This is a genomic window from Futiania mangrovi, assembly GCF_024158125.1.
GTDB classification, from domain to species: Bacteria; Pseudomonadota; Alphaproteobacteria; order Futianiales; family Futianiaceae; genus Futiania; species Futiania mangrovi.
Genome location: NZ_JAMZFT010000003.1, coordinates 53,438 through 109,113, shown reverse-complemented (window position 1 = coordinate 109,113; position 55,676 = coordinate 53,438). Strand labels below are relative to the sequence as shown.

Genomic DNA, 55,676 nt, shown 5'->3' with positions numbered 1-55,676 from the left:
GCCATGGCCGCGCTTGTCGTAGGTGACGAAGGAGTATTCGCCCGCCAGCTTCACGATCACGTCGCGCCAGATGCGGAAGTCGGTCCCAAGCGAGTTGACGAAGACCATGACCGGGCGATCCTCGGCCGCGCCGAAGACCTGGTAATGCAAGGCTACGCCATTGGCGTACACGAACTGCATGCGGACAGCCCTCCCTCGTGCCTCTGCAGGGCCCTGCGTGCGGCGGGGCCGACAACCACTCTAGTCCGAACCGGCACCCCGGCCCAAGCCGGCGCGCGGGCAGGTCTGAAGCCCCGCCCGTGCAGGTCTCGCCACGCACAACATTCGCGTGTGCCGGTGCATCGAATTGCCGAATTGCCGGCGGAGGCGCGGCGCTCTACCTTGGCGGCAACGCAGCCATGCGCTGCGGCGATGCGACGGCTCCGGGAGGCCGGGGTGCACATCCTATTCAGGGAGAAAACGCTTTGAAACATCTTGGAAAATTCAGCGCGGCAGCAGCGGCGCTGCTGATCGCGGCGGGTGTGGGCACGGCGGCGCAGGCCGACCGCTCGCAGTGGCCGCAGAGCTTCACCGTCGGCACGGCCAGCCAGGGCGGCACCTATTTCGCCTATGGCTCGGGTTGGGCGAACCTCGTGGCCGAGACGCTGGGCGTCTCCGGCGGCGGCGAGGTGACGGGCGGCCCGACGCAGAACCTCGCGCTCGTGCACACGGGCGACCTCGCGTTCGGCATGACGACGATGGGCCCGGCGCGCGAGGCGCTCGAGGGCCGCAGCCCGCTCGCCCCCGGCATCAAGATGGACCAGGTCTGCGCACTGTTCCCGATGTACCAGACGCCGTTCTCGATCACGGCGCTTGCGTCCTCGGGCATCAAGTCGATCTCCGACATTCCGGCGGGCGCGAAGATCGGTTTCGGCCCTGCGGGCTCGACGTCCGACACCTATTTCCCGGCGATGCTGGAAACGCTCGGCGTGAAGTTCGACCGGCGCAACGGCGGCTGGAACGACCTCGGCGGCCAGCTTCAGGACGGCCTGCTCGACGTGATCGCCTTCGCGGCCGGCATCCCGATCCCGGCGGTGAGCCAGCTTGAGGTGCAGGCCGAGGTGAACATCATCGAGTTCACGGCCGACGAGCAGAAGAAGGTCATGGATGCCTTCCCGGTGGCGGATTTCACGATCCCGGCCAGCACCTACAAGAGCCTCAACGCGGACGCCCGCGCGGTGTCGATGTGGAACTTCGCCATCGCCAATTGCGCCCTGCCCGCGGACTTCGTCTACGAGGTCACGAAGGTCGTGATGGAGAACAACGACAAGATGGTCTCCATCCACAAGGCGGCCCGCACGACGGTGAAGGAGAACGCGGTGAAGAACACCTTCATCCCGTGGCACCCGGGTGCGGCGCGCTGGTACAAGGAAAACGGGATCGACATCCCGGACAACCTGATCAAGCAGTAAGGTAGGCTCGGCAAGACCAGCGTGGAGACGGGCGGGACGCGCTTGCGCACCGCCCGTCTCCCGCATGCGAGGCCGGAAAACGGTCCGGCCGGTGGTTCGGGGGGATGAAGGCGATGGCTGAGGAAACGCGCACCGGGGTCGAGCCCGGCGAGGAAACGCCTGCGGACCGGATCCATGCCGAGGGCGTGGACGAGGAGCCGGTGGAGGCCAACCGCCGCCTGTTCGAGGGCTGGATGCTGGGCGCGGTGATGACCTTCGCCGCGGTCTATTCCGCCTTCCACATCGTCTCGCTCAACATCTATCCGCTGGAGACCTGGACCTTCCGCATCGTCCATGTCGCGGGCGCGCTGATGCTGGGCTTCCTGCTGTTCTCCGGCGCGCGGTTCTCGGGGGCGGGGGAGGAGGGGCGCAAGCCGGTCTGGACCACCTGGGCCTCCTGGCTGTTCATGTTGCCCGCGCTCTATGCGCTCGTTCAGACGGGCCTCATGCAGCAGGCCATCTCGGGCGGCGCCATGCGGATCGAGCCGGACGTCGAGACCTGGCATTACGGCTGGCCGCTGATCGCGGCGACGGCGGGGGGCATCGTGCTCTCCTGGCTGCACCGGCGCGACCGGGCGGTGCTGGCGGCACCCGACGCGGTGCTGATGGTCGCGGCGGTTGCGGTCGCGAGCTATCTTCTCGTCGTCTACAACACGCCGCTGCGCATGAGCACGGGCACGCCCTTCGCGCCCATCGGCATTTCCTTCGCCGCGATTGCGGGCAGCGCGCTCATCATGGAACTGACGCGCCGCGTCGCGGGCCTCGCACTCGTGGCGATTGCGGTGATCTTCCTCGTCTATGTGTTCGCGGGCCCCTACATGCCGGGCTTCCTCGGCTATCCGGGTCTGTCGGTCGCGCGGTTCTTCAGCCAGGTCTACACCGACGCCGGAATCCTCGGACCGACGACGGCGGTGTCGTCCACCTACATCATCCTGTTCATCATCTTCGCGGCGTTCCTGCAGGCCTCGAAGGTCGGCGACTATTTCGTGAACTTCGCCTTTGCGGTCGCGGGCCGCGCGCGCGGCGGCCCGGCCAAGGTGGCGATCTTCGCCTCCGGCCTCATGGGCATGATCAACGGGACGAGCGCGGGCAATGTCGTCGCCACCGGCTCGCTCACCATTCCGCTGATGAAGAAGGTCGGCTACGCCAAGCGCACGGCGGGCGCGGTCGAGGCCGCGGCCTCCACCGGCGGGCAGATCATGCCGCCCATCATGGGGGCGGGCGCCTTCATCATGGCGGAGATCACCGGCATCCCCTACACCGACATCGCCATCGCGGCGGTCATCCCGGCCATCCTCTATTTCATCTCGGTCTATTTCATGGTGGACCTCGAGGCTGCCAAGACCGGGATGCGCGGCATGCGCGACGACGAGTTGCCGCTCGTCAAGGAGATGCTGAAGCAGGTCTACCTGTTCATCCCCATCGTCATCCTGATCGTGGCGCTGTTCGTCGGCTATTCGGTGATCCGGGCGGGCACGCTCGCGACCGCGGCTGCGGCGATGGTCAGCTGGCTGACGCCCCACCGCATGGGGCCGGTGCGCATCTTCAAGGCGCTGGAGCTTGCAGGCGTCATGTCGGTGCAGATCATCGCGGTCTGCGCCTGCGCGGGAATCATCGTGGGCGTCATCTCGCTCACGGGCGTGGGGGCGCGCTTCTCCTCGCTGCTGCTGAACCTGGCGGAGGCGAGCCAGCTTCTGGCGCTGATCTTCGCCATGCTGATCTCGATCCTGCTCGGCATGGGGATGCCCACGACGGCGGCCTATGCGGTCGCGGCCTCGGTCGTCGCGCCCGGCCTCGTGGAGCTTGGGATCGAACCGCTGGTCGCGCACTTCTTCGTCTTCTATTTCGCGGTCGTCTCGGCGATCACGCCGCCGGTGGCGCTTGCCTCCTACGCGGCGGCGGGCATCTCCGGCGCGAACGCGATGGAGACCTCGGTCACTTCATTCAAGATCGGGCTCGCGGCGTTCATCGTGCCGTTCATGTTCTTCTACAACGACGCCCTGCTGATGGAGGGTGGCGTGGTGGAGATCGCCCGCGCGCTGGTCACGGCCTGCGTCGGCGTGTTCCTGCTGTCGGCCAGCGTGCAGGGCTGGCTGCTCGGCCGGCGTCCGGTGTGGTTCCTGCGGCTGGTGCTGCTTGCGGCTGCGCTTTTCATGATCGAGGGCGGCCTCGTCACCGATCTCGTCGGGGTCGGCCTCGCGGGCCTCGTCGTCGTGGTTCAGCGCGTGTTCAAGGGCCGCATCCCGGGCGTCGTGCCGGTGCGCGGCGCGGACTAGGCGGCACGCCGGGCGGTAAGGCGAAGCACGCGGGCCATGCCTGCGTGCCGCTCCCCCTCGTCGAGGCGGACGAGGCCGCGGGTCTCCTCCAGCAGCATGACGTCCGCCGGCAGCGGCGGCAGGTCGCCCGGCTGGAAGCGCTTGTCGGCGTCATCGGGGCCGAGGGGCGCGTCGGCATCCGGCGTGCCCGCGAAGCCTTCCAGCACAAAGAGCCCGCCGGGGGCGAGCGCGTTCAGCCCCGTCTCGATGGCCTTCCGCCGCAGCGCGGGCGGGCCTTGCAGATAGATCAGGCAGACGAGGTCCCAGGTCTGTCCCGCCTCCGGCTGCCAGTCCTTCAGGTTGGCGACGATCCGCTCCACGCCATTGCCGGCCTTGGTGTCGCTGGCGTGTGCCTGCCCGGTTGCGACTTTCGAGATGTCGACCGCGGTCACGGCAAGCCCGCGTTTTGCGAGCCAGCGCCCGTTGCGCCCGTCGCCGTCGGCGAGGCAGAGTGCGGTCGCAGGCCGGAAGCGCCCGCGCGCCAGGCTCGTCCGCAGGTACTCGTTGGGCGCGGTCCCGAACAGTGCGCCGCCGCCCGCCCGGTAGCGCGTATCCCAGTCCGGCTGCTTCTGAGTCATCGCGCCTGCCTCCCGTCATGCCCTGCCTGCGCGCCCGCGAGGATAGTGGCGGCGCGCGCGCGCCGCCACCCGCGCGCACGGTTTGCCCCGCATGCATGGGGCGGGGAACTGGCCCGCGCGCGCGGCTGCGTGACGCGGGGATATGGGTGCGGCATGCTAAGTCCCGAGGAAGACGGGAAAACCGCTGCACGAAGGGGGGATGCACATGAGTGACGACGCGCCGGTGATGGTCGCGGCCGGGACCGTACGGGCCCAGATCGAGGCGATCTTCCGCGGCTGGGGCATGGCGGAGGAGTGGATCGCGCCGACGGTCGAGGTGATGGTCGACACCGACCTCGCTGGCGTCGACAGCCATGGCATCGCCATGCTCCCGCTCTACGACCACATCCGGCGGCATGGCGGCCTCAACATGAAACCCGCGCCGCGCATCGTCGCGGAGACGCCGGCGACCGCGCTCTTCGACGCCGACCGCGGCCTCGGCCACGCGATCTCGGTGCGGGCCATGTCGCTGGCGGTCGAGAAGGCGAAGGCCGTCGGCATCGGCGCGGTCTCGGTGCGCAATTCCCACCATTTCGGCGCGGCGGGCGCCTATCCGATGATCGCGGCGAAGGCGGGGCTGATCGGCTTCGCCTCGACCAATGCGCTCTCGTCGATCATGGTGCCGACGCGCGCGAAAAAGACCTTCTTCGCCACCAACCCGCTGGCCTTCGCGGTGCCTGCGCGCCGCAACCCGCCCTTCGTGCTCGACATGTCGACGACGACGGGCGCGGTCGGCAAGGTCAAGATCGCGTGGTACGCGGGCAAGCTCCTGCCCGAGGGCTGGCTGGTCGATCCCGAAGGCCGCCCGATCCGCGATCCGGAGGAGGCGCTGGGCGAGTTGACGCCGCAGGACGGTGCCGAGAACCCGCAGCACACGCGCGTCGGGCGCGGGCGCATGTCGCCCGGCTACGGCATCACGCCCTTGGGCGGCAAGCCCGACACGGCAAGCCACAAGGGCTATGGCCTCGGCGCCATGGTCGAGGTGCTGAGTTCCATCCTGTCGGGCGCGTCTTTCGCGGGCGATCCGCGCGGGCGGCCGAAGCTGGGACAGGGGGAGGATATCGGCCATTTCTTCCTCGCCATCGATCCCGCCGCCTTCCGCGAGGCCGACGCCTTCATGGCGGACGTGGACGCGATGATCGACGCGCTGCACGCGCTGCCCGCCGCCGATCCGGCCGAACCCGTGCTCGTCCCCGGCGATCCGGAGCGGCTTAACCGCGAGGAACGCCTCAACACCGGCATCCCCGTGCCGCGCAAGCTGCTCGACCAGTTGCGCGACGTTTGCGCCGTGTCGAATGCGCCTTACATGGTGGAGGGCTGACACACGCCCGAGGGGAGGCCCGCCCATGTTCACCCACCGGTTGTCGCTTTTCCGCATCCTCGGCTTCGAGGTGCGCATCGACCTGAGCTGGCTGCTGATCGCCGCGCTCGTGACGTGGAGCCTGGCGGCAGGCTATTTCCCGACCTCGCTGCCGGGGCTCGATACCCGCACCTACTGGACGCTCGGCATCCTCGGGATGGCGGGTCTCTTCCTCTCGCTCATCATTCACGAGTTCTCCCATTCCATCGTCGCGCGCATGGGCGGCATGAAGATCGAGGGGATCACGCTCTTCCTCTTCGGCGGCGTGGCGGAGATGAAGGACGAGCCGCCGAGCGCGCTGACCGAGCTTGTCATGGCGGCGGCGGGGCCGGCGGCGAGCCTCGTGCTGGCCTTCCTGTTCTGGGCGGTTGCCGCCATCACGGGGCCGGGCCTGATCGGGGAGCCGGGGGCCGCGCTGCTGCTCTATCTCGCGACGATCAACCTCGTGCTCGCGCTCTTCAATCTCGTGCCGGCCTTCCCGCTCGACGGCGGGCGGATGCTGCGGGCCTGGCTCTGGATGCGCTCGGGCGACATCCGCAAGGCGACGCGCGTGGCTGCCGGCATCGGCGATGCGTTCGGCGTCTTTCTCGTCGTCGTCGGCATCTTCAATGCCTTCACGGGCAATGTCATCGGCGGGCTCTGGCTCGTGCTGATCGGTTTCTTCGTGCGTGCGGCGGCGGCGGGCGCGCACCAGAACGTCGAGATGAAGACCGCGCTGTCCGCCGGTACGGTCGCGGACTTCATGACGCCCGACCCGGTGACGGTCGAGGCCGGGCTGACGCTCGACACACTCGTCGACCGGCACATCCTCGGCCAGCATCACGGCGCCTTTCCGGTACTGCGCGACGGGCGGCTCGTCGGCCTCGTCGAGAGTCGGCAGGCGGGTGCGGTCGCGCGCGAGGAGTGGCCGCGCACCCGTGTTGCAGACGTGATGGCGCCGGTGACGGCGGAGAACAGCGCCGCGCCCGGCGACGGTGCGTGGGAGGCGTTGCAGAAGATGCAGACGACGCGGGCCCGCCGCCTTCTCGTGGTGGATCAGGGCCGTCTCATGGGCCTCGTGTCGCTCAGCGATATCGCCCGCTATCTCATGCTCAAGGCCGAGGTGGGTGACAGTGCCTGACCGCCGGGGGCTTAGCCGGGCGCGAGGCCGATTGTCTCCTCCAGCCCCGCCACGCACAGCAGCCGCGGCGTGAGGCGCGAGGTGAGATAGCGCGGCCGCGCGCGCGCCGCGTCGAGGAAGCCCGGGACGTCCACCCGGTCGCGCAGCACCTGCGAGCCCGCGATGCGCTCCAGGATCTGGTCGCGGTTCTCCGTGTAGAAGCGCTTGGCCGCCCAGCGGAAGCCTTGTTTCTCCGTGCGCCATTGCGTCGGTAAATTCACCAGACCGTCGAAGGCCGTGCGCAGTTCGTGCTTGTTGAACTCACCGACGAACTTCTTCGCATAACCTGTCGTCATGTAACGTGAAATCCGGTAGTCGAGCAGGGGGCTGCGGTTCTCCAGGCTCGACATCATTGCATTGCGGTCGCCGTGCCACAGCCACTCGCCCAGACGCCCGCGCGCCGCATCCGCGATCAGCGCCGCCTCGAAGCTGCCGAACGTCTCCGCCTCCAGCGGATCGCCGTGCGGCGCGCTGCCCATGTCCGCGCGCAGGAACTCCTGCATGGCCTTCGACGGGTGCTTGACGAAGGGCAGTTTCAGCAGGGGCCGCACCAGACGGTCCTCCGCGGCCTCCATCGCCGTGCGCGCCATCATCCGTCCGTTGGCCTTCAGCATGGCGGCGAGCCACGCGCGGTCGCCCTTGCCCCACGCATCCCTCAACGCGAAGGGAAACTGCCGGTCCCAATAGCCGCCGAACTGTTCGTCCCCGCCGGTGCCGTCGAGCACGACGACCATGCCGTGAGCGGCGACCGCCTCGTACATCTCCGACATGGCCATGGAGTTGCCGATCAGCGGAAAGGGCTTCTCGTGATGGCGGCACATCTTCAGGAAGCGCGCGAAGGCATCCTCGCCGTAGCCGAGGTTGATGGTCGTCGCGTCTATGCCAAGCTTTTCAACGCACTCGCGGGCATACTTCGCATCGAGCGACCGCCCCGTCTCCCCGATGAAGCAGGTCACGCTGTCCGCGAGGCCCTGGGCGTACAGCGCGGCCAGCACGATGGAACTGTCCACCCCGCCCGACAGCAGCAGCCCCACCTTGCGGTCCGAGACGAGGCGCAGGCGCACCGCGTCCGCGATCAGTCCCGGCAGGTCCTCCTGCCGCGGGGGCGTGCCCGCCACATGTTCCTCCAGCCGGAACCAGCGATCCTCCTGAAAGGTCCAGTCGCGAAAGCTCACGCGCAGCACGCCGCCCGGCGGCACCTGCCCGATGCCGCGGATGTGCGTTCCGAAGCCGCCGCCCGGAAACACCGCGCCATGGGCGAGATAGGCGTCGAGGATGGCGTCCTCGAACACCGGCGGGCGGTCCAGGTAGCTGGCGATGGCGGCGATTGTGGAGGCGACGCAGAGCGTGTCCGCGTCGCGGTAGAAGAACAGCGGCTTCTTGCCGTGCCGGTCGCGCGCCGCGATCAGCGTACCCGAATGCGGGTCGAGGAAGGCGAACCCCCACATGCCGTTCATGGCGCCGAGCGCGTCTGTTCCCCGCTCGCACAGGGCGCGGAAAAGCACTTCGGTGTCGCCGGTCGTTTCGTATGTGTCCGGGGCGTCCTTGAGGTCGGCGAAATTGTAGATCTCGCCATTGTAGAGCAGCATCCGCCCCTCCCGGACGAAGGGCTGGTTGGAGCGCGGGTCGAGGTCGAGGATGGCGAGCCGGTGATGCCCGGCACCCACGTGGAGGATGGCGGGGCCCTCCGGCGTGGCGAGGGTCAGTGTCTCATAGGCGATCTGATGGGCGTCCGGTCCCCGGTGGCGCATGGTGGCGAACGCCGCCTCGAACCGGGCGCGGTCGACCGGGCGGTTACGGTGCAGCGCGAAGAGAAAACCACACATGCGGGCGACCGGACTCCGTGGCTCGGGCAGGCGCCGCCCCGATGCGGACCGCCGGCCCGGACCTTAGAGAAATTGCGCGCGCCTTGCCAGCGTGCCTCAGCAGCCGTCCTTTTCAGCCGGCTTGCAGAAGATATCGTACAGCAGGGAGACCACGGTGCGGGCATCCTCGCTGGCGATGGAGTAGTGAATGTGCTTGCCCTCCCGGCGGATCGTCACGAGGTTTTCCTCGCGCAGCCGGGCCAGTTGCTGCGACACGGCCGGCTGTCGTTGGTCCAGCGCAGCGCACAGTTCCGCCACTGTCATCTCGCGGCGGCACAGCATGCACAGGATCATAAGCCGGCTTTCGTGTGCCAGGGCTTTCAGAAAATCGCGCGCCTCGCGCGCATGTGTTGCCATGACCTCGGGATTGGGGCTGGGCAAGATTACCTCGGCGACGTCCATCGTACCAAAAGGTCCTGTCTTCATGGCGCCCGCGTCATGCAGCACGCTCCCGTCCGCACCCTCGCCGCCGGCGACAGGTGAGGACACGCTCATATTTAGGACACAAACACGATTGTGGCCAGCGCTGCAGGCGGTTGGATGGGCTGCATCTACGCCGCGCAATCTGCATTGGGGCTATCCCGACCGGGTCTCGGCGATGGGCAGGGTGACGTGCGCAATGGTCGGGTCGCCCGGCAGCGCGGCGACGGAAAAGCCCAGTTCCGTGCACATGCGCAGCATCGTGGTGTTGTCCCGCAGCACCTCCCCGTGGACCTCCTCCAGCCCGATGTCGCGGGCGTAGCCGATCATCATGCTCATCAACGCCCAGCCGAGGCCCTTGCCCTTGAGGTTGGAGCCGACGAGGATCGCGTATTCCGCCCGGTTTGTACCTGGCTCGCGGTGCACCTGCACCGTACCCAGGACCTGGCCCGTTCCCTCGTCTAGGGCGAGGAACACCATCACCCGGTCGTAGTCGATCTGCGTCAGGCGCGAGGTGAAGCTCGCGGGCACCGTCTTCACCGGACCGAAGAAGCGCTGGCGCAGGTCCTCCGGCGAGATGCGGTCCAGGAAGGCCTGTACGAGGGGCGTGTCGTCGGGGCGCACGGGCCGGGTGAACACCTGCCAGCCGCCCTCCAGCGTCAGCGTCCGCTCCAGTTCGCGCGGGTAGGGGCGAATCGCGAAGCGCGGGTTCGACGCGCCGACCCCCCTGGCGCAGGCTTCCGCCTTCACCGAGATGCGCGCATCCAGCACGATCACGCCATGGGGACCCGCCAGCACCGGGTTGAGATCGGCCTCCCGCACCTCCGGCAGGTCGGCGGAGAGCTGGGCGAGCTTGACCAGCGTGAAGGCGAGTGCCTGCCGGTCCGCGGCGGGCGTGTCGCGGTAGGCCTCCAGCACGCGGGAGACGCGCGTGCGCGCCACGATGTCGTGAGCGAGGTCCATGGTCAGCGGCGGCAGGCCCAGCGCCGTGTCCTTCACCACCTCAACCGAGACGCCGCCCGCGCCGAACAGCACGACGGGACCGAACATCGGGTCGTCCGAGAGTCCCATGATCGTTTCGCGGGCATGCGGCCGCCGCACCATCGGCTGGACGAGGATGCCTTCTATCTCCGCTTCGGGGCGCCGGTTGCGCACCCGCGCCAGCATTGCGCTCGCGGCCTCGCGCACCGCTTCCGGACTGTCGAGGTTCAGGACCACGCCGCCCACGTCGGACTTGTGCACGATGTCGTGGCTCTGGATCTTGATGACGACAGCGCCATGCTCCTCCAGCATCGGGCGTGCCGCCCCGGCAGCCTCGTCCGGCGTTGCAGCCAGTGCAATGGCGGGGGCGGGAATGTCGTAGGCCGTCAGCACCTCGGCCACCTCGACCGGCGTCAGCCACGAGCGGCCCGCATCCAGTGCACTCCGGATCGCCGCGCGGGCGCGGCCGATGGCGGGGGCGAAGCTGTCGGGGACCGAGGCGGGCGTCGCCATCAGCTCCGCCTGCGCACGGCGGTGCTTCACCAGGTGCATGAAGCCCCGCACTGCCGCCGCCGGGGTACGGAAGAGCGGCAGCCCCGCCTCGTCCAGGATCGCGCGCGGCGCGGGGTCGGAGCCGACGAAGGTCGGCAGGACCGGCTTGCGGCTCCCGCGCGGGCGGCGGCGCTTCAACTCGGCGACGGCGGTCGCGGTGTCGGCGGGGGTGGCGAGTGCGGTGGGGCAGTGCACGACCATCACGGCGTCGACGCCCGGATCGGCCAGCACCGGCTCGACCGCGGCGGCGAAGCGCGCGGGATCTGCGTCGCCGATGATGTCCACGGGGTTCGCGTGCGACCAGGTCTGCGGCAAGGCGGCTTCGAGCGCGGCCATGGTCTCCGGCCCGAGGGTGGCGAGCGTGCCGCCCATGCCGATCAGGTCGTCGACCGCCAGCACGCCCAGGCCGCCGCCGTTCGTCACGATGGCGAGCCGTTCGCCCGGCGTCGCCTGCATCCGCGAGAGGGTCTCGGCCGCCTCGAACAGCTCGCCCATGCCCGGCACCCGCAAGAGGCCCGCCCGCCGGAACGCTGCGTCGTAGACCGCGTCGGAGCCTGCGAGCGCGCCGGTGTGGGAGGCGACCGCGCGTGCGCCCTCCGCGTTCCGGCCCGATTTCACCACGACGACGGGCTTGGCGCGGGCCGCCGCACGGGCCGCCGACATGAAGGTGCGCGCGTCGGTGATGGCCTCGATATAGAGCAGGATCGCGCGCGTGTTCGGGTCGAGTGCGAAATGGTCGAGCAGATAGCCCACGTCGATGTCCGACATGTCGCCCAGCGACACGATACCGGAGAAGCCCACCCCCCGATTGTTCGCCCAGTCCACCACCGAGGTGACGATGGCGCCCGACTGCGACAGCAGCGCGAGGTCGCCGGGCAGCGCCGGGGCCTGCGCGAAGCTGGCGTTCAGGCCCGCGCGGGGTGCGAGCACGCCGAGGCAGTTCGGGCCGACGATGCGCAGGCCGCCCTTGCGTGCGGTCTCCAGCATCGTCTCGCGCAGGCCGCCCGCGCCGCGTCCCATGCCCGCGGTCACCACCACGGCCACGCGCGCGCCCACTTCGACTGCGTCGGCGATGACCTGCGGCACCGCGTGCGGGGGCGCGGTCACGATCACCAGGTCCGGCGCGGGCGTCACGTCCTGAAGCCGCGGCGCGGTCTTCCTGCCGTTGATCTCGGCATGCTTGGGGGACACGATCGCGACGGGACCCTCGAATCCGCCCGACAGGAGGTTCGCGTGGATCAGGCGGCCCAGGCTCGCATGCCGCGGGCTGCCGCCCACGACGGCCACGCTTTCCGGCGCGAAGAGATGGTGCAGGCTTTCGAAGCTTGTGGACATGCGGCTTCCCGGGAATGACGGCGGACGAGGCATGCGGGGCTGTGCAGGCATGCCGGAGCGGACACACCGGCTCTGGCGCGGCCCCCGCGCTCTCCGCTAACCTGCCAGACAGCCATGACGAATGAAAGAACGGGAGGCTACGTCGAGGGATGCAGACCAGAGCGGCGATACTGAAGGAAAGCCCGGTGCCCCGGCCCTATGTGGAGACGAAACCGCTGGCCATCGAGACGGTGTCGCTGGACGACCCCGGGCCGGGCGAGGTGCTGGTGCGCATTGCCGCCGCCGGCCTCTGCCATTCCGACCTCTCGGTCATCAACGGGGACCGGCCGCGGCCCGTTCCGATGGTGCTGGGGCACGAGGCTGCGGGCGTGATCGAGAAGGTGGGGCCGGGCGTCGAGGATCTCGTCGCCGGCGACCAGGTCGTGATGATCTTCATGCCGTCCTGCGGCCATTGCCTGCCGTGCGCCGAGGGGCGCCCCGCGTTGTGCGAGCCGGGCGCGGCGGCGAACGGCGCGGGCACGCTGCTCGGCGGCGTCCACCGCCTGCACCAGGACGGCCACGACGTCTATCATCATGTCGGCGTGTCTGCCTTCGCGGACTATGCGGTGATGTCGCGCCATTCGGTGGTGCGCATCGACCCCGACTTCCCGCTGGAGAAGGCCGCGCTCTTTGGATGCGCGGTGCTGACGGGCGTTGGCGCGGTCGTCAATACGGGCAAGGTCTCGCCGGGCCAGTCGGTCGCGGTCGTGGGCCTCGGCGGCGTGGGACTCTCCTCGCTGCTGGGCGCGGTCGCCTCGGGCGCTTCGCAGATCGTGGCCGTCGACCTCTCCGAGGACAAGCTGCGGTTTGCGAAGGAGCTGGGCGCGACGCATGCCTTCAACGCGGCCGACCCGGCGTGCGCCGACGACGTGCGCAAGGCCACCGGCGGCGGCGTCGACCACGCCTTCGAGATGGCGGGCTCGGTCAAGGCGTTCGAGCTTGCCTACAGGATCACGAGGCGCGGCGGCAGCACGGTGACGGCGGGTCTCGCCAACCCGGCGCACAACATCTCCTTCCAGCAGGTGAGCCTGGTGGCGGAGGAGCGCACGGTGAAGGGCAGCTACATCGGAAGCTGCATCCCGACGCGCGACCTTCCGCGCTACATGAACCTTTACCGGATGGGGAAGCTTCCCGTGGACCGGCTGCTGACGAGCACGGGTGACCTCGACGGCATCAACGCCGCCTTCGACCGCCTCGCCGACGGCGAGACGGTGCGCCACGTCATCATTCCCTGATTGGGGCCTTGACCACGAAGGCCGGGGGCGCGGGGCTCAGCCGAACCGCGCCTCCGCCGACATCACCAGGCGGCCGGTTTCCGCGACGCGCGCCTCCAGCGCGATGCGCCCCGGCTCGCCCGTGCCGATCCCGCGCAGCGCGATCTCGGTGCCGTGGGTCAGCGGCGAGACGCCGCGGAAGGAGAAGCCCGTGAGCGGCCCATCCGCACGCTTCTGCGCGGCCTCGGCCAGCAGGCTCGCGGTCAGCGGCCCGTGCACCACGAGGCCGTCATAACCCTCCACCCCCGTCGCATAGGCGAGGTCGTAGTGGATGCGGTGGCTGTTGAAGGTGACGGCGGAATAGCGGAACAGCATCACCTCGCCGGGCGTCGCGCGGTCCTCCCACAGCGCCAGGGGCACGTCCGGTGCGGGCGCGGGGGCAGGCTTCGCGCCTGCCTGCTGGCCCGGATCCTCCCGGTAGACGATGTCCTGCTCCTCCACGACGCAGACCTTGCCGTCCTGGCTGAACTCGTTGACCACCGACACGAAGACGAGGTGCCCGGACCGGCCCGTCTTCTCCGTCACGTCGCGGATGCGCGACGTCTGCACCGCCTCCGCGCCGAGCCGCAGCGGCGCGCGGAAGTCGTAGCGCGCGCCCGCGAACATGCGCCGGGGCAGGGGGACGGGCGGCAGGAAGTCGCCGCGTTCCGGGTGCCCGTCGCGGCCCGTCTTCGAGAGCGGCACCGCGGGCACGAAATAGAGCCAGTGCCACAGCGCGGGCAGCCCGTCGCCCGGTCCGAGCGGATGGTCCGCGCCGAGGCTGTCGAGCGTCGCCGCCATGCGTTCCGCGGGCACGGCCGAGAGCGTTTCGCGGATCGCCCGCTCGCCCCCGATCCATGCGTCCCATTCGGTCCCGGCCATGGTCAGAGTCTCCCTAGAACGATCGCGGCAGGCCGAGCACGTGCTCGCCCACGAACGACAGGATCATGTTCGTCGAGATCGGCGCGATCTGGTAGAGGCGCGTCTCGCGGAACTTGCGCTCCACGTCGTATTCCTCCGCGAAGCCGAAGCCGCCATGCGTCTGCAGGCAGGTGTCGGCGGCCTTCCACGAGGCTTCGGATGCTTGCAGCTTGGCCATGTTCGCCTCCGCCCCGCACGGGATGCCCCGGTCGAACAGGTCGGCGGCGCGCGCCACCATCAGCTTTGCCGCGGTGTAATCGACATAATTGCGCGCGATGGGGAACTGCACGCCCTGGTTCTGGCCGATGGGGCGGTTGAACAGCACCCGCTCCTTGGCATAGGCCGTCGACTTCTCGATGAACCAGCGCGCGTCGCCCAGGCACTCGGACGCGATCAGGATGCGCTCGGCGTTCATGCCGTCGAGGATGTAGCGGAAGCCCTTGCCTTCCTCGCCGATCAGGCTCGACGCCGGGATGCGCAGGTCGTTGAAGAACACCTCCGTCGTGGAGTGGTTGATCATCGTCGCGATCGGGCGGATGTCGAGCGCGCCGGGTGCCGCCTCGCGCATGTCGATGAGGAAGACCGACAGCCCCTCCGTCCGCTTTGCGACCTTGTCGCGCGGCGTGGTGCGGGCGAGCAGCAGCATCAGGTCGGAATGTTCTGCCCGGCTGGTCCAGATCTTCTGCCCGTTGACGACATATTCGTCGCCGTCGCGCACGGCGGTGGTCTTGAGCGACAGCGTATCCGTGCCCGCCGTCGGCTCGGTCACGCCGAAGGCCTGCAGCCGCAACTCCCCGCTCGCGATCTTGGGCAGATAGAGGCGCTTCTGTTCCTCGCTGCCGTGCCGCAGCACCGTGCCCATGGTGTACATCTGCGCGTGCGCGGCCGCCCCGTTGCAGCCCGTGGCGTGGATTTCCTCCAGGATCGCCGAGGCCGCCTTCAGCGGCAGGCCGGAGCCGCCGTACTCCTCCGGGATCAGGGCGGCGAGGTAGCCCGCGTCCGAGATCGCCTTCACGAACTCCGTCGGATAGGCGCGCTTGCGGTCCAGCTCGCGCCAGTAGGCGCCGGGGTAGCGCGCGCAGAGATCGCGCACTGCCTTGCGGATCTGAGCGATCTCCTCGTCATCCTCGAAACGGTCGAAGGCGTCAGTCATCGGCAATCCCTCTTCAAGAGCGCGGGCCCTGCTGTTCATTTGTCCGGACCGCGCGACAGAAAACAGGACGCGGGGCACAATTGTCCAGTTCTCCGGCCTGCAAGGCTGGCTTGAGCCGGTGCGCGGCTTTGGGGGGCGACAGGAGCGGGGGGCTTGCGCCACACTGCGCTCATATCGCGGGGTGCGCGCTCGCGCGCTTCGGAAGACACAACGGAACGAGCAAGAAAACGGGAGGGAAAAGACCCATGGGCCGTCTTGAAGGGAAGGTCGCCATCGTCACCGGCGGCGGATCGGGCTTCGGCGCCGGGATCTCGGAACGCTACGTGGCGGAGGGCGCAAAGGTCATCGTCGCCGACATCCGCGGCGACGCGGCGGAGGCGGTGGCCAGCCGCCTGGGCGCCAACGCCCGCGCCGTCACCTGCGACGTGTCGAAGGGCGACCAGGTCAAGGCGATGGTCGACGCCGCCGTCGATGCGTTCGGCGGGCTCGACATCGTCATCAACAATGCCGGCATCACGCACCGCAACCAGCCGCTGATGGACGTGGGCGAGGAAGAATTCGACCGCATCTTCGCGGTGAACGTTAAGGCCATCTACCACGCGGTGCATGCAGCATTGCCCGTGTTCCGCAAGGCGGGCGGCGGCGTGATCCTCAACGTCGGATCGACCGCGGGCATCCGTCCGCGTCCGGGCCTCACCTGGTACAATGCGTCCAAGGGCGCGGCGAACCTGCTGTCGAAGTCGCTCGCGGTCGAGCTTGCCCCCGACAAGGTGCGCGTCAACTGCATCGCGCCGGTGATGGGCGAGACGGCGCTTCTGGAGAACTTCATGGGCGTGCCCGATACGCCCGAGAACCGCGCGAAGTTCATCGCCACGATCCCGCTCGGCCGCATGGCGACGGCCGCCGACATCGCGACGGCGGCCGTGTTCCTGGGCAGCGACGAGGCCGCGTTCCTGACCGGCGTGATCCTGCCGGTCGACGGCGGGCGCACAATCTGAGGCGCGCCCGCGCCGTCCGCGTGGCCGGTCTTCAGTGCGACAGGAAGACCGGCAGCGGCGGCATGTCGAGCAGCGTGCGGGTGGTCCCGCCGAGGATCATCTGCCGCATGCGCGAGTGGCCGTAGCCACCCATCACCACGATATCCGCGCCGAGGCCCTTGGCGGCCTCGGCCAGCGCCTCCCCGATGGAGAGCCCGCTCGACTCCCGGTGCTCCAGCGTCACCTTGACGCCATGCCGGGCGAGGTGGGTGGAGATGTCCGCGCCCGGGTCCGCGCCGACGCCGTCGCGCGTTGCCTGCGCGTCGATGGTGACCACATAGACCGTCTGCGCCTTTTCCAGAATCGGCATCGCGTCGTTGACGGCGCGTGCTGCCTCGCGCCCGCCGTCCCAGCCGATCACGACGGTCTTCGCGTCGGCCGCCGCGCTCGAGCCCTCGGGCACGACGATCACGGGGCGGCCGGAGGAGAAGAGCGTCTCCTCGATCACCTCGCGGCCGAGGAAATCGTCGCGGTCGCGCGGTGCGGGCAGGATCGACACGTCGGCATGGCGGGCGTTCACGGCAACCACGTCGGGCATGTCGCCGCCGGTCGCGACGTGCCGGCGCACCTCGACGGAGAGGTCGGCGCTGTCGACCGCACCCTTGAAGGCTTCGGCGGCCTTCTCCGCGCGCTCCTTCTCGCGCTCCTGCATCTGTTCCCACAGGCGCATGTCGACCTCGGTCAGGCCCGCCGCGACGGCGACAGATGCGCTCGCGTGTACCGGCATGCCCGGTTCCAGTTCGATTACGAGGCCCGTGAGGTGGGCCTGGTGCGCCCGGGCAAGGCCCGCGGCATAGGCGGCGGCGCTTCCCGCCGCGGTATCCGGGTCGATCACGTGGATCAGGTTCTTGAAGGGCATGGGCTCAGGCCTCCTCCGGCATCCCAGCCGCACTGCGGGCCGATCCCCGCGCGCGGTCGTTCGGTGTGTTCGCGTTCATGGAACACTGGCGCCCAGTTTAGCGCGCCGGCATTGATCCCGGTCAAGTTGCCGCGGCATGGCGTGCGCATGGCTGCCACTTGTGCGCTTGGAGGCTGCATCTATACTCCGCTAAGGCGTTAAAAAAACAGGCGGAGAAAGAGCCGCCGCCAGGCGTGGTGTCCCGGGAGGGCGTATGAAGATCGATGCCGAGACGACCTTGCCCGCTCTGGCAGAAGAGGGGCTTGAAAAGTGCGCGGGCGGCGTCGCCGTTTCCTGCCGCTACGGGCGGGAATGGCGTGATACGACGGTCGCCGATTTCCGCACCGCGGTTGCCGAGATCGCCCTTGGCCTGCATGCGCGCGGGGTACGCCACGGCGACCGCGTATGCCTGCACTCCGAGAACCGGACCGAGTGGCTGCTGGCCGACCTCGCCATCCTGTCCATCGGCGCCGTCTCCGTGCCGATCTACGCGACCCAGCCGGCCGACCAGATCCGCTACATCCTGCAGCATTCGGGCGCGAAGGTTCTGTTCGTCTCCACCGACGGGCTGTGGCAGTCGTCGGGCGCTTTCATCGGCGATTTTCCCGGCCTCGACGTCGTGGGCTTCGATGGGGCCTGGCACGGGCAGATGACGCCGCTTGCCGATTTCCGCAAGGAGGGGGCGCACCTGGCGAAGGCCGAGCCGGGGCTCTTCGAGCGCCTGCGCGCTGCCGTCATGCCGGACGACCTCGCCTCGATCACCTACACCTCCGGCACGACGGGCGTGCCCAAGGGCGTGATGCTGACGCACCGCAACCTCGCCTTCTCCATCCTCGCCTCGCAGACCCGCGCCTTCAGCGCGCGCGGCGGCAAGCCCGGCGACCGGATGCTGTCCTTCCTGCCCTATGCCCACATCTACGAGCACGGGGTGATCTACTCCTATCTCCAGCTAGGCGCGCATGTGTTCATCGTGCCCAACACCGACAATCTCCTGGAAGACATCCAGCACGTCCGGCCCGTGCATTTCGCGACCGTGCCGCGGCTGCTGGAGAAGGTCTACGGCGCGATCCACACCAGGGTCGGCGCGGCCAGGGGCGTGAAGGGCGCGCTCGGCCGCTGGGCGCTGAAGGTCGCGCACCGCTACGACGTGGAGAAGGGCGGCGGCCTCGCCCACCGGATCGCCGACCGGCTCGTCTTCTCCAAGATGCGGGCGACGATGGGTGGCAACATCCGCGGCATCTCCTCGGGCGGGGCGGCGCTCTCGGCCGAGATCGCGCGCTTCTTCATCGCCCTTGGCATTCCCGTGGGGGAGGGGTACGGCCTGACCGAGACCTCGCCCGTCATCACCACCTACGATCCCGAACGGCTGCGCCCGGGGTCCGTCGGCCTGCCGCTGCCGCAAGTCGAGGTGCAGATCGCGCCCGACGGGGAGATCCTGGTGCGCGGCCCCAACGTGATGCAGGGCTACTACCGGATGCCCGACCAGACGGCGGAGGTGATGACGGAGGACGGCTGGTTCCACACCGGCGACATCGGGCACATGGACGCCGAGGGTTTCCTCTACATCACCGACCGGAAGAAGGAGCTGTTCAAGCTCTCGACCGGCAAGTACGTGGCGCCCGCGCCCATCGAGAACCGGCTCATCTGCCATCCGGTGATCGAGCAGGTCGTGATCGTCGGCAACGGGCAGAAGTTCACCGGCGCCTTGATCTTCCCGCTGGTCGAGGCGATCCGCGACCGGCTTGGGCACGAGCCGTCGCCGGACGAGGTTCGTGCCATCCTGCAGAAGGCCGTGGACGAGGCGAACGCCGGTCTTCCGCCTTGGGAACAGGTCAAGAAGTTCGAGGTTCTGGGCGAGCCGATGTCCGTGGAAACCGGTGAATACACGCCGACTCTGAAGCGCAAGCGCGCCCAGATCGCGACGCGCCGGCATGCCGAGATCGCGCGGATCTACAAGGGCGCCTGAAGGGGGTGCCTGAAGGCGGCTCCTTTGCGGGGGCGCGTCAGAGGAACCGCGTCGCCACCATGTAGGACCAGAAGATGCCCGCGCTCAGCAGGCAGATGAACACGGCCGCCGAGCCGAGATCCTTCGCCGCGCCGAGCAGGATCTGCTTCTCCCGGTCGATCTGGTCCGCCAGGCATTCGATGGCGGTGTTCAAAAGCTCGACCACGATGGCGAGGATCAGGGGCGCCATAAGCACGAAGAAGTGCACCAGGTCCTCGGTCAGCCATAGCGCGGCGGGATAGGCGGCGGCGAACAGCATCAGCTGCTGCTGGAACGCCGGCTCCCGCCGGATCGCATAGCGCAGGCCATTGATGGAGTAGCCGAGGGAATTGAACAGCCGGCGCGGGCCGGTGGGTTTCTGCTGAAGGCGTTCGGCGGGGTCCGTACTCATGGCGCTGGCTGCCTTCTGCCGATACTGAATCACTGAGGGGAGGATAGGAAACCGCGCCCCGTCCGTCTATCGCAGCAAGAGGCGGGGCGCGGGCGTCCGCTGCACGGCGGCCTATTCGCCCGTGAGCAGGGTCCGAGCGACGGTCAGGTCGCGGTTGGCGGCAGCGAAGTCGCCGGACTTGCACTTGGTTTCCGCAGTGTCGATGCGCTGGGCCGCGCTTGTGCGGGTCTTTTCCGCCACGGCTGCTCCCGTCAGCATGGCGCGGGCGTCCGTGACCGCCTGCGTGCATTGCGGCCCGGACGTGGGCACGTTGATGTTGGATAGGGTGGCGGCATGAGTGTGCCCGAGCGTCAGCCCCGTGAGGAGGCTCGCGGCAATCAAGGTCCTCGGCATTTTCGTGATAACCCCAAACCGCCCTGGATGTCCGTGGGCGGCAAACGGCTCTTTAGAGATGATCCCGCGCGCGGGGTTTGGCAATGGGAGTCAGCGCCGCCGTCCCATCGGGTCGCGCGACCGGTGCAGCAGGTAGAGGCCGCTCGCCACGATCACGCTGGCCCCGACCGCGGTCCAGACGTCCGGCACGTCGCCGAAGAGCAGGTAGCCGAGCCCGATCATCCAGACGATCTGGCTGTACATGTAGGGTGCGATGATCGGGGCCGGCACGTGCCGGTGCGCCAGGATGTAGATGTAATGCCCGGTCATGCCGAGCACGCCCGGCACCATCAACAGGCCCCATTGCAGCGCGCTCTCCGGCATCTGCCAGGCGCTGAAGCCGACCGGCGCGAACAAGACCATGCCCGCGAGCGCGGAATAGAAGAACGTGACCTCCGTCGTGTCCCGCCCGACGAGCCAGCGCGTCGCGATGTTGTAGCAGGTGAGCGACATCGCCGCGCCGAGGGAGAAGAGCATCGCCCAGTGCATGCCTTCCGTGCCGGGCCGGGTGACGATCAGCACCCCGATGAAGCCCGTGACGACCGCCATCAGGCGGCGCGGGCCGATCCATTCGCCGAGGATCGGGCCGGAGAGGGCGGCCACCAGCAGCGGCGCGGCGAAGAAGATCGACACCGTTTGCGACAGCTGCAGGTACTGCACGGCCTGGAAGTTGAAGAAGGTCGCGCCCAGCATGAAGCACGACCGCAGCAACTGCAGCCACGGATGGCGCGCCTGCAGGAAGGACCGGCCGCTGCTCACGCCCAGTATCATTGCGGCCAGCACGATGTGGACCGTGAAGCGCATCCACACGACCTGCGCGGGCGGCAGCGTCTGCTCGAAGAAGCCGCCGCCCGGATAGACAAGCACCTTTGCGGTGGCGTCGAGGGCGGAAAACAGGATCACCGCCACACACATCTGGCCGATGGCGACGAGACGCTCGCGATTGTCCGCCGCGTCCCTCGCGCGTGCGGCCTCCGCACGCCGCGTGGCGTCGCTGTCCGAGATTTCGGGTTCGATGGTCATATGTCGGACTTTGCGTGTCCGGATTGCCGCTGGCGAGGCAATGCGCCCGCATGGCAGGGTTGTGGGGGCGCCGGCGGGCAGGGGAGAGGGGCCATGAAAATAGCGGTATTGGGAACGGGTCTGATGGGCGCGCCGATGGTGCGGCGGCTGCTTGGCGCAGGCCGGGCGGTGATCGTCTGGAACCGGACGGCTGTCAAGGCTGAGGCGCTGGCGGCGGACGGCGCGGAGGTCGCGTCAAGTGCGCGCGCGGCGGTGGCAGACGCCGACATCGTGCTGACGATGCTGGAAAATGCACAGGCCGTCGGCGCAGTCCTGTTCGACGAGAAGGTGGGCGTCGCGGCTGCGCTGAAGACCGGCGCGCTCGTCGTCGACATGTCGTCCATCCCTCCGGGCGCTGCGCGCGAGCATGCTGGCCGGCTGGCCGAAAGCGGAGCCGGGCACGTGGACGCGCCTGTCTCGGGCGGCGTTCCGGGGGCGGAGGCCGGCACGCTTGCCATCATGGCGGGCGGCCCTGCCGACCTCGTCGCGCGCGCGGCGGCTGCGCTCTCCCCTCTCGGACGTTGGACCCATGTCGGACCGGCGGGCGCGGGCCAGCTTGCCAAGCTCGCCAACCAGGCCATCGTGGGCGTCACGCTCACCGTGGTCGCGGAGGCGCTGATGCTGGCGCGGGCGGGCGGCGCGGACCCTGCGGCGGTGCGCGACGCGATCCGCGGCGGTTTCGCCGAAAGCCGGGTCCTGGAGCTGCACGGTGCAAAGATGCTCGCGCGCGATTTCCGTCCCGGCGGTCGGGCCTCGATCCAGCTCAAGGACATGGACACGGTGCTCGCGACGGCGGCGGAACTTGGCCTCAGGCTTCCCGCGGTCGAAGCCGCGCGCGAGGTCTTCGCCCGCCTGGTCGCGCAGGGCGGCGCCGATCTCGACCATTCCGCGACCCTCGTTGCGCTGGAAGACATGAACGGCCTCGCTCCGGCCCGCGCGATGGGCAGGGACGCCGGGAACGCCACGAAGAATTAAGGGCTCTTCCGCGACACTTCCGGTTTCGGCGGCCGCGCGGGCCGCGTGTTGCGTCGAAGGGAAGGGCGGCATGGCGGCTGAACGGGCTGAGCAGGAGCGGGAGGAGGCCTCCGGCGGGATGCGCGCGGACCTGCGGCTGCAGCGGGACCGCTTTCTTGCGTTTGCGTTCGCGAGTGCCGACCTGCTGATCGAGCTGGATGGCGACCACCGCGTGACCTACGCGCTGGGCGCCGCGCAGCAGATGTTCGGCTGTGCCGCCGATGCGCTCGTTGGCCGTGCCTTCTGCGACCTCCTCGCGGCTGCGGACCGCGGCATGGCGCGTGCCGCGCTGGACGGGATCGCGATCGGCGAGCGCTTCGGTCCCTTCGCCGTCCAACTCGACCGTACCGGGGACCGGTCCGCCGGTCCGGCGATGGTTGCGACGCTGGGAGGCAGCCGGATGCCCCCGCGCGAGGATCGTATCTGCCTGTGCCTGTCGCGCGGCGGCGCTGCTGCCCGACCGGTCGGCGCCCGCGGCGGCAAGACTGCAGACGCGCCCTCGCTGGCCGGCACGGCGCAGCGCATGCTGCAGGAGACGCTGACCCGCATCGCGGACTTCAAGGCCGCGGTCCGGGACAAGCAGATCCGCCTCGTATGTCACCCGATCGTCGACCTGGCGACCGGGGAGACGCAGCACTACGAAATCCTCTCCCGCTTCCTGCGCGGCGAGAACACGCACGCGATGGTGAGTTTTGCCGAGGACGTCGGCATCATCGAGGATCTCGACCTCGCCATTGCGGAGTCTGCCGTCGACCTCCTGACCCGCTTCCTGCCGGCGCGGGCGGACGGGCAGGGGACGCGCCTCGCGGTCAATGTCTCCGGCCATTCGCTGCGCAGCGCCATGTTCGTCGATCTCCTGATGGACCTGCTGAAGGGACACGCCGGTCTCGCCGGACGTCTCGTCTTCGAGCTGACCGACAGCGCGGCAATCGACGACCGGGACCAGGTGGGGAGCGTGTTGCGCGACATCCGCGCGTTGGGCTTCGGCGTCTGCCTCGACGACTTCGGCGGGGATGCCGCCGCCTTCGGCTGCCTCCAGGCCTTCGACGTCGACTACATCAAGATCGAGGGTGGCTTCGTCCGCGGCCTCGGGCCCGGCGGGCGCGAACGGCACATGATCCGCTCGATGGCGTCGCTCGCCCGTTCCCTCGGCGTGCGCTCCATCGCCGAGCATGTCGAGACCGCGCAGCAGCGCGACGTGCTGAAGGAGCTTGGGGTGGATTTCGGCCAGGGCTACCTCTTCGGCCAGCCGGAGCCCGTCTCCCGCCTCGTGCGCGAGCAGGAGCAGACGGCCCGCAAATCCGCCTGACGCCCTGCGGATCAGCCCGCGAGCACGGTCGTCACGCCGTCGATGACATATTGCACGGCAAGCGCCGCCAGCAGCACGCCCAGCACCCGCGAGGTCACGACGACCCCGGTCTTGCCCAGCAGGCGGGCGACGGGGCCGGATATCAGAAACAGCACGTAGGAGATCGCGAGCACGGCGGCCGCGACGCCGAGAACGCCGGCCTGCTCGGCAGGCTCCCCCTCGGCGCGCCCCATCAGCAGGATGATCGAGGTGATGGCGCCCGGGCCTGCGAGCAGCGGGATGGCCAGCGGGAACACCGCGATCTCGCTGAGGCGGGCCGCATGATGCTCGGCGCTGGCGGCCTGCTGGTCGCGCCGCTCCGTCCGCCGCTCGAACACCATCTCGAAGGCGGTAGCGAGCAGCAGGAGGCCGCCGGCGATCTTGAACGCCGAGAACGAGATGCCGAGGAAGCCCAGCACCGCATGTCCGCCAAGCGCGAAGAGCAGCAGCAGGCCGGCGGCGATCGCGATCGCCTTGGTCGCCACCGTGCGCCGGTCGCGCGGGGCGAGGTCGCTTGTCAGCGCGATGAACACGGGCACCAGGCCGATCGGATCGATGATCACGAACAGCGTCACGAAGGCATTGAGCAGGTCTTCGCCCATCGTTCCGGCACCCCAAAGGCGGCCGCCGCGTTCGCGCGCGGCTCCTTGTCCCCAAGCGCACCGACACTAGCCCGTCTGCCGCCCCCTTGCCAGACGGGTCCGCCGCGCGTCATGCTCGCAACATGACCGACGATCTTTCCTTCACGCCGAACGGGCCGCACGACCTTGCGGGCCAGGTCGGGACCCATGGGGGCCTGATCGACCGGGAGGAGCACGACCTGCCCTATTGGGAGCGGCGGGTCGACGCCATGTCCCGCCTCCTGATGAGCAAGGGGATCCTTCTGGACTTCGCGGAAATCCGCGCCGGGATCGAGGCGCTGACGCCCGAGGATTACGAGAAGTTGGGCTATTTCGAGCGCTGGGCGAAGTCGTTCCGCCGGATGCTCGTCAACAAGGGCGTACTCACGAACGAGGAGATCGACTCCCGCATCGCGGAGATGAAGTCGAGGCTGGAGCAGGGGGGCTGACATGCCGTCGCCGCGCCCCGCGCATCCCCGCTTTCCCGTCGGCGCGCGCGTGCGCATCCGCGACATGAATCCGCCCGTGCACCATCGCGTCCCCGCCTATGCCAAGGGCCGCGTGGGCACGGTCGAGCGGGTGTGCATGGGGTTCCAGGAGCCGGAGCTTGCCGCGATCTACCGCGAGGGGCCGGACCGGCCGATCTACCGCGTGCGGCTCCACCAGCCCGACCTCTGGCCGGCTTATGCAGAAAACCCGGCGGACACGTTGGAGATCGAGATCTTCGAGCACTGGCTCGAAGAGGCCTGAGCCGTCAGCCTTACCGGTATTCCTGCAGGATCTTGCCCACGCTCGGCGCATTCAGCGCGGCCTCGGCCAGGATCTGGCTGATCGCCTGGCAGCGCTGGCGCGCCTTCATGCCCTGCCCGCAGGCGATGGCATCGCGCAAGGTGACCGTGTCGGCCTCCACGTCGGCCTTGAAGTCGTCGAAGGTGCCGCGCGCCTGGAACTCGGTCATGGCCGCGCGGACCTCCGCGCAGCTGGTGCCGGCCGTGTCCACCTCCCGCTTGAGTTGGGGGTTGAGCCCGCCCGCGTCGCACATCTTCCAGAAGAGGTCGGCCTGCACCCGCGGGAACATGCGGATCATGGCCACGTGGTTCGCCGGAATCAGCGCGAAGCCGCGCACCACGCCGTCTGCCGGCCAGTAGGGGTAGTTGTCGAGAAAGGTCAGCGTCGCGAGATAGCGCGTGTTGGCGTCGGGCGCGGCGCGGATTCGCCCGGGAAGGTTCGGCAGCTTCGTTCCCTCGCGCACGAAGGCGTACTGCACGGCGCGGCCAAGCTGCGAGGGCGCGGGCGCTTCGTCCGGCGGAACGGTTCCCTCGACCGGGATCATGGCCATGACGAGGCCGACGCTCACCGGCTGGATCCGCAGATAGGCCATGCGCGTTTCCGCCTCGGCGCGCAGTTGCAGTACCCCGTTCTCGATGTTTCCCGATACCTCGTAGAGCACCTGGTCCGGGCTCAGGAAGCGGCCGCGGTAGCCGCCGCCCTCCGCCGCCCGCTCGATCAGCAGGCCCGCGCCATCGGCCGTGTCCACGCCCACGAAGACGCCGACGAAGGCTGCGTCGTCCTGCGCGCGCGCGGTCCCGGCGAGGATCAGAAGGCTTGCCAGCGCGACGGCCGCGGCCAGCAGGCGCACGGCGACGGTCTGGGCTGGAAAGGGGCGCCTAAAGCTCACGCAGTTGCTCCCGGAACCTCTGCCCGTTCATGCGGTAGCCTTCCGCGCTCTTGCGCATCATGGCGGCTGCCTTCTCGTCGAGCTGGCGCACGACCCGGCCCGGCGCGCCGACGACAAGCGAATTGTCCGGGATTTCCTGACCTTCCTTGATGAGCGCGCCCGCGGCGATCAGGCAGTTCGTGCCGATCACGCTGCCGGAGAGAAGCGTCGCGCCCATGCCGATCAGGCTGTATTCCCCGACCTTGCAGGAGTGCAGCGTCACCGAATGTCCGACGGTCACGCCGCGGGCAAGCTCGATCGGATAGCCCTGGTCCGTGTGGCAGACAGTGTTGTCCTGGATATTCACGTCCTCGCCCAGCACGATCCAGTCGTTGTCGCCGCGCAGCGTGCAGTTGAACCAGACGCTCGCGCCCTCGCGCAGTTCGACGAGGCCGATCACGTCCGCCGACGGCGCGATGAAGTAATTGCCTCTCGCGGGCAGTTTCGGTGTCTTGTCGCCAAGCGCATAGACGGGCATTTCGCGTGCCTCTCCTTGCCGGTGCCGTGTTCCTCGGCCTCACCATGCCCCCGGTGCGGTGCGCGGGCAAGCACTTGACGCAAGCACCGCTTCCGCGCTCATTTCGCGGGTCCGCCTCGGCGGTTCAAGAACAAGCAACAAGGGGTCAGCGTTCCATGAAACTGGTGCGATACGGCGAGGCCGGGCGCGAGCGTCCGGGGCTTCTCGATGCGGGCGGGCGCGTGCGCGATCTCTCCGGCGTGATCGACGACGTGGGCGGCCGCTGGCTCCTGCCGGCGGCGCTGGAGATGCTGCGCGGCATCGACCCGGCGACGCTGCCTGCGGTCGAGGGCACCCCGCGCCTCGGCGCGCCTGTCGGAAACGTCGGCAAGCTCGTCTGCATCGGTCTCAACTATGCCGACCATGCCGACGAGATGAATTTGCCGCGCCCCGACAAGCCCGTCGTGTTCATGAAGGCGACCTCCTCGATCTGCGGTCCGAACGACGACATCCTCATTCCGCCGGGCTCGGAGAAGACCGACTGGGAGGTCGAGCTTGGCATCGTGATCGGCGCGCCCGCGCGCTTCGTCACGCCGGGGAAGGCGCTCGCGCACGTCGCGGGCTACACCATCGTGCAGGACGTGTCGGAGCGGGACTGGCAGCAGAACGAGGGCGGGCAATGGGTGAAGGCGAAATCGTCGGACACCTTCGGACCCGTTGGCCCGTGGCTCGTCACGGCGGACGAGGTGCCCGATCCGCAGGCCCTCGACATCTGGCTTGAGGTCAACGGCACCCGCATGCAGGACGGCAACACCGCGACCATGATCTTCGGTGTGGCCGAGGTCGTCGCACACATCTCCCGCTTCATGACACTTGAGCCGGGCGACGTGATCGCCACGGGCACGCCGCCGGGCGTGGGCGTCGGGCGCACTCCGCAGGTGTTCTACAAGCCCGGCGACAGGGTGCGCCTCGGTATCTCCGGTCTGGGAGAGCAGGCCGCGACACTGGTGCGCGATCCGCGCTGACGGCTGTTCGGGAAAGGGGTGCCGGCGGCGCGCCACGCGGGGTTTGCGGGGGGATCGGGCGCGCCGCCGGACTTTTGCCGGAAAGGGGGGCATCCGGCTGATGTTCACATATGTTCTCGTCCGGGCGCTTTAAAGGGGGCGCCCCGCGTCTGCACACGAAAATGTGAAGATCTGCGTCGGTGCCGCTTCCGGCGCGGCTCAGTCCGCGATCGCCAGCGGCGCGACGGCCTTGCGAACGGGTTCGGGCACCGGAACGGGCCGGCGCGTATCCCGGTCCACATAGACGTGGACGAAGCGGCCGTGCGCCGCCGTCTCGGCCGCGCCGGCAGCGAAGATCCCGATGCGGTAGGTGATCGAGCTTCCGCCCAGACGCTCGACCGCGATGGCGGCCTCGACCGGCTCGGGGAACGACAGCGGCGCGAAATAGTTGCACCGCGTTTCCACGACGAGGCCGATCTCCGTGCTCTTCTCCAGGTCCAGCGCGCCCGCCTCGATAAGGTAGCGGTTCACGGCGGTGTCGAAGAAGGCGTAGTAGGTCACGTTGTTGACATGCCCGTAGACGTCGTTGTCGGCCCACCGCGTCTCGATCCGCGCGAAATGCCCGAACGCGGACCGGGGCAGGGGGGCGGGGCGTTCTCCGGGCCCGCTCATGCCATGGCTCCCGCGGCATCTGCAGCCGCCGCCAGTGCCGCCACGGCCGCGGCCCCATCGGGTCCGGCTAGTGCCTCTGCCTGCTTGCGGACATTCGCATCGATCTCGAGGCCCAGTTCCCGGATCGCAGGGGCCAGTCCGGCCGCATCGCGCATGGCGGTCAGCGCCGCTGCCACGCTCGGCGCACCGGCCTTTGCCACCAGCGGCGCAAGGGCCGCTTCCGCCGCTCCGCCGTGGCCGTCCATCGCGGTCCACGCGGGCAGCAGCGCCGCCGCGATGGGGCCGTGGCGGACGCCGTGCCGGCCGGTCAGCGCCAGCGTCAGCGCCGATGCAGCGCCGATGCTGCGCCCGTTGCGGGACAGTGCGGCCATGCCCGCCGCCTCGAACGCCGTGATGCGCAGCGCGGTCGCGTCCGGGTCGCTCAGCGCAGTCACCCCGGCCAGCAGACCGCCCGTACCCGCGATCAGGCGCACAGCCCCGGCGGCCAGCGCGCGATTGGCGTGCGGCGCATCCGCTTCGGCCAGCGTCTCTGCGGCCTGCATCAGCGCGGCGAACAGTCCGGCAGCCACCGTCTGCGGCGGCAGGGCGCGCATGCAATCGGTGTCGCAGAGGATCCGCGCCGGCCGCACGCGGCTTGCATCGATGGCGATCCGCTGCGTCGGGGTGCCGACCTCGCCGCGGACGTCGGCGACGATCCGGTCGGACAGCGGCACCAGGGAAGCTGGCGCCGGCACCACCGCGATCCAGGGCTTCGCCGCGCGGACAAGCGCCGGGCGCTGCACGATCTCGGCGAGGGGGGCATGCGTCGAGGCCAGCATCGCGACAGCGCGCGCGGTATCGAGCGCAGCGCCCGACCCTGCGGCGATGACGCTGTCGCAGGACATGTCGTGGAAGAGCGACAGCGCCTCGGCGATGGCGTCCTCGTGGGCGACCGTGTGGCGCACCTCGAACGGCACGGCCCGGCCGGGCGGCGGGGCCATGGAGCGCATCCTGTGCAGGTGCCCGAAGGTCGTCGTGGCGCCGCACACGATCATCAGCGGCCGCGAGAAGCCCGCCGCCGCCGTCGTCTTCGGCAGGTGCTCCATCGCGTCGGGAGCGATCAGGGTCGGTGACTGAAAGGCAACGTCCCGCATGTTCATCCGGCGCTCCTCACGCGGCCTGCGCTCGAAGCGCTTCTGCGATCTCGGCGCAGATCGCGTCGGCGGCCGCAGCCGGGTCCGGCGCGGCGGTAATCGGGCGTCCCACCACCAGCCGGTCGGCGCCCGACGCGATGGCGCGCGCAGGCGTCATCACCCGCTTCTGGTCCTGGGTGCCGGTCCCGGCCGGGCGGATACCCGGCGTGATGACCTCAAAGCCCGCAGGGGTTGCGGCCTTGATGCGTCCCGCCTCGTGCCCGCTGGAGATCACGCCGTCGGCGCCGGCTTCGGCGGCCGCGCGCGCCCGGCGCAGCGCCAGCTCTGCCAGCGGCTCGTCGAAGCCGATCTCTGCGATGTCGGCCTGGTCAAGGCTTGTCAGCACCGTGATGGGAAAGAGCTTCAGGTCTGTCTGCCCGCTCGACGCGCGCCCTGCGACCGCGGCGCGCACGACATGCGGGTCGCCCTGCAGTGTCAGGATCTCCACGCCCATGTCGGCGATGCGAGCCGTTGCCTCGTGCACGGTCTGGTGGATGTCGAACAGCTTCATGTCCAGGAACACGCCGAAGCCGTCCGCCGCCAGTTCCCGCGCCAGGTCGATCCCGCCGATCGGCACCAGGCCGAGGCCGATCTTGAACGTCCCGACATGCCCCTTCAGCGTTTCGCACAGGGACCGGGCAGCCCCGATCTCCGGCACGTCGATCGCGACGATCAGGCGCCGCCTCGCGTCTGTGATGTCGGGCATATCCTCTTCTCCCACCGCCGCAGGAGTGTCATGGGCGGCGGGAGAACGCTTGTCAATAAGGGGAACCGCACTCAGCCGCGGGACCAGGTCCGGACCGGCCCGACGTCGAGGTGGACGAAATTCCGGTTGCGGTACTCGCCGACCCCGCCGCGTCCAAGCCTGCGGGCCGCGCCGGCGATCTGCCGGGCGCTGCGGGTGCGCGAGAAGACGTCGACCGCCATGCCCTGCATGTGCAGGCTGTTGCGCGCTGCCCCCTGCCCGGCGAGGCGCCGGTTGGTGACCGGCGAGCGGTAGCCCGAGGTGATGCCGAGCGGTTCGGTCGTGTCGATGAGGCGCTGGATGTGCCACATCAGGTCGACGATGCGGGCATCGACAGGCACGATGTCCCCCGTGCGGACATCGCGCAGCAGGAAGTCGATCTCGCCCAGTGCCTCCGGCACATAGACGCCGTTTTCCATGTAGACGGTGTCGGTACGCTCGCCCGTACGGGCGTTGAAGAGGCGCAGGCGCCGGACCTGCATGGCCGCCTCGGCAGTCCCTCCCGATGCCACGGGGAGAGCAGCGGCTGCCGTCAGCCCGGCGAGGCCGCGCAGGAATCTGCGGCGGTCGAGGTACGGGCCGCGGCCGGCTGTGGGAGAGGCGGGGGGTGTGCTGTCGCTTGCCATGACGCAACCTCGCAGAAACAACGAACGAAAACTGCAAACCGGCGGGAAACCGGGGAGCCCGGGCATCGGCTGACGCAAGGGGCGTGCCAGCTTTCGCGCGGCATCTCCGGCGCCCAGGGTCAGCGCGCCGGTGCTTGCTGGCGGGCGGGTGCCCGCATGATCAGGCCGTAGTGCCGGGCGAGCCGGGCCAGGGCCAGCTTGAGCACCAGCTTCCCCGAGCGTTTCGGCCAGCCGAGCCGCGTTTCCGCTGCCGCAAGTCCCTCCTCCTGCCCGCACACCGCGAGAACGATGTCGGCAAGTCCAGGGCCCAGCGCCGACAGCGCCCGGGACAACCCCTGGCGGGCGGCGGCCTCCCGCGTTCCGGCGGGCGGTGCGACAGGGCCGCGGCGTCCCGGCGGCGGCGCCTCTCCCGGCCAGGCCTGTGTCACGCGGGGACCGCGCGCGGCCATCAGGAAGTCATGGGCAAAGCGCTCCCCGGCAGCGATCTCGCAGGGTTCGAGAAAGGGCTTGCCCTGTCCGTCCGTCTTCCGCGCCAGGGTCCGCAACGGGGTGCAGATCGGGGTGTCGTCGAGATCCATGGTCATCGTGCTCCTTCTGCCATCAGGGTATGTTCCAGCCGGTCGATGAGGGCATCGAACGCGGGATCGTCGCGGCGTTCTTCCACCAGGCGTGCGGCGTGGGCCGCCGTCGTCCGGTCGCGGCCGAGGGCGCGCCCGACCTCCACGAAGGTCATGCCCAGCGCGACATTCATCAGGTACATGCAGACCTGGCGCGCGCGGGCGGCGGAGGCGGTGCGGCGGCTCGGTGCGCGCAAGTCCTGCTCGGGGACGTGGAAGGTCCGGCTGACCAGGCGGAACAGCCCCGGCACCGGGTCGGCGCCGCCGGTCTTGATCGATACGCACAGGGAGATGGGCGGGATCGGATCTGGCACGAGGATTCTCCTTCACGCAATGTACGAAATGCGTACAAGAATGACCTTGCACCTAGCAGACAGCGGGCGGGAGTCAAGGAAATGTGTGCGCAATAAGTAATTTTACTTGACTAAAAGGTGCGGTTAACGTAAAAATTGACTAACCCAAATCACGCCCGAGGGTCCTGTGAGCAATCGCATTCGCCATTTCCGGAAGCTGCGCAATCTCAAGCTGCGCGAGCTGGCCGAGCGTATCGGCACCACACCGCAGAGCGTAAGCCGGCTCGAAACCGGCCACATGACGCTCTCGCTCGACTGGCTCAACCGGATTGCCGATGCCCTGGACGTCCATCCGACCGACCTGATCGACGCGCCCCCACAGGATCGGGGCGTGACGCCGCTCCTCGGGCACGTCGGTGCGACGGGGCAGGTCGAAGATGGCCCGCTGGGCGATATCGAGCTTGTGTTTCCTGCGGTCCAGCCGGTCGCCGTCCGTTTGCTCCACCCGATCGCGGGTTATCGTGCGGGGGAGGTTCTTGTAGCGGACCGGAAGGGGGGCGATCCGGGCCGCGCCGCGGGTCGCGATGCGCTCGTCGAGTTGGCTGACGGCAGCCGCCGGCTTGTCCGGGTCGTGCCGGGAGCCGGGCCTCGGGGTGGGTATCTTTTCGTGTCGCTGGATTACTCGCAGGTTTTCTCCGCCAGCGAGGTGCGTTCCATTGCGCCGGTGGTGATGTCGGTCCGCTATCTCTGACCGATGAGCCAAAAAGTACGCATGTCGTAAAAACTTATCCTCGCGCAGTGCGGGCGTGGGATCATCCGGGCAGGTGCTTGTCTGTCTGGAGTGTTCCCGATGTCCCGGTCCGAGACGTTTTCCTGTCCCGCAAGGGCGCGCATTGAATCGCTCACGGGGCCGTTGCCGCCCCTCGTGTGGCGGGCGGCGCGCGCTGGTTCCCTCCGCTATGAGAGGCCGCGGCACGCAGCGCCGCTCGTCGGGACGGCGCTCGCCGACGGGGCGGTGCCTGGCGTGCGCGTGCTCGATGCGATCGAGGCGGCGGTGGTCGCACAGGTTCGGCGGGGCCGCCGGCGTCCCTGGGCGGTGCGCCCCGGACGTCTGATCGGCTTGCTGGCCGCCTTTCTCGCCGAACGGCGCGCACTTCCTCCGGCGCCCTGATCCGGCGCCCTGATCCGGCGGCGGATGGTGCGCGTATAAATCGAGACAGGGGCATTGCACGACCCCCCTGTTCCGGCTTCGAGGCCGCAAGTCCCTCATCCCCCGAACGGCCCGGCCGGCGAGGGCCCCGGGTCACAACCCGGGGCCCTCGGCATTTCCCGAAAATTTTATGCGGATTTACCCGGTCTTTACCACGCGCGCGTCACCATCCGGGCCGTGCAGGGTGCGCGCCGTGCGGTGCGCCAGTTCCGGAGAGCGAGAGTGGCATCGAAGAAGCAGCCGGGATCACGGTCCAGGGAATCCCGGAAGGTCGGTATTGGCGGCTGGGTACAGAGCCTTCTGATCGGTGCGCTGGTAACCGTGGCGCTGACCGTCGTGGCGGCTTTCGGCGTCGTGTCGTCCGTGCGCGACGAGGCCGGGCGTACGGCGCAACAGGCCGCGGTGCGGATCGCCGACGATCTTTCGGGCATCGAGGCCGAACTGACCGACATGGCCGGACTTGCCCGTGCAGCCATTCTCGACAACCAGAACAGCCGGACGCCGGGCACGCGCGCGATCTCTCCGGACATGTTCCGCGCCATGTCGACGCCGCCGATGGCCGGGCGTCCCTATGTCGAACTCGCCGTCTTCATGCCGCGCATGGACGATGCGGACGACGCCGTGTTCGAGGCGACGGCCCACTCGGCGGGCCTTGCCTATTACCAGGCGGAGTTTCCGCCGCAGGGGGCCCGGGAGGCGCCGGTCAGCTATTTTCCGATCCGTTATCTCGTGCGTCCGCCGATGTCGGTGGAGGAGGCGCGGCTTCTCGAAAGCGGTCTCGTCGAGAAGAACACGGCCGCGGGGCCTGCTGCGCTCGATGCCCTCGCGCGCGCGGTCAAGACGGGCGAGGTTGTGGCCTCCGTCCTGATCCCCGAGGGGGCGCCTGCGGGGTTCGGCGTATTCAGCGCCCGCTCGATCCGCGCCGAGGCTTCTCTGACCGAGGGGCAGCGGCATGTGTTCTGGCTGATGCGGGCGATCGCGCGCACCGATGCGGAGGTGGTGAACGCACGTCCGCGCGACGCCCGCGACGTTCTTGCCGTGGTGGCCTACAAGGCCTCGCTCGACCGCCTCGTCCCGGCGGGACTGGCGGAGGCCGGCGTGCAACTCGACATCGTCGCGCCTGTCGAAGGCGCGGCTCAGCCGGTCCGGATCCTGCGGGCGGGTGCAGAACTTGCTGCGCCCGGCATGGTTGCCAGGCTGCTTGGCCATGCGATCGTGCACCACGAACAGACCCTTTCCCTGCGCGGCCTTCCGCTCGAGGTATCCGTTGCAGCGGATGCCCGGCCGGGCGTCCGTCACTACGGCCTGATCGGACTTGCTGCGCTTGCCGGTATCCTGGCGAGCGCGCTCTTCGCCTTCATCGTGCACCGGATGGCGACGCGGGCCGGCTCGCTGGAGCGCAGCAACGAGGAGATCTCGGCGCTCATCGAGAGCCAGCGCCGCGAACTGGCGGAGAACGAGCGCCGCCTTCAGCACCTCGTGGAATCGACCAATGTGATCCCGTGGGCAGCGGATCTCGCGGCCAAGCGGTTCACCTATATCGGGCCGCAGGTGGAGTCGATCGTCGGTTATCCGCCGTCTACCTGGTTCAGCCAGGGGTTCTGGGTGCATCACGTCCACCCCGACGACCGCGACCGCGTGCTCTACAACCTCGACGACCTCGCAGAGAAATCCTTCGCCGTGCGCGAGTACCGGATGCGCAAGGCCGACGGCTCGATCATGTGGGTGCGCAACTCGATTACCTCCGCCCCCGACGATGCCAAGGCCGGCGCCAGCGTGCGCCTCGGGATCGGCCCGCGTTTCGTGCAGGGCTTCATGATCGACATCACCGAGCAGAAGCGGGCCCAGCACGCCCTGCGCGTGGCCAAGGAGACGGCCGAGCTTGCCAACCGGACCAAGTCGGAATTCCTTGCCAACATGAGCCACGAGCTGCGCACGCCGATGAACTCGATCATCGGCTTCTCGGAGATCATGAAGGACCGGATCCTCGGCCCGCTCGGCAACGACAAGTACGCCGAATATATCGAGAACATCTACAACTCCGGTCGCCACCTGCTCGACCTCATCAACGACATTCTCGACCTCTCCAAGATCGAGGCGGGCCGCTTCGAGCTTCAGGAGGAGGACGTCGACACGCATGCGCTCCTGCGCTCGTGCCACACGCTGCTGTCGGAGCGGGCCAAGCGCGCCGGTCTCCATTTGCGTGTCCTGGCGGAGGAGGGGGTGCCCGACATCCATGCCGATGGCCGCCGCCTCAAGCAGGTTCTGCTCAACCTTCTCACCAACGCGATCAAGTTCACCAACCCCGGCGGTTCCGTGACGCTGGAAGCCGGCGTCGATCCGACCCGCGGGCTGGAGATCAAGGTGATCGACACCGGAATCGGGATGAAGCCCGAGGACCTGCCGCGCGCGCTGGAGAAATTCAGCCAGATCGACAGTGCGCTCAACCGCCAGCACGACGGGACGGGTCTCGGTCTGCCGATCGCGAAGTCGCTCATGGAACTGCACGGTGGCGGTCTCGAGCTGCAGTCGAAGTACGGCCATGGCACGACGGTCACGATCTGGATCCCGCCGCGCCGTCTGCTGAAACCGCGCAGCGGTTCCGACGGCACCCAGCAGCCCCAGCGTGCCCAGCGCGGACGCAAGGTCGCCTGAACCTGCGCGCCCGGTTGTCCCGCGTCCCGGCGAGAGCGGGGAGCGTTCGGGCGTGCGTCAGGCGGCGCTGCCGCCCGTTGCGCCGCCTTGCTCCGGCACTTCCATTTCCAGCTCTGCCCGGCCCAGGCCGTTGACATAGGTGAAGCTGCGGATCAGCGCACCGACGGTGGGGCACGGGTGCGACGAGATCATTCTGTCCAGCCAGTCCCGCGAGAAGGGGAAGGCGCCCGTCCGGCCCATCATGTCCGGGGGCAGGGACGAGAAGCCCATCGACCAGCCCGGGAAGCTCCGCGCCTGTACTGTACCCCGGTGCAGCACCGTGACCTGATGGTGGCGCGGGTCGGCCGCGATGCGGGAGAACAGCGCCTCGACCTCCGCCTCGGGACCTTCAAGCAGTTGAAGGAAGGCGGTTTCGACATGCAGCAGCACGCCCGTGATGGCGTGCGTCGCGTTGTGGGCGAGGGCGGCGGCCAGGATTGCGTCCACACCGTCGCGGCTCAGGCCGGGTCTCTCGGAACTCACGTACAGCAACTGATAGACTTCCGGCATCTCTGGTTTCCCCGTGCATCAGGGCACAAGTCTTGCTGCAATTTGATAATACTCCGTTGTGGCGTGAAACCGCGGTATACGGGGCCTGCGCCGGGTGGTGCTTGTGGCGCACGGCAAATCGCGTCTATCTGCCGGTGGTACTGCGACTGCCACGCGCCGGAGAACGAGAGCATGACCGCACCCGCCATGCACGACGACGACCGGCCGCTTCTCGGCGTCGGGCTGATGTTTCTCGCCGTCGCGGTGGTTCCGGCCATGGACGTGCTTGCCAAGTACCTCTCGGAGACCATGCCGTCGGGCCAGGTGGCGTGGGGGCGTTACGGGGTCCAGGTGCTGCTGACGCTGCCCATGGTCCTCGCGGCCGCGGGGTGGCGGGGCTTCTGGCCGCCGCAGATCGGTCTGCAGCTGCTGCGCGGCCTGTGCTTCGCAGCCTCCACCACCCTCTTCTTCACGGCCATCGCCTACATGCCGGTTGCGGACGCGCTGGCGCTGCTGTTTGTCGAGCCGATGATCCTCACCGCGCTCTCGGCCCTGCTGCTGGGCGAGCGCGTCGGCCCCCGGCGCTGGACCGCGGTGGTCGTGGGTTTCGCCGGCGTGCTCATCATCCTGCGGCCCGGCATGGGCGTGGCCAGCGAGGGCGCGCCGCTGGCGCTGGCCTCGGGCGTTCTGTTTGCCTTCTATTTCCTGACGACGCGCAAGCTCAAGGGCGCGGCGCCACCGATCGTCACACTGGCGTTCGGCGCGCTTGTCGGCAGCGTGGTTCTGTCGGCGGTGCTGGGGGCAGGCACGATGCTGGGCGACACGGGGAATTTCCATTTCATTGCGCCCGAGCCTTGGCAATGGGGTGCGCTGCTGGCCATCGGGAGCATTGCGACGGGCTGCCATTTCCTGATGGTGCTCGCGTTCGAGCGGGCGCCCGCAAGCGTCCTTGCCCCTGTTTCCTACTTCGAGATCGTGTCCAGCGCGGCGTTGGGCTATCTCGTGTTCGGGGACTTTCCCGACGTCTGGACCTGGGTCGGCATTGCCGTGATCGTCGGCAGCGGGATCTACATCGCGTGGCGCGAGCGGCAGGTTCACGGCACGGCCGCACCGAAGACCGTCCCCGAAGCCAGCGCGGGTGTCTAGATCAGCAGCAGTCCGCCGGCGGTCACAAGCGCCGCCAGCAGCATCACGCAAAGATCGGCGGGTGTGAGGTGCGGGGAAGGGGCGCGCGTGTCCATGGAGGCAAGCTTCGCCCGGCAACGGTTGACACATGCTGAACGCCGCGGAACGCGGGCGCAGAAGCGGTCTCAGGCCACCGAGGCGGCGTGGCCGGTATCCTTGCCCGCACCGACCGCATGAAGCGCTGGCAGGCGGACCGTGACCCGCGTTCCCTCGCCCAGCGTGCTGTCGATCCTGATCGTTCCGCCATGCAGTTCGACCAGGGCGCGCGCCACCGCGAGACCCAGCCCGGCCCCTTCGCCCGTGTGGACATAGGCCTGCTCGCTTACCTGCTCGAACGGACGGCCGAGGCGCGCAAGCGCACCTTCCGGAATTCCGACGCCCGTGTCGGTCACCGCGATCTCGCAACGCCCGCCCTCGACATGTGCCTCGACCGTCACGCTGCCGCCGCGCCCGGTGAACTTCAGGGCGTTCGACACCAGGTTGAGCAGGACCTGCTTGATCGCGAGCTTGTCGCCGGAAATACGGGGCAGGCCGCCGGCCTGCACGGCGTTCAGCGCGATCCCGCGGTCGGCGGCGGTATAGGACATTTCAGAGATCACGTCGGCGATCAGCGGCGCCAGCTCGAACCGCTCCGCCGTGAGCGTGTAGCGCCCGGCCTCGATCCGCGACATGTCCAGCACGCTCGCCACCGCGTCGAGCAGCTGGCGTCCGCTGTCGTGGATCATCGCTGCATAATCGCGGTAGCGCGGCGCGCCCAGCGTGCCGAACAGCTCGTCCCGCATGACCTCCGAAAAGCCGATGATCGCGTTGAGTGGCGTGCGCAACTCGTGGCTCATATGCGACAGGAAGCGGGCCTTCGCCCGGTTGGCGGCTTCGGCGGCGTCGCGCGCCTCGATCAGGTGCCGCTCATAGGTGTGGCGCAGCGTGATGTCGCGCATGACCACGATGAATTCCCTGAGCCGGCCAGGGCTTGCGCCGAGCACCGGGCGGATGTGCGATTCCGTCCATATCCCTGTCCCGTCGCCCTTCAGCATCCGGCAGACGAGCGTGGCGTCCTCGCCCAGGTAGGCTGCGCGCGCGAAGGCGGTCTGCATCGCCTCGACCTCGTCCGGCGCGGCATGGTCGGTGAGCCGCGTCCCCGCGAGCGCTTCCGGCGATGCGCCGAGCACGGCACTTGCCGACGGCGAAGCGTAGGTGATCCGGCCGTCCGGTGCCTGCCGCAGGATGAGGTCCGCGACATGGTCCACGAGAAAATGGTCGAGCGGTTGCCGCGCCCGTGCCGCCGCCTGCGCCTGGCGCACGGCGCTCGCGATCAGCAGAAGCAGCAGCGCGCCATAGAGCGTGGCCGCAGCCGCGCCGACGCCCAGTGCGGCAAGACCCCGGTCCCGGGCAGCCATCTCGCCGGGCAGGATACCGGGCGCAAAGGCCAGGGCGCCGGTCAGCGCACCGGCCAGAACCGCCGCCGTTCCCAGTGTCCAGCCCAGGCGCTTTCCGCGCACAGACAGGCCGCGCCATGGGTGCGTTTTCACCCCCGGCCCGCCGGCATCAAGACCCGTGGTGCGTCCGATCACTGCCCAACCCGAATCGCTCAAGACCGCGAATCGCCAAACGATAAGCTTAACCCTTTGTTAATCCAAGGGTCAGGACGCTGTGGCGAAGCGATCGCCCTTGCGATAAGGTCCCGATTCGGGGCTTGGGGTCGTTTCCGGAGGGAATGGAATGCCATCCGTCACCAAACGCCTGCTGCTGGCCGCTGCCGCGGCCATCGCCCTTACAGGCCCTGCACAAGCCGATCACGATCCGATCCATGACGCCGCGCGGGCCTATGTGCTTTATGACGGTGCGGCGGCTGACGTTGCGCGCGATCTGCCGCGGACCGATGCAAAGGTGCACCAGGTGCTGAAGCGCCTTGGCCGCTTCGATCCCGCGCAGCTCGGCTCCGGCTGGGTGGCGAGTGCGGCGCTCGCCGCGGCCTCGGCGCAAGGCTACATCACCGGTGTGACGCGCGCGGCGGCTGCGGAAGGCAGCGCGGCCCGTCTTGCCGACCGGATCGTCGCCGATCCCTTCCAGGTCATGCAGTTTGCGGGCGCGGCCGATGGCCTGCACGCGGCGCTGGAGGAGGTGAGCCGCGACAACCAGCTCTATGTGTGGCTTGCCGGGGCGTTCGACGATCTGGCGCGGGGCAAGCCCGTGCGCGCGCAGCCCATGGCCATGTGGGTCGTGCCCCGGCCGAACCCGATCCGGGTGAGCATGGGCGTCCCGGCGCAGGGCGGGGGCGGCTCGCGCGACATGCCCGCCTGGTCCGCGGGGGAGCGGGATAACCCTTCCGTCGTCGTGCGGCTGATGGCGCTGGGCGCGCTGCACATCCTTGGCGAGTCCGCGAAGCCGCAGCGGGCGGAGGCTGTCAGCCGCCTGTTGCATCACGACGCGATGACCGGCTGCCTGAACTGGGCGCGCGCGAACCTCAGCCAGTGCACGGCTGCTGCCCGCGGGCGCAGCGAAAACACCTTCTGCACCGGTACGCACGCCGTCGACGAGACGGCGAAGTGCTTCAGCTGGATCCTGCCCGCGAACTATTGACCGGGACGGTTCGTCACTGTGCGGCGCGGGCCTTGCGGGCGCGCCATGCGAGGCCCGCAAGTCCCAGCAGCACGAGCGACAGCGGCGCCGGGGCGCTGACCGCGCCGGCAACCCGGTCGGCCAGCACGAACATGCTGTCGTGCACCCAGTCCACGCCCGTGTTCCACTTCACCACATCCGCGAGCCGCAGGCCCGACAGCCAGGCGAGGCTTTCGGAATCCATCGCCGCCTCGAACCAGAAGCGGTCGCCGTCCCGCAGGCGGGTGAACTGGTCGGTGATGAGCGTGTGCATCAGTTCGCCGACCAGCGCCGCGGTGCCGTCCGGCAACATGTGCGGGTCTTCCGCCAGCGCGGCGATCCAGGCGTCGATATTGTTCACGTCGCCATAGACCGCCTTGAAGGCCGCGTTGACCAGCGGGTCGGACGAGAGCTGGTCGAAACTGGTGATCGGGGCGAGGCCGTAGGCGGCGCGCACGCTGTTGTAGTCCGCGACGCCCCGGTCGCGCGCCCGCTCGATGTTGAGCGCGGCGAGATCCAGCATCACCGGATGTACCGGGTTCAGCACGAGGAAGTTGCGCACCGCGTCGACGATCATCGGGTCGATCTCGCTTGCGGCAGTGGCGGCGAGGCCGCGCAGGACCGGGTCGAGCCCGCCCTCCTGCTGTAGCAGCGACGGATTGAAGAAGGCGTCCTTCAGCATCAGGTTGCCGCCTGCGACGGGCGTTCCGTCTGCGTTGAGCCGCGCGACCACGTCCGGCAGCGTGGTGTGGCCGAAGCGGAAGCCGATGGCGGAAAACTCCTGCGTCACCGACGGGTCCACATGGGCGTCATAGCCCTTGTAGGGCGACAGCGCGCCCTCGCCCAGGACGACGGGCAGCCACTCGTTATAGGTGATCGCCTGGATTTCCGCGCCGACGATCCGGCGGGCTTCCTGGTAGATCCGCTCGCCGTCCCAATGCGGGTTGAGCGCGCCCAGCGCATCTGCAAGCCGGTTGTGCTCGCGCACGAAGAGCGTGTGCATCGACAGCAGCGGGATGTTCTCGTTCGCCCGCGTGTCGCCGGTCATGAACATTCCCATCTCGTTGATGGGCGGAAGCTGGCCCTCGGAGACGCGCATCTTCCCCGTGCCGTCGTTGGTGCGCAACTTCGAGGCGGTTGCCGCGTCGGAGCCATAGACCATCGATGCGTCGATCCACGAGGTGATCGCGTTCGGATGCGCGCGGCTGCCGTCCGCGCCGACGGAGGAGGGGACCGCCCGCGTCGTGCGCAGGCTCATGCTGCCGGTGCCGGCCGGGTCGAACCAGGGGTCGCCCGCGGGCACCGGGATCGACATGGGGTCCCCGCCCGCGATGGGCGTGATCGAGATGTCGTGGTCGAGGAACTGGCCCCAGGCCCAGAACATGTTGGAAATGCCGGCGCTGCTCGGCACCGTACGTGGCCCCTGCGCGGCCAGCGCGTTCGACACCTCCCGCGCGCTCGGCCGCGTGCCCGTGCCGCCATAGGGCGCGAGATAGGTTTCCGGCGCGACCCGCATCAGGTCGGTTCCGGCCATACCCCATGTGACATTGGCGAGATTGTTGCCGCTGCCGTCGAGCGTGCGGAACTCCGGGGCAGCGAGCGAGGCCGAGCTGTAAAGAAGCGTGACGGCCGTTACACAGAAAAGTGATCGGATGTGTGACATCGTGACCCCGTTACTCAACAAACACGCGGCGGTTGAGCGCGTGGCAGCAAGTTATATGCCAAAGGTGTTAAGCGACCGTGCCCGCCGGTGCGCCCGGACGCCCGGCCGGCAAGGGATTCTTTACCCTGTCTGCGCCATTCTGCCGCGATGGCTGGGAAATCCTCATCGCGGCAGGGCAAGGCCGGTTCCGCAGGCGAGCACGGCTGGTCCGGCAGGGACCGCCGGCGTCCCGCCTCCATGCCGCCGCTGGAAACGCTGGGCCCGCCGGACGAACTGGCGTCCCTCGGTTTCGAGGCCGGGGTCCAGGTCGAGACGTTGCGGGCGCTGGAGACGGCGCTCGGTGCCGAGGCCGCGGCCGTGGAGGCTGCGGGTGCTCTCGACGACCGGCGCGACCCCAGCCCGGCGGGCGGCGAGGCGTGCAGTGCAGCAGCCGTGCCGTTCGGCCATGTCCTGTCCGGCCTGCAACTTCGTCCGCTGGAGATCGCGCGCTACCGGTGCCCGGCTGTCTGGGTGCGGCTTGGCTATTTCGCCGTGGGTGCCCATCGCGCGCCGAACCTCGCGGTTCCGCCCCGCCACCTGTCGATGCTGGTCAGCGGCGGTGACATGACTTACCCCATGCCCGACCGTGAGTCGGTGCGCACCGATGGCGCGCTGATCCTGACCAACCAGCGCATCGTCTTCCAGGGCAAGGGCGCGATGGTCGAGATTGCTCTGATCGATACGCTTGCACGGGTCTTCTACCCCGATGCTCTGGAGATCCGGCACTGGGATGGGGAGGAGTGCCTGATCCTCACCGACGTCTTTGCCCTCTCGCCCGGCGATACGGAACTTCTCGACGCGCTCTTCATCGCCCAGGGCTAGTCTGCCCCTTGCCGGTTGACACCGCGCCCGTCCCGGGCACCCTGCCTGCCTGAGGCATGGGGGAGGGCAGTGTATGCGTGATGGCCTGATCGCCACCTTTCAGGTTGGCTGGGACGCGCTGGTGCATTTCGTGGACGACGAGGGGCTGGAGATATCTGGCCACATGTCGTTCACGGCCTTGCTCGCGATCTTTCCCTTCGTGATCTTCCTCGTGGCGCTTGGCGGTTTCGTCGGCGATCCGGAGGCGGCCCAGCGCATCATCGGCCACATGTTCGAGGTCATGCCGGCCGAGATTGCCGAGGCTCTCAGTCCCGTTGTCGAAGAGGTGCTGCTGCGTCAGCGCGGCGGACTGCTGACGTTCGGCATCCTGGCGACGCTCTGGACTGCGTCGAGCGGGATCGAGGCGCTGCGGGGCGCGCTCAATCGCGCCTACGACGTGCAGGACGTGCGCTCCTTCTGGCTGCGGCGGCTGCAGAGCGTGCTGTTCGTGATCGGGGGGGCGGCCGGCCTGCTGCTGCTGGCGCTGCTGATCGTCCTCGGCCCGGTCATCCTGCGCCTTGTCGAGGTATGGTTTCCGCTGCCCGCTTCGCTCGTCGTGCTGTACACCGTCTTGCGCTACGCGATCGCGCTGGCGGTGCTGGGCGGCTCGTTGATGGCGCTGCACCGTTTTCTTCCCGCCCGGCGCATGAATACCCGCGATCTCTGGCCCGGGATCGTGGTGACCATCCTGCTCTGGATGGCGGGGGCCAGCGCCTTCTCTTTCTATCTCGCGGGCTTTGCCAATTACTCGGTGACCTACGGCAGTCTCGGGGGCCTGATCGGCGTTCTGCTGTTCTTCTACATCACGGGCGCGCTGTTCATCCTGGGGGCGGAGGTCAACATGGCGCTTCTGCGCCGCCGCCAGGCGGAGGGAGCGCGCGCGTCCGGCACGGCCGACGGCTGATCCGTATTTTTGTGCAGTGCAACAAAATTCCCTTGACGTCGCGCGGCGAGGCTCCTATCTAACGGATCATGTTGCAGTGCACAAAACCTGTTTGGTGCGTTGCAGACCGCGAATTTCAGCCAGCCGCAATCGCGGCGGACAAGGAGTGACGACCATGACCACCCGCAAGACGACCGATGCCAAGACCGCCACGGCCGACGCCTTCAAGCTGGCGCAGGACGCGACGGAAAAGTTCAATGTCCTCGGCAAGGACATGACCGCCGCCATCGAGGAAGCCCGCAAGGCGAGCGCCGAGCGCGCTGTCGCCCTGTCGAACACGGCGCTCGACATCGCGCAGGCGAACCTCAACGACGGTTTCGAAGCCGCCCGCGCCGCGATGGAAGCCAAGGACGTCCGCGAGGCGTTCGAGATCCAGACGGCGTATTTCCGCACCGTGTTCGACCGTACGGCGGGCGAGGGGCGCAAGCTCACCGAGATGACGAACGATTTCGTCCGCACCTCGGCTGAGCCGTTCACCAAGCTGGCGGCGGAACTGCGCGCCAAAACGGCCGCGTAATCGGCTTTCGCCGAGGCGGGCGCCCGGTTCCTCGCACGGTCCGGCGCACGACAGGCCCTTGAGCGGGCGTCCGCGTCCGAAAGGCAGGGAAGGCCCGGAGAGAGATCTCCGGGCTTTTTCCTTTTGTGGCGAGCCCTGCGCCCTTTTGGGGGCTGGCGCAACGCAGGGCCGCGCGGTAGAAGCGGCGCCTATTCTGTTGCGTCGCAACATGGCCGGCGCACCTGGCAATGCAAGGGCTTCAGACACATGGACATTTCCAAGATCCGCATCGGCGAGAACCCGCCGCACGACGTCAATGTCATCATCGAGATCCCGGCGAACTCCGACCCGGTGAAGTACGAGGTCGACAAGGAGTCGGGCGCGCTGTTCGTCGACCGCTTCATGCACACGGCGATGTACTATCCGGCCGACTATGGTTTCGTGCCGCACACCCTGGCCGAGGATGGCGACCCGCTCGACTTCATGGTGATGACGCGCGCGCGCCTGATCCCCGGCGCGGTCGTGCGCTGCCGCCCGGTGGGCGTGCTGCTGATGGAGGACGAGGCGGGCCCCGACGAGAAGCTGCTTGGCGTGCCGCTCTCCTCCGCGCATCCCTATTACGACCACATCCAGACCTACGAGCAGCTGCCGCCGATCCTGATGCAGCAGATCCAGCACTTCTTCGAGCACTACAAGGATCTCGAAGGCGGCAAGTGGGCCAAGGTGAGGGGCTGGGGCGGCGTCTACGAGGCCAAGAGCCTCATCACCTCCGCCATCGCCCGCCACAAGGAGAAGGAAGGCAAGGCCTGACCCCTCGCCGGGGCAGTACCGCTCGCCTTCGCCCTCGCAAGCACCCCCCGTCCCGCGCTATAGCGTGGGATGGGGATGCACTCGCGCTTGCAAGGAACGTCTTTCCATGTCGACCACACCGCCGCCGGGCCAGCCACCGCTCATCGCGGACGATCTGAAGGAATCGGCGCTGCACTACCACGAGTTTCCGCGGCCCGGGAAACTCGAGATCCAGGCGACCAAGCCGCTCGGCAACCAGCGCGACCTCGCGCTCGCCTATTCGCCGGGCGTGGCGGCCGCGTGCGAGGCCATCGTCGAGGATCCGCTCGCCGCGGCACGCCTCACCTCGCGCCAGAACCTCGTCGCCGTCGTCTCCAACGGCACCGCCGTGCTCGGCCTCGGAAATATCGGCCCGCTCGCCGCCAAGCCGGTGATGGAGGGCAAGGCCGTCCTCTTCAAGAAATTCGCCGGCATCGATGTCTTCGATATCGAGGTCGATGCGCTGGACGTCGACCGCGCAGTCGAGGTGATCGCGGCGCTGGAGCCGACCTTCGGCGGCATCAATCTCGAGGACTTCAAGGCGCCCGAATGCTTCGAGATCGAGACACGCCTGCGCGAACGCATGGGCATCCCGGTCTTCCACGACGACCAGCACGGCACCGCGATCATCGTCGGCGCGGCGGTCGTCAACGCGCTCTCGCTCTCGGGCAAGAAGATCGAGGACGTGAAGATCGTCACCTCAGGCGCGGGCGCGGCGGCGCTCGCCTGCCTCAATCTTCTGATGAGCCTCGGCGCCCGGCGCGAGAACATCTGGGTCACCGATATCGACGGGCTCGTCTGGGAGGGGCGGCCGGGTCTCAACCCGTACAATGGCGCTTTCGCGCAAGCGAGCGAGGCGCGCACGCTCGCCGACGTGATCGAGGGGGCGGACATCTTCCTCGGCCTCTCCGCGCCGCGCGTGCTGAAGCCCGAGTACCTGGAGAAGATGGCCGAGCGGCCGCTGATCATGGCGCTGGCGAACCCGGTGCCGGAGATCATGCCCGACGTGGCGCGCGCCGCCCGGCCCGACGCCATCGTGTGCACGGGGCGGTCGGACTTTCCCAACCAGGTCAACAACGTCCTCTGCTTTCCCTACATCTTCCGCGGCGCGCTCGACGTCGCGGCGACCACGATCAACGAGGAGATGAAGGCCGCCGCGGTGCACGCCATCGCCCGGCTGGCGCGCGAGCCGATGTCGGACGTGGCCGCGCGCGCCTATGGCGGCGAGGGCAAGGTCTTCGGCCCCGACTACCTGATCCCGACGCCGTTCGATCCGCGCCTCATCCTGCGCATCGCGCCGGCGGTGGCGAAGGCCGCGATGGAGACGGGCGTGGCGCAGAAGCCCATCGAGGACTTCAAGGCCTACCGCGACCGGCTGGAGCGCTTCGTCTTCCGCTCGGGCCTCATCATGAAGCCGATCTTCGCCGCCGCGAGGCAGGCGAAGCGGCGCGTCATCTACGCCGACGGCGAGGACGAGCGGGTGCTGCGCGCGACCCAGGTGGTGCTGGAGGAGGGGCTGGCCGATCCGATCCTGATCGGGCGTCCGTCGGTCGTCGCCCGGCGTCTGGCGCGCTTCGGCCTCAGCCTGAAGCCGGGTACGGACTTCGAGCTTGTGAACCCCGAGGACGATCCCCGCTACCGCGACTATGTGGACAGCTATCTCTCCCGAGCGGGCCGCATGGGCGTGACGCCGGACGCCGCGCGTACCATCATCCGTACGAACACCACGGCGATCGCCGCGACGGCGGTGCTGCGCGGCGATGCGGACGCGATGATCTGCGGCCTCGACGGGCGGTTCGACCGGCACCTGCGGCAGATCCGCATGGTGATCGGGCTTGCTCCCGGCACGCACGATTTCTCGGCGCTGTCGCTGCTGATCCTGAACCGCGGGGCCTATTTCTTCACCGACACCTATGTCACGCACGACCCGTCGGTGGAGGAGATCGCGGAAATGACGCTGATGTCCGCGCGCCACATCCGCCGTTTCGGGATCGAGCCCAAGGTGGCGCTCCTGTCCCATTCCAATTTCGGGTCGGGCGATTCCTCCTCGGCGCGGAAGATGCGCGACGCGCTGGGCCGTATCCGGGACACCGCGCCCGGCCTCGAGGTGGATGGCGAGATGCACGGCGACGCGGCGCTGTCGCAGATCCTGCGCGACCGGGTGATGCCCGCGTCGACGCTGAGGGGGGAGGCGAACCTGCTCGTCTTCCCGAACCTCGATGCCGCCAACATCGCCATGAACCTCATCAAGGTGATGGGCGACGCGCTGCCCGTGGGGCCGATCCTCGTCGGCGCGGCGCGGCCTGCGCATATCCTCACGCCGTCGGTGACCTCGCGCGGGGTGGTGAACATGACGGCCATCGCCGCGGTGGAGGCGGAAACCGCCCTCGCGGATGCAGCAGGCTGAGCGGCACGGCGTTCGGCGCGGCACAACACGTACGCAAGGGTCCCGATGGATGTGCCGGGGGCGGAGGCGTACGCTTCTTCCATCGGGTCCATTCCGGGGCCCGACAGACAAGGAGGCGACAAGCTGACTCCGCCCGACCAGGCAGAGACATCTCAGGCCTTCGGTGAGAGAAAGCCCGGTTTCGAGATCGGGCAGGTTCCAGGGGAACCCGTCGGGGCGCCCACCCCGGCCAGAAAAAAGGCATGGCGGCACTCGCCCGGACCCCTGCCCGGGTGGGTGTCCGCACATTCATTTCATTCAAAACTGCAGATTGCCGACGCCTCCGGCGTGCGCAGAGCTTGAACCTTGCGCAAAGGCGCGTAACCTTGCGCGCCGGGGCAGGGTTTACGCGAGGGCCGGGGGGCATGCGCGACGACACGCCGCCGCCACGAGGACACGTGGCAGGGGGCGAACATCTGACTTATGAACGCTCACGGGACCGGCTCGGGGTGCGCGCGGGCCGCTGGCTCGTGGCGATGTTCGGCCTGTGGGCACTGGCCGGTGCGGTCGGGACCGGAGTGCTGTCGTTGCCGGATCATCCCTTGCCGGGGCTGGAGCGTGCCGTCGCGCTGGTTCTTCTGTTCCTCGGGGCGCTGGCAGGTTGGCGCGCGGCGTCCCACGTGCTGCGGCTGGGGCAGCGCGGGCCGGCGCTCCGGGCCGGAAACGACCATCTCGTTCTCGACTTGCCGCCCTTGTCGGAGCGGATCAACTGGCGCTCGCTCGGCTATGTGAACTGGGATGCGGTCGCGCGGGAGGTGACCCTTCTGGTCCGGTGGTCGACGCCCGAAGGCGGCCGCCGGCGCCTGTTGCGGCTCGACCTGCGCGATCTCGACGGGGACACCGCGCCCCTGAAGCGGCACATGGAGCGCATGGCCATCGTGCACGGCTTCGTGTTCCGGGAGCCGGACGACCTGCAATGATCCCGGTCTGACGGTCTGGCGCGGCGGCTGTGCGTCGATTACATCTGGCGCAACGGTTCTGGTTCCTCCTGTACGAGCGTCTTTCCATGAAGATCGGTATCATCGAAACCGGCGAGGTGCCTGCGGACCTGCAGGCGCGGCACGGCACCTATCGGGCCATGTTCCGCCGCCTCGTCGGCGAAGCATTGCCGGGGGCCGACACCTTCGTCCATTCGCTGCTGGACGGTTCAGGCCCGCCCGATCCGCAAGCGGCCGACGGTTGGGTCATCACCGGGTCGGCCCATGGCGTCTACGATCCCGTGCCGTGGATCGGACCGTTCAAGGACTTCATCCGCCGCGCGGGCGAGGCGGGCGTTCCGCAGGTCGGCATCTGCTTCGGCCACCAGATCATGGCGGAGGCCTTCGGCGGGCGCGTCGTGAAGTCGGAGAAGGGGTGGGGCTGCGGCCTTCACAGCTATGAGGTTCTGCGCCCGCAATCCTGGATGACACCTGGCCTGTCGCGGGTTCGCATCGCGGCCATGCACCAGGACCAGGTGGTGGAGGTTCCCGATGCTGCCGAGGTTGTGGGCGGCAGCAATTTCTGCCCGTTCGGCATACTCGCCTACCCGCGCGCGCGGGCCATGTCCTTCCAGGTGCATCCTGAGTTCGAGACGGACTACGCCTCCGACCTCATCCGCATCCGGGCAGGGACGCGGATTCCGCATCCGGTGGCCGACGTCGGCCTGCACAGTCTGGAGCATGGCAACGATCGTTCGGCGGTCGCCCAATGGATTGGCGCGTTCCTCGCCCGAGGCGGGGCCTGAACGGAACAGGGCGGAAATCTGCAAGAGATTTCCGCCCGTTACGCAACCGGTCGCCGATCTGCTTACACAACCCCTCGAACGCAACACTCTCCTTGTACGAGAGTTAATCAGCTTCCGATCACTCCTGCATTGTTTTTTGTGATGACGACGACCGACGGGCGCGGCGGCATGCCGTCCTTGAAGTCCGGCCAGCGGGTAGCCGGGTCCTCAAACGTCGATTTGCGGCCGAAGGGCGCGTACTTATCCACGCCGTCGGTCGCCGGGTGCTGGACCGCGACGAACAGCGCGGTGTCGTCCGGCGTGAAGCAGGGGCCGCACATCTCCGCACCCACCGGCACACGGAAGAACATGCGGCCGGTGCCGCGCAGCGCGCCATCCGTCTCCATCGCCCAGACGCCGTCGGCGGTACCGGTCCTGGCCCAGCCGGATCCCTGGTCGGTCGTCACCCACAGCCTGCCCTGGTGGTCGACCGCGCAATTGTCCGGGGCGGCGAACCAGCCGTTGCCGGTGGTGGCCGGATTCCACATGGCGCCCAGTTCCGGCTTGGACGGATCGCCGCACTTCACGAGGATTTCCCACGGCATCCGGTCGGCGGCATGGTCCATGTCCGGGGCCGTGATCTCGACGATGTGGCCGAAGGCGTTTTCCGCGCGCGGGTTGGCGGCATTGACCTGCTCGGCCTTGCGGCGGGTGTTGTTGGTCAGCATCACATAGATGCGGCCCGTTTGCGGCTGGACGTCCACGTCCTCCGGCCGGTCCATCGGGGTCCCGCCCAGAAGGTCGCCCGCCCGGCGCGCCTCGATCACCACGTCGGCCTGGCTTGCGAACCCGTTCTCCGCCGTCAGCGGGCCTTCGCCCTGAACCATCGGCAGCCAGGTGACGGTGCCGTCTGCGTCGAAGCGCGCAACCGACAGCGTACCCTCGTCGAGCAGGTCCATGTTGGCCGCCCGGTCGTTCGGGTTGTAGGTGCCCGCGCTCACGAAGCGGTAGAGATAGTCGAACCGCTCGTCATCGCCCATGTAGACGACCGCGCGTCCGTCCTTGTTGACGATGACGCCGCCGCCCTCGTGCTTGAATCGGCCGAGCGCGGTGCGCTTCTTCGGCGTGGAGACCGGGTCGTAGGGGTCGATCTCGACCATCCAGCCATAGCGGTTGGCCTCGTTCGGCTCCTTCGCGATGTCGAACCGGTCGAAGAACGCGCCCCAGCCGTACCAGTTCCCGGGGACGCCGTAGCGCTTGTAGTTCGCGTGCTCGGCGTGGCTTTCGTCGAGCTGGCCCCAGAAATAGCCGTGGAAGTTCTCCTCCGCCGACAGCCAGGTGCCCCAGGGCGTCATGCCGCCCGCGCAATTGTTCAGCATCCCGATGCAGCGCGTGCCTGCGGGGTCGGCCTCGGTCTTGAGGCGGTCGTGCCCCGCGGCCGGACCCGTCAGGACCATCTCGGTCGAGCGCGGCGTGATGCGGCGGTTGTAGGGGCTGTCGGCCACCACACGCCACTTGCCGCCCTCGCGCACCACCTCGATCACGCTGCCGCCGTGCGCGGCCATTTCGATCTCGGCAAGCTCCCGGGTGACGCGGTGGCTCGCCTTGCCCATGGTGACGGGCTCGGCCGGCAGTTTCGCGGTCGGGTGCATCACCTCCTCGGAGGTATACTCGTGGTTCACCACCAGAAGCGCCCGGTCCGTGCCGGCCGATCCCAGCGGCAGCGGCACAAGGCCCAGGAAGTCGTTGTTGTAGCCGAACTGCATCTCCTGCGCGTCGGCGGTCTGGTTCATCGGGTCGAAGGCTGGCGCGCCCTTCACGACCGGGTCGCCCCATCGGATCAGGATGTCGGCGGAATAGCCCGGCGCGACATGGTGCGTCTCGTCGACGCCGTGCGCGATCTCGGTAAAGCCGAAGGCGGCGGTTGCGGCGCGCGCGGAGCGGGCGAGCAGCGCCTCCATGCCCGCACCCGCCACGGCGGCGATGGCGGCGCTGCCGAGCATCCCCTTCAGCACCCCACGGCGCGAGAAGCGGCTGGCGATCACGTCGCCTACGGTCGCGCGTCCCTCCGCGACAGTCGGGTTGCGGCCAGCGTCTTCCGACGCCTCATAGGCCTCCATGCGGTTGGCGTAACCCTCGATCTGCCTGTCCATCGTGTCGATCCCTTTTCCCACGTCTCGTGCGGGCCGCCGCTGCGCGCCTTGCGCGGTTTCTTCGCGGCCCCCGATGCCGCGAATAACGGGCTTGCGTGACAGTGCGGTGACGCGCGCTCCGCTTACGCCGGCACGGAGAGCGGCTGGTTCACGACCGCCCGCAGCGTGAAGCTCGACTCCATCTTCACGACGTGGGGCAGGGGGGAAAGGCGTTCCTTGTGGATGCGCTCGAAATCGGCGAGGTCGCGGGCCGCGACCCGCAGCAAATAGTCGTGCACGCCGGTCATCAGGTAGCAGACCAGCACCTCCGGGACGCGGGCGACCGCGGCCTCGAACTCCGCGATCTTCTCCGCCGACTGGCCCGACAGCGTGATCATCACGATCACCTGCACGGCGCCGCCCAGCCGTGCCTCGTCGAGGGCGGCATGGTAGCCGCGGATCACGCCCTCGCGTTCCAGCGCATGGACCCGGCGCGAGCATGCCGAAGGCGACAGCCCCACCTTCCCGGCGAGATCCACATTGGCAAGGCGGGCATCGTCCTGCAGCGCCCTCAGGATGGCACGATCGATCTTGTCCAGGTGCATTGACACAAGGTTTCTCCGGATTTCGGGAAATTTCTGCAATTTTCAGGCGTTTTTACCCTCGTGTCGAGCCGCCTTTGCACGGACGTGCGGCGGCTTTTCGCGTATAATTCCCCCTCTATATCGACATCCAGCCGCCGGAGGCGTCATGCGCGTAGGAACCCTGAAGGAGATCAAGGCCGACGAGCATCGCGTGGGGCTCACCCCGTCCGCCGTGCGGGAATACGTCGCGCGCGGGCACGAGGTGATCGTGGAGACCGGCGCGGGTGCCGGCATCGGCAAGGACGACGCGGCCTATGAACAGGCGGGTGCGACCATCGCCGCGAGCGCGGAGGAGGTGTTCGAGAAGGCCGAGATGATCGTCAAGGTGAAGGAGCCCCAACCGGCCGAATGGGCACAACTGCGCGAGGGGCAGATCCTCTTCACCTATCTCCACCTCGCGCCGGACCCCAAGCAGACCGAGGGGCTGGTGAAGTCCGGCTGTACGGCCATCGCCTACGAGACGGTGACGGATTCCGCGGGCGGTCTGCCGCTGCTGCAGCCCATGAGCGAGGTCGCGGGGCGTCTCTCGATCCAGGCTGCCGCGCATTGCCTGGAGAAGCACGCCGGCGGGCGCGGATTCCTGCTGGGCGGCGTGCCGGGCGTGTCGCCCGCGCGCGTCGTGGTGATCGGCGGGGGCGTCGTCGGCACCCATGCCGCGCGCATGGCGGTCGGCCTCGGCGCGGAGGTGACGATCCTCGACCGTTCGCTCCCGCGGCTGCGCGTGCTCGACGAGATGTTCTCCAGCCTCGTGCGGACCCGGTTCTCGACCGCGGAGTCGATCGAGGAAGAGGTGATGGCCGCCGACGCCGTGATCGGCGCGGTGCTTATTCCGGGGGCGAGCGCGCCGAAACTCGTCACCCGCGACATGCTGCCGGGCATGAAGAACGGCGCGGTGCTCGTTGACGTGGCGATCGACCAGGGCGGCTGCTTCGAGACCTCGAAGCCCACGACGCACCATCAGCCCACCTTCATCATCGACGGCGTCGTGCATTATTGCGTGGCGAACATGCCGGGGGCGGTGCCGCTGACGTCGAGCTATGCACTCGGCAACGCGACGCTGCCGTTCGGCCTGTCGCTGGCGGCGAAGGGCCTCGACGCGCTGCGCGGCAATCCGCACCTCAAGGCGGGTCTCAACGTCCACAAGGGCATGGTGACCTATGAGGCGGTCGCCGAGGCGCTCGGTTACGACTACGTGCCCGCGGACACGGCGCTCGGCGGCTGAGGCTACTCGAACTCGGGTGCGTGCAGGCGGCCCGTGTAGGTGCGGCCCGGCCGGAACGCGGGGTCGATGGCCTCGCCGCCGGTCAATGCATCTGCGACCAGGGAGGGCACGCGCGACGTGCAGATGATGCCGTCCGCGGCATAGCCCGTGCACCAGGAAAGCCTCGCAACGCGCCCATCGGGACCGAGCACGGGCAGCCCGTCTTGCGTGTAGGGGCGCAGGCCCGCCCATGTCTCGATCAGCGGGCGATCCTTCAGCGCGGGCAGGATGCGCACCGCCTCCGCCATGAAGGCGGCGATGTCGTGCTCGTGCGTCTCGACCGCGAAACCCGCGTCCTCGACCGTGGTGCCGATGACGAGGCGCCCGTCGCCGCGCGGCGTGACTGCACCGCGCCCGATGCGCCGGATCAGGCGGCGGGTGAGGGGAGACGCGGCATCGTCTGCGACCGCCGCCATCTGGCCGCGCACGGGGCGCATGGGCGGCACGTTGGCGCCTTCGAGCCCGCCCAGCGTGCCGGCCCATGCCCCTGCCGCGACGGTGACGGCCTCCGCGCGGATCGCCGTGCCGTCGCCCAGGATGACGCCTGTGGCACGTCCCGCCTCGACGGTTACGCGGGCAACCTCGGCGCCCTCCACGATCTCGCCGCCAAGCTTCCGCACGGCGGTATCCAGCGCCGCGGACACCTTTCGCGGATCGACCCAGCAGACAGCGGGATTGTGAATGGCGCCCACCACGTCCGGTCCCAACGCGGGTTCGAGCGCGCGCGCCCCGTCCCCGTCGAGCCAGACCACCGGCCAGCCCAGCGCCGCCTGCGCCTCGTAGAGGGCACGCGCGGCGGCAAGCGTTTCCGGCACGGCGACGGTCAGCGCCCCCGCGTCGTGGAAGTCGAGCGGCAGGCCGGAAAGCCCTTCGAGTTCGCGCGCGAACGCGGGCCAGGCCGCGACGCAATCGCCGTGCAGACGGGCAAGGGGATCGGTGCCGACGGTCGGTGGCAGGTATCCCGCCGCGGCCCAGCTTGCTGCCCGTCCTGTCCGGTCGCGTTCGAGCACGCGGACGGGCACGCCCTTCTGCAGCAGCCTGAGCGCAAGACCGAGGCCGGCCACCCCGCCGCCGACGATCAGGTGACCGGTCATGCGGCCTGCCTCAATTCCCCAGGACACGCGCGGCATTGACCGCGACGACAAGGATGATGACGCCGAGCAGAAGCAGCGAGATCGCGTGACGGTCGAGGAAGCGGACAACGGCGGTGCCGCTCACGGGCTCTCGTGCGGCTTGCGTCCGCACGCGCTGCACGCCGGGCGCTTCCGCGCTCGCGGAGCGCTCCAGGCGCCCGGTCTGGCCGCCATGTACCGGGGGCGTGCCGCCCGATGCAGTAGCCACGGGTTCATCCACGCGCTGGAGGCCTGCCGGCGCCTCCTCGGCCGCCTCGTCCGGGTCGAGCGAGCGGGCCGTCAGGAAGGCGGCCTCGGCAGCATCGGTATCGCCGGCGCGGTCGAGCCAGAACCGGCCGAACCGGCGCCAGGCGTGGGCGTTGCGCGGCTCCCGCTTCAGGACCTCGCGGTAGAGCGCCTCTGCCTCCGCCAGGCGTCCGCCCCGCGCCCCGATCAGGTCTGCAAGCAGCAGCCGTGCGTCGGCATCGCGCGGGGTGTGCGCAAGGTGACGGCGAAGCAGGCGCTCGGCATCTGACGCGCGGCCCTCGGATGCGGCGAGCAGTTCGGCGAGTTGCAGCACGGCCTCGCGGTTGCGCGGCTCCAGCGCGATGGCGCGCGAGAGAAGCGCCTCGGCCTCGGCTGCCTGGCCTTCGCCGTCCATCAGAAGTTCCGCCAGCCGGATCAGCGGCAGCGCCGTGTTCGGATTGGCGGCGGCGACGCGGCGGTAGAGACGTTCCGCCTCCGCCGATGCGCCGAGCGGATCGTGCAGCAGTTCCGCCAGCTCGAACGCCGCCCAGGTGTCGTCGGGGTGCTCCTTCAGCAGGGCCCGGAACAGGCGCGCGGCGTCCTGCGGCCTGTCGAGCTGGCTCTTGTAGAGCAGGGCCAGCTGTTCGCGCACCCAGGAGAAGTCCGGCGCAAGCTCCAGCGCGCGCAGATAGGCGCTTTCGGCAGCCTGCGCCTCGTCCAGGGATTCGTGCAGGATCTGGCCGCGCCAGGCGTGCGCGTTGCAATCGGTTCCATCGAGGGCGATGGCGCGTTCGATGGCCGCAAGTGCGGCGTGGGCATCGCCGCCAACGCGCCACAGTGCGCGGCCGTAGAGCCCATGCGCCTCCGCGCAGGTGTCGTCGAGTTCGAGCGCGCGCTCCGCCGCGTCGAGCGCCTCGTCAGGATGGTCCAGCGGATAGAGGCAGAGATTGGCCAGGTCGCACAGCGCGGTCACGTTGTCCGGCTCCAGCTCGACGACCTCGCTCCACGCCTCGCGCGCGTCCTCGTGGCGCCCGGCCTGCTCGAGACGCCGTGCGTCTGCTGCCCGTTCCGCCGCGGGATGAGTGGCGAAGTCCGCGGTGTCGAGCCCCGTATCGCCGCCCGCCGGCCGGCGCGGGGCACCTGCGGGATCGGTCAGGCCGCGCGTTCCGTGCTGCCCGGCAGGACCCTCGGCGTCCTCGCTGCCGCGGTCGCCCGCGATCAGCGCCTCCAGCCGGTCGCGGACCCAGTCGAAGTCCGGATCGATGGCAAGCGCGCGGCTGTAGGCGGCGTGCGCATCGTCGAGACGGCCGGCCACCTCCTGGAGGAAGGCGCCGTAGAGCGCCCAGGCCCATTCGTCCTTCGGTGCGGTCTCCACGGCACGGCGGAACGTCCGTTCGGCCTCGAGCCGCCGGCCTGCCTCGCGATGGGCCAGCGCCTCCTTCAGAAGCGCACGGGCCGCACGCGCGCTGTCGCGCACGCTTTCGCGGGCCTTTTCGGGCGTTTCCGGGCGGTCGGTGCGTTTCATCCAAGTTCCGTTTTGGGACCAGAGGCACGGTA

General features: G+C 69.0%; 51 protein-coding genes (1 of these 51 cut by a window edge). 24 read left to right on the top strand and 27 right to left on the bottom strand.

What is annotated here, in order from left to right:
- A protein-coding gene (pcaD, locus tag NJQ99_RS13220) for a 3-oxoadipate enol-lactonase (RefSeq protein WP_269333341.1) crosses the window boundary here: on the bottom strand, window positions 1-180 show its 5' portion. Its footprint begins 639 nt before the window's first position; the window shows 180 of its 819 coding nt (coding positions 1-180); the start codon lies at window positions 178-180; its stop codon lies off the left edge, out of view.
- A gap of 284 nt (window positions 181-464) precedes the next feature.
- Between pcaD and NJQ99_RS13215 the strand changes: the two genes are divergently transcribed.
- Both NJQ99_RS13215 and NJQ99_RS13210 read left to right on the top strand, forming a co-directional pair.
- Window positions 465-1,451 carry a TAXI family TRAP transporter solute-binding subunit gene (locus NJQ99_RS13215; RefSeq protein ID WP_269333340.1) on the top strand — a complete coding sequence of 329 codons (987 nt, stop codon included), beginning with the start codon at window positions 465-467 and terminating at the stop codon, window positions 1,449-1,451.
- Between the two features lie 113 nt (window positions 1,452-1,564).
- Complete coding sequence (locus NJQ99_RS13210) at window positions 1,565-3,766, top strand: TRAP transporter permease (protein ID WP_269333339.1); 2,202 nt, start codon at window positions 1,565-1,567, stop codon at window positions 3,764-3,766.
- Here the strand turns inward: NJQ99_RS13210 and NJQ99_RS13205 are convergent.
- Entirely contained in the window at window positions 3,763-4,383 is a 621-nt protein-coding gene (locus NJQ99_RS13205; protein WP_269333338.1) for a class I SAM-dependent methyltransferase, read from the bottom strand. The genes NJQ99_RS13210 and NJQ99_RS13205 overlap by 4 nt on opposite strands.
- 205 nt (window positions 4,384-4,588) lie before the next feature.
- Between NJQ99_RS13205 and NJQ99_RS13200 the strand changes: the two genes are divergently transcribed.
- Both NJQ99_RS13200 and NJQ99_RS13195 read left to right on the top strand, forming a co-directional pair.
- On the top strand, window positions 4,589-5,743 hold the full coding sequence (locus NJQ99_RS13200; protein WP_269333337.1) for an Ldh family oxidoreductase: 1,155 nt from the start codon (window positions 4,589-4,591) through the stop codon (window positions 5,741-5,743).
- 25 nt (window positions 5,744-5,768) lie between these two features.
- On the top strand, window positions 5,769-6,902 hold the full coding sequence (locus tag NJQ99_RS13195) for a site-2 protease family protein (protein ID WP_269333336.1): 1,134 nt from the start codon (window positions 5,769-5,771) through the stop codon (window positions 6,900-6,902).
- Window positions 6,903-6,913: 11 nt separating this feature from the next.
- On the opposite strand, the gene NJQ99_RS13190 is transcribed toward NJQ99_RS13195, so the two are convergent.
- The 3 genes from NJQ99_RS13190 to NJQ99_RS13180 all read right to left on the bottom strand — a co-directional run bounded on the left by NJQ99_RS13190 (window position 6,914) and on the right by NJQ99_RS13180 (window position 12,094).
- Window positions 6,914-8,767: an asparagine synthetase B family protein gene (locus NJQ99_RS13190; protein ID WP_269333335.1), complete on the bottom strand. Its 1,854-nt coding sequence runs from the start codon at window positions 8,765-8,767 to the stop codon at window positions 6,914-6,916.
- A gap of 96 nt (window positions 8,768-8,863) precedes the next feature.
- Window positions 8,864-9,208 (bottom strand): ArsR/SmtB family transcription factor, encoded by a 345-nt coding sequence (locus NJQ99_RS13185; RefSeq protein WP_269333334.1) that lies wholly within the window; start codon window positions 9,206-9,208, stop codon window positions 8,864-8,866.
- 174 nt (window positions 9,209-9,382) lie between these two features.
- A complete protein-coding gene (locus NJQ99_RS13180) occupies window positions 9,383-12,094 on the bottom strand; it encodes a bifunctional acetate--CoA ligase family protein/GNAT family N-acetyltransferase (protein ID WP_269333333.1) in 2,712 nt (903 codons plus the stop codon).
- Window positions 12,095-12,243: 149 nt separating this feature from the next.
- On the opposite strand from NJQ99_RS13180, the gene NJQ99_RS13175 reads away from it, so the two are divergent.
- Window positions 12,244-13,368 (top strand): zinc-dependent alcohol dehydrogenase family protein, encoded by a 1,125-nt coding sequence (locus NJQ99_RS13175; RefSeq protein ID WP_269333332.1) that lies wholly within the window; start codon window positions 12,244-12,246, stop codon window positions 13,366-13,368.
- 36 nt (window positions 13,369-13,404) lie between these two features.
- Here the strand turns inward: NJQ99_RS13175 and NJQ99_RS13170 are convergent, their stop codons facing one another.
- The gene (locus tag NJQ99_RS13170; RefSeq protein ID WP_269333331.1) at window positions 13,405-14,268 is read right to left on the bottom strand and encodes an FAS1-like dehydratase domain-containing protein; all 864 of its coding nucleotides are present in this window, start codon (window positions 14,266-14,268) and stop codon (window positions 13,405-13,407) included.
- Window positions 14,269-14,281: 13 nt separating this feature from the next.
- Window positions 14,282-15,460, bottom strand: coding sequence for an acyl-CoA dehydrogenase family protein (locus NJQ99_RS13165; protein WP_269333330.1), 1,179 nt, complete (start codon window positions 15,458-15,460; stop codon window positions 14,282-14,284).
- 245 nt (window positions 15,461-15,705) lie between these two features.
- Between NJQ99_RS13165 and NJQ99_RS13160 the strand changes: the two genes are divergently transcribed.
- Window positions 15,706-16,458 carry an SDR family oxidoreductase gene (locus NJQ99_RS13160; protein ID WP_269333329.1) on the top strand — a complete coding sequence of 251 codons (753 nt, stop codon included), beginning with the start codon at window positions 15,706-15,708 and terminating at the stop codon, window positions 16,456-16,458.
- 31 nt (window positions 16,459-16,489) lie between these two features.
- On the opposite strand, the gene NJQ99_RS13155 is transcribed toward NJQ99_RS13160, so the two are convergent.
- Window positions 16,490-17,356, bottom strand: coding sequence for a universal stress protein (locus tag NJQ99_RS13155; protein WP_269333328.1), 867 nt, complete (start codon window positions 17,354-17,356; stop codon window positions 16,490-16,492).
- 253 nt (window positions 17,357-17,609) lie between these two features.
- Between NJQ99_RS13155 and NJQ99_RS13150 the strand changes: the two genes are divergently transcribed.
- On the top strand, window positions 17,610-19,361 hold the full coding sequence (locus tag NJQ99_RS13150) for an AMP-dependent synthetase/ligase (RefSeq protein ID WP_269333327.1): 1,752 nt from the start codon (window positions 17,610-17,612) through the stop codon (window positions 19,359-19,361).
- Between the two features lie 37 nt (window positions 19,362-19,398).
- Here NJQ99_RS13150 and NJQ99_RS13145 read toward each other — a convergent pair whose 3' ends face one another.
- The 3 genes from NJQ99_RS13145 to NJQ99_RS13135 form a co-directional block, all read right to left on the bottom strand.
- Window positions 19,399-19,791 carry a diacylglycerol kinase gene (locus NJQ99_RS13145; protein ID WP_269333326.1) on the bottom strand — a complete coding sequence of 131 codons (393 nt, stop codon included), beginning with the start codon at window positions 19,789-19,791 and terminating at the stop codon, window positions 19,399-19,401.
- Between the two features lie 111 nt (window positions 19,792-19,902).
- A complete protein-coding gene (locus NJQ99_RS13140) occupies window positions 19,903-20,184 on the bottom strand; it encodes a hypothetical protein (protein ID WP_269333325.1) in 282 nt (93 codons plus the stop codon).
- 90 nt (window positions 20,185-20,274) lie between these two features.
- A complete protein-coding gene (locus tag NJQ99_RS13135; RefSeq protein ID WP_269333324.1) occupies window positions 20,275-21,246 on the bottom strand; it encodes a DMT family transporter in 972 nt (323 codons plus the stop codon).
- Window positions 21,247-21,339: 93 nt separating this feature from the next.
- On the opposite strand from NJQ99_RS13135, the gene NJQ99_RS13130 reads away from it, so the two are divergent.
- Together NJQ99_RS13130 and NJQ99_RS13125 are read left to right on the top strand one after the other, a co-directional pair.
- Window positions 21,340-22,260 (top strand): NAD(P)-dependent oxidoreductase, encoded by a 921-nt coding sequence (locus NJQ99_RS13130; protein WP_269333323.1) that lies wholly within the window; start codon window positions 21,340-21,342, stop codon window positions 22,258-22,260.
- 70 nt (window positions 22,261-22,330) lie between these two features.
- Window positions 22,331-23,608 carry a sensor domain-containing phosphodiesterase gene (locus NJQ99_RS13125; protein ID WP_269333322.1) on the top strand — a complete coding sequence of 426 codons (1,278 nt, stop codon included), beginning with the start codon at window positions 22,331-22,333 and terminating at the stop codon, window positions 23,606-23,608.
- Between the two features lie 11 nt (window positions 23,609-23,619).
- Here the strand turns inward: NJQ99_RS13125 and NJQ99_RS13120 are convergent, their stop codons facing one another.
- Window positions 23,620-24,249: a MarC family protein gene (locus tag NJQ99_RS13120; protein ID WP_269333321.1), complete on the bottom strand. Its 630-nt coding sequence runs from the start codon at window positions 24,247-24,249 to the stop codon at window positions 23,620-23,622.
- A 122-nt stretch (window positions 24,250-24,371) separates the two neighbouring features.
- Here NJQ99_RS13120 and NJQ99_RS13115 point away from each other — a divergent pair, with 122 nt between their 5' ends.
- Window positions 24,372-24,716 (top strand): SH3-like domain-containing protein, encoded by a 345-nt coding sequence (locus NJQ99_RS13115; RefSeq protein ID WP_269333320.1) that lies wholly within the window; start codon window positions 24,372-24,374, stop codon window positions 24,714-24,716.
- Window position 24,717: 1 nt separating this feature from the next.
- The gene (locus NJQ99_RS13110) at window positions 24,718-25,017 is read left to right on the top strand and encodes an SH3-like domain-containing protein (protein ID WP_269333319.1); all 300 of its coding nucleotides are present in this window, start codon (window positions 24,718-24,720) and stop codon (window positions 25,015-25,017) included.
- A gap of 10 nt (window positions 25,018-25,027) precedes the next feature.
- Here NJQ99_RS13110 and NJQ99_RS13105 read toward each other — a convergent pair whose 3' ends face one another.
- Entirely contained in the window at window positions 25,028-25,945 is a 918-nt protein-coding gene (locus NJQ99_RS13105; RefSeq protein ID WP_269333318.1) for a hypothetical protein, read from the bottom strand.
- Window positions 25,935-26,462 carry a gamma carbonic anhydrase family protein gene (locus tag NJQ99_RS13100; protein WP_269333317.1) on the bottom strand — a complete coding sequence of 176 codons (528 nt, stop codon included), beginning with the start codon at window positions 26,460-26,462 and terminating at the stop codon, window positions 25,935-25,937. Before NJQ99_RS13100 ends, NJQ99_RS13105 begins: the two co-directional genes overlap by 11 nt.
- Before the next feature lie 155 nt (window positions 26,463-26,617).
- Between NJQ99_RS13100 and NJQ99_RS13095 the strand changes: the two genes are divergently transcribed.
- A complete protein-coding gene (locus NJQ99_RS13095) occupies window positions 26,618-27,466 on the top strand; it encodes a fumarylacetoacetate hydrolase family protein (protein WP_269333316.1) in 849 nt (282 codons plus the stop codon).
- A gap of 198 nt (window positions 27,467-27,664) precedes the next feature.
- On the opposite strand, the gene NJQ99_RS13090 is transcribed toward NJQ99_RS13095, so the two are convergent.
- The 6 genes from NJQ99_RS13090 to NJQ99_RS13065 form a co-directional block, all read right to left on the bottom strand.
- Window positions 27,665-28,117: an acyl-CoA thioesterase gene (locus NJQ99_RS13090; protein ID WP_269333315.1), complete on the bottom strand. Its 453-nt coding sequence runs from the start codon at window positions 28,115-28,117 to the stop codon at window positions 27,665-27,667.
- Window positions 28,114-29,256, bottom strand: a complete 1,143-nt coding sequence (locus NJQ99_RS13085) for an iron-containing alcohol dehydrogenase (protein ID WP_269333314.1) — start codon at window positions 29,254-29,256, stop codon at window positions 28,114-28,116. The genes NJQ99_RS13090 and NJQ99_RS13085 overlap by 4 nt, the downstream gene beginning before the upstream one ends.
- Window positions 29,257-29,266: 10 nt before the next feature.
- Entirely contained in the window at window positions 29,267-29,995 is a 729-nt protein-coding gene (gene pyrF, locus NJQ99_RS13080) for an orotidine-5'-phosphate decarboxylase (RefSeq protein WP_269333313.1), read from the bottom strand.
- Window positions 29,996-30,066: 71 nt separating this feature from the next.
- Window positions 30,067-30,660 (bottom strand): YcbK family protein, encoded by a 594-nt coding sequence (locus NJQ99_RS13075; RefSeq protein WP_269333312.1) that lies wholly within the window; start codon window positions 30,658-30,660, stop codon window positions 30,067-30,069.
- A gap of 119 nt (window positions 30,661-30,779) precedes the next feature.
- Complete coding sequence (locus NJQ99_RS13070; protein WP_269333311.1) at window positions 30,780-31,238, bottom strand: DUF6456 domain-containing protein; 459 nt, start codon at window positions 31,236-31,238, stop codon at window positions 30,780-30,782.
- Between the two features lie 2 nt (window positions 31,239-31,240).
- Entirely contained in the window at window positions 31,241-31,591 is a 351-nt protein-coding gene (locus NJQ99_RS13065; protein WP_269333310.1) for a helix-turn-helix domain-containing protein, read from the bottom strand.
- Window positions 31,592-31,757: 166 nt separating this feature from the next.
- On the opposite strand from NJQ99_RS13065, the gene NJQ99_RS13060 reads away from it, so the two are divergent.
- Entirely contained in the window at window positions 31,758-32,321 is a 564-nt protein-coding gene (locus NJQ99_RS13060) for a helix-turn-helix domain-containing protein (RefSeq protein ID WP_269333309.1), read from the top strand.
- Between the two features lie 681 nt (window positions 32,322-33,002).
- Window positions 33,003-35,435, top strand: a complete 2,433-nt coding sequence (locus NJQ99_RS13055) for an ATP-binding protein (protein WP_269333308.1) — start codon at window positions 33,003-33,005, stop codon at window positions 35,433-35,435.
- A 57-nt stretch (window positions 35,436-35,492) separates the two neighbouring features.
- On the opposite strand, the gene NJQ99_RS13050 is transcribed toward NJQ99_RS13055, so the two are convergent.
- On the bottom strand, window positions 35,493-35,984 hold the full coding sequence (locus NJQ99_RS13050) for a BLUF domain-containing protein (RefSeq protein WP_269333307.1): 492 nt from the start codon (window positions 35,982-35,984) through the stop codon (window positions 35,493-35,495).
- Between the two features lie 171 nt (window positions 35,985-36,155).
- Here NJQ99_RS13050 and NJQ99_RS13045 point away from each other — a divergent pair, with 171 nt between their 5' ends.
- Window positions 36,156-37,109, top strand: a complete 954-nt coding sequence (locus NJQ99_RS13045; protein WP_269333306.1) for a DMT family transporter — start codon at window positions 36,156-36,158, stop codon at window positions 37,107-37,109.
- Window positions 37,110-37,273: 164 nt separating this feature from the next.
- Here NJQ99_RS13045 and NJQ99_RS13040 read toward each other — a convergent pair whose 3' ends face one another.
- A complete protein-coding gene (locus NJQ99_RS13040; protein ID WP_269333305.1) occupies window positions 37,274-38,740 on the bottom strand; it encodes a PAS domain-containing sensor histidine kinase in 1,467 nt (488 codons plus the stop codon).
- A gap of 127 nt (window positions 38,741-38,867) precedes the next feature.
- Between NJQ99_RS13040 and NJQ99_RS13035 the strand changes: the two genes are divergently transcribed.
- The gene (locus tag NJQ99_RS13035; RefSeq protein WP_269333304.1) at window positions 38,868-39,728 is read left to right on the top strand and encodes a hypothetical protein; all 861 of its coding nucleotides are present in this window, start codon (window positions 38,868-38,870) and stop codon (window positions 39,726-39,728) included.
- Window positions 39,729-39,741: 13 nt separating this feature from the next.
- Here the strand turns inward: NJQ99_RS13035 and NJQ99_RS13030 are convergent, their stop codons facing one another.
- Window positions 39,742-41,409 (bottom strand): peroxidase family protein, encoded by a 1,668-nt coding sequence (locus tag NJQ99_RS13030; protein WP_269333303.1) that lies wholly within the window; start codon window positions 41,407-41,409, stop codon window positions 39,742-39,744.
- Between the two features lie 237 nt (window positions 41,410-41,646).
- Here NJQ99_RS13030 and NJQ99_RS13025 point away from each other — a divergent pair, with 237 nt between their 5' ends.
- From NJQ99_RS13025 to NJQ99_RS12995, 7 genes are all read left to right on the top strand, one after another.
- Window positions 41,647-42,270, top strand: coding sequence for a hypothetical protein (locus tag NJQ99_RS13025; protein WP_269333302.1), 624 nt, complete (start codon window positions 41,647-41,649; stop codon window positions 42,268-42,270).
- Between the two features lie 73 nt (window positions 42,271-42,343).
- Window positions 42,344-43,213 carry a YihY/virulence factor BrkB family protein gene (locus tag NJQ99_RS13020; protein WP_269333301.1) on the top strand — a complete coding sequence of 290 codons (870 nt, stop codon included), beginning with the start codon at window positions 42,344-42,346 and terminating at the stop codon, window positions 43,211-43,213.
- Between the two features lie 154 nt (window positions 43,214-43,367).
- A complete protein-coding gene (locus tag NJQ99_RS13015; protein ID WP_269333300.1) occupies window positions 43,368-43,769 on the top strand; it encodes a phasin family protein in 402 nt (133 codons plus the stop codon).
- 246 nt (window positions 43,770-44,015) lie between these two features.
- Entirely contained in the window at window positions 44,016-44,558 is a 543-nt protein-coding gene (ppa, locus tag NJQ99_RS13010) for an inorganic diphosphatase (RefSeq protein WP_269333299.1), read from the top strand.
- 106 nt (window positions 44,559-44,664) lie between these two features.
- The gene (locus tag NJQ99_RS13005; protein ID WP_269333298.1) at window positions 44,665-46,983 is read left to right on the top strand and encodes an NADP-dependent malic enzyme; all 2,319 of its coding nucleotides are present in this window, start codon (window positions 44,665-44,667) and stop codon (window positions 46,981-46,983) included.
- 488 nt (window positions 46,984-47,471) lie between these two features.
- Entirely contained in the window at window positions 47,472-47,942 is a 471-nt protein-coding gene (locus tag NJQ99_RS13000) for a hypothetical protein (RefSeq protein WP_269333297.1), read from the top strand.
- An 86-nt stretch (window positions 47,943-48,028) separates the two neighbouring features.
- Window positions 48,029-48,745: a glutamine amidotransferase-related protein gene (locus tag NJQ99_RS12995; protein ID WP_269333296.1), complete on the top strand. Its 717-nt coding sequence runs from the start codon at window positions 48,029-48,031 to the stop codon at window positions 48,743-48,745.
- Between the two features lie 107 nt (window positions 48,746-48,852).
- On the opposite strand, the gene NJQ99_RS12990 is transcribed toward NJQ99_RS12995, so the two are convergent.
- Window positions 48,853-50,877, bottom strand: a complete 2,025-nt coding sequence (locus NJQ99_RS12990) for a PhoX family protein (protein WP_269333295.1) — start codon at window positions 50,875-50,877, stop codon at window positions 48,853-48,855.
- Between the two features lie 122 nt (window positions 50,878-50,999).
- Window positions 51,000-51,461 (bottom strand): Lrp/AsnC family transcriptional regulator, encoded by a 462-nt coding sequence (locus NJQ99_RS12985; protein WP_269333294.1) that lies wholly within the window; start codon window positions 51,459-51,461, stop codon window positions 51,000-51,002.
- Between the two features lie 145 nt (window positions 51,462-51,606).
- Here NJQ99_RS12985 and ald point away from each other — a divergent pair, with 145 nt between their 5' ends.
- On the top strand, window positions 51,607-52,722 hold the full coding sequence (gene ald, locus NJQ99_RS12980) for an alanine dehydrogenase (protein WP_269333293.1): 1,116 nt from the start codon (window positions 51,607-51,609) through the stop codon (window positions 52,720-52,722).
- A gap of 2 nt (window positions 52,723-52,724) precedes the next feature.
- On the opposite strand, the gene NJQ99_RS12975 is transcribed toward ald, so the two are convergent.
- A complete protein-coding gene (locus tag NJQ99_RS12975) occupies window positions 52,725-53,855 on the bottom strand; it encodes an NAD(P)/FAD-dependent oxidoreductase (RefSeq protein WP_269333292.1) in 1,131 nt (376 codons plus the stop codon).
- A 10-nt stretch (window positions 53,856-53,865) separates the two neighbouring features.
- A complete protein-coding gene (locus NJQ99_RS12970) occupies window positions 53,866-55,644 on the bottom strand; it encodes a tetratricopeptide repeat protein (protein WP_269333291.1) in 1,779 nt (592 codons plus the stop codon).
- Between the last annotated feature and the right edge of the window lie 32 nt (window positions 55,645-55,676).

What these genes read in the sequence shown, in the direction of transcription:
- NJQ99_RS13210 (WP_269333339.1), top strand. Translation starts at nt 1,565, where the DNA reads ATGGCTGAGGAAACGCGCACCGGGGTCGAGCCCGGCGAGGAAACGCCT.
- NJQ99_RS13205 (WP_269333338.1), bottom strand. Translation starts at nt 4,383, where the DNA reads ATGACTCAGAAGCAGCCGGACTGGGATACGCGCTACCGGGCGGGCGGC.
- NJQ99_RS13200 (WP_269333337.1), top strand. Translation starts at nt 4,589, where the DNA reads ATGAGTGACGACGCGCCGGTGATGGTCGCGGCCGGGACCGTACGGGCC.
- NJQ99_RS13195 (WP_269333336.1), top strand. Translation starts at nt 5,769, where the DNA reads ATGTTCACCCACCGGTTGTCGCTTTTCCGCATCCTCGGCTTCGAGGTG.
- NJQ99_RS13190 (WP_269333335.1), bottom strand. Translation starts at nt 8,767, where the DNA reads ATGTGTGGTTTTCTCTTCGCGCTGCACCGTAACCGCCCGGTCGACCGC.
- NJQ99_RS13185 (WP_269333334.1), bottom strand. Translation starts at nt 9,208, where the DNA reads ATGGACGTCGCCGAGGTAATCTTGCCCAGCCCCAATCCCGAGGTCATG.
- NJQ99_RS13180 (WP_269333333.1), bottom strand. Translation starts at nt 12,094, where the DNA reads ATGTCCACAAGCTTCGAAAGCCTGCACCATCTCTTCGCGCCGGAAAGC.
- NJQ99_RS13175 (WP_269333332.1), top strand. Translation starts at nt 12,244, where the DNA reads ATGCAGACCAGAGCGGCGATACTGAAGGAAAGCCCGGTGCCCCGGCCC.
- NJQ99_RS13170 (WP_269333331.1), bottom strand. Translation starts at nt 14,268, where the DNA reads ATGGCCGGGACCGAATGGGACGCATGGATCGGGGGCGAGCGGGCGATC.
- NJQ99_RS13165 (WP_269333330.1), bottom strand. Translation starts at nt 15,460, where the DNA reads ATGACTGACGCCTTCGACCGTTTCGAGGATGACGAGGAGATCGCTCAG.
- NJQ99_RS13160 (WP_269333329.1), top strand. Translation starts at nt 15,706, where the DNA reads ATGGGCCGTCTTGAAGGGAAGGTCGCCATCGTCACCGGCGGCGGATCG.
- NJQ99_RS13155 (WP_269333328.1), bottom strand. Translation starts at nt 17,356, where the DNA reads ATGCCCTTCAAGAACCTGATCCACGTGATCGACCCGGATACCGCGGCG.
- NJQ99_RS13150 (WP_269333327.1), top strand. Translation starts at nt 17,610, where the DNA reads ATGAAGATCGATGCCGAGACGACCTTGCCCGCTCTGGCAGAAGAGGGG.
- NJQ99_RS13145 (WP_269333326.1), bottom strand. Translation starts at nt 19,791, where the DNA reads ATGAGTACGGACCCCGCCGAACGCCTTCAGCAGAAACCCACCGGCCCG.
- NJQ99_RS13140 (WP_269333325.1), bottom strand. Translation starts at nt 20,184, where the DNA reads ATGCCGAGGACCTTGATTGCCGCGAGCCTCCTCACGGGGCTGACGCTC.
- NJQ99_RS13135 (WP_269333324.1), bottom strand. Translation starts at nt 21,246, where the DNA reads ATGACCATCGAACCCGAAATCTCGGACAGCGACGCCACGCGGCGTGCG.
- NJQ99_RS13130 (WP_269333323.1), top strand. Translation starts at nt 21,340, where the DNA reads ATGAAAATAGCGGTATTGGGAACGGGTCTGATGGGCGCGCCGATGGTG.
- NJQ99_RS13125 (WP_269333322.1), top strand. Translation starts at nt 22,331, where the DNA reads ATGGCGGCTGAACGGGCTGAGCAGGAGCGGGAGGAGGCCTCCGGCGGG.
- NJQ99_RS13120 (WP_269333321.1), bottom strand. Translation starts at nt 24,249, where the DNA reads ATGGGCGAAGACCTGCTCAATGCCTTCGTGACGCTGTTCGTGATCATC.
- NJQ99_RS13115 (WP_269333320.1), top strand. Translation starts at nt 24,372, where the DNA reads ATGACCGACGATCTTTCCTTCACGCCGAACGGGCCGCACGACCTTGCG.
- NJQ99_RS13110 (WP_269333319.1), top strand. Translation starts at nt 24,718, where the DNA reads ATGCCGTCGCCGCGCCCCGCGCATCCCCGCTTTCCCGTCGGCGCGCGC.
- NJQ99_RS13100 (WP_269333317.1), bottom strand. Translation starts at nt 26,462, where the DNA reads ATGCCCGTCTATGCGCTTGGCGACAAGACACCGAAACTGCCCGCGAGA.
- NJQ99_RS13095 (WP_269333316.1), top strand. Translation starts at nt 26,618, where the DNA reads ATGAAACTGGTGCGATACGGCGAGGCCGGGCGCGAGCGTCCGGGGCTT.
- NJQ99_RS13090 (WP_269333315.1), bottom strand. Translation starts at nt 28,117, where the DNA reads ATGAGCGGGCCCGGAGAACGCCCCGCCCCCCTGCCCCGGTCCGCGTTC.
- NJQ99_RS13085 (WP_269333314.1), bottom strand. Translation starts at nt 29,256, where the DNA reads ATGAACATGCGGGACGTTGCCTTTCAGTCACCGACCCTGATCGCTCCC.
- pyrF (WP_269333313.1), bottom strand. Translation starts at nt 29,995, where the DNA reads ATGCCCGACATCACAGACGCGAGGCGGCGCCTGATCGTCGCGATCGAC.
- NJQ99_RS13075 (WP_269333312.1), bottom strand. Translation starts at nt 30,660, where the DNA reads ATGGCAAGCGACAGCACACCCCCCGCCTCTCCCACAGCCGGCCGCGGC.
- NJQ99_RS13070 (WP_269333311.1), bottom strand. Translation starts at nt 31,238, where the DNA reads ATGGATCTCGACGACACCCCGATCTGCACCCCGTTGCGGACCCTGGCG.
- NJQ99_RS13050 (WP_269333307.1), bottom strand. Translation starts at nt 35,984, where the DNA reads ATGCCGGAAGTCTATCAGTTGCTGTACGTGAGTTCCGAGAGACCCGGC.
- NJQ99_RS13045 (WP_269333306.1), top strand. Translation starts at nt 36,156, where the DNA reads ATGACCGCACCCGCCATGCACGACGACGACCGGCCGCTTCTCGGCGTC.
- NJQ99_RS13035 (WP_269333304.1), top strand. Translation starts at nt 38,868, where the DNA reads ATGCCATCCGTCACCAAACGCCTGCTGCTGGCCGCTGCCGCGGCCATC.
- NJQ99_RS13030 (WP_269333303.1), bottom strand. Translation starts at nt 41,409, where the DNA reads ATGTCACACATCCGATCACTTTTCTGTGTAACGGCCGTCACGCTTCTT.
- NJQ99_RS13025 (WP_269333302.1), top strand. Translation starts at nt 41,647, where the DNA reads ATGCCGCCGCTGGAAACGCTGGGCCCGCCGGACGAACTGGCGTCCCTC.
- NJQ99_RS13020 (WP_269333301.1), top strand. Translation starts at nt 42,344, where the DNA reads ATGCGTGATGGCCTGATCGCCACCTTTCAGGTTGGCTGGGACGCGCTG.
- NJQ99_RS13015 (WP_269333300.1), top strand. Translation starts at nt 43,368, where the DNA reads ATGACCACCCGCAAGACGACCGATGCCAAGACCGCCACGGCCGACGCC.
- ppa (WP_269333299.1), top strand. Translation starts at nt 44,016, where the DNA reads ATGGACATTTCCAAGATCCGCATCGGCGAGAACCCGCCGCACGACGTC.
- NJQ99_RS13005 (WP_269333298.1), top strand. Translation starts at nt 44,665, where the DNA reads ATGTCGACCACACCGCCGCCGGGCCAGCCACCGCTCATCGCGGACGAT.
- NJQ99_RS12995 (WP_269333296.1), top strand. Translation starts at nt 48,029, where the DNA reads ATGAAGATCGGTATCATCGAAACCGGCGAGGTGCCTGCGGACCTGCAG.
- NJQ99_RS12990 (WP_269333295.1), bottom strand. Translation starts at nt 50,877, where the DNA reads ATGGACAGGCAGATCGAGGGTTACGCCAACCGCATGGAGGCCTATGAG.
- NJQ99_RS12985 (WP_269333294.1), bottom strand. Translation starts at nt 51,461, where the DNA reads ATGCACCTGGACAAGATCGATCGTGCCATCCTGAGGGCGCTGCAGGAC.
- ald (WP_269333293.1), top strand. Translation starts at nt 51,607, where the DNA reads ATGCGCGTAGGAACCCTGAAGGAGATCAAGGCCGACGAGCATCGCGTG.
- NJQ99_RS12975 (WP_269333292.1), bottom strand. Translation starts at nt 53,855, where the DNA reads ATGACCGGTCACCTGATCGTCGGCGGCGGGGTGGCCGGCCTCGGTCTT.
- NJQ99_RS12970 (WP_269333291.1), bottom strand. Translation starts at nt 55,644, where the DNA reads ATGAAACGCACCGACCGCCCGGAAACGCCCGAAAAGGCCCGCGAAAGC.